The sequence below is a fragment of the Trichocoleus sp. FACHB-90 genome, from assembly GCF_014695505.1.
GTDB lineage: Bacteria > Cyanobacteriota > Cyanobacteriia > Cyanobacteriales > FACHB-T130 > Funiculus > Funiculus sociatus.
In genome coordinates this window covers 57672-115342 of record NZ_JACJOK010000009.1, presented here as the reverse complement: position 1 = coordinate 115342, position 57671 = coordinate 57672, and the positions used below count along the sequence as shown (strand labels likewise).

General features: G+C 45.2%; 46 protein-coding genes and 1 pseudogene. 23 read left to right on the top strand and 24 right to left on the bottom strand.

Features of this window, described 5'->3' with window-relative positions; genetic code table 11:
- Positions 1 to 21: 21 nt before the first annotated feature.
- The 12 genes from H6F74_RS02305 to H6F74_RS02250 form a co-directional block, all read right to left on the bottom strand.
- Positions 22 to 2064 (bottom strand): iron ABC transporter permease, encoded by a 2043-nt coding sequence (locus H6F74_RS02305; RefSeq protein WP_190435650.1) that lies wholly within the window; start codon positions 2062 to 2064, stop codon positions 22 to 24.
- Positions 2061 to 2993 carry an iron-siderophore ABC transporter substrate-binding protein gene (locus tag H6F74_RS02300; protein WP_190435647.1) on the bottom strand — a complete coding sequence of 311 codons (933 nt, stop codon included), beginning with the start codon at positions 2991 to 2993 and terminating at the stop codon, positions 2061 to 2063. The genes H6F74_RS02305 and H6F74_RS02300 overlap by 4 nt, the downstream gene beginning before the upstream one ends.
- Before the next feature lie 24 nt (positions 2994 to 3017).
- Complete coding sequence (locus H6F74_RS02295) at positions 3018 to 3803, bottom strand: ABC transporter ATP-binding protein (protein ID WP_190435644.1); 786 nt, start codon at positions 3801 to 3803, stop codon at positions 3018 to 3020.
- A gap of 217 nt (positions 3804 to 4020) precedes the next feature.
- Positions 4021 to 6741, bottom strand: coding sequence for a TonB-dependent receptor (locus H6F74_RS02290; RefSeq protein WP_199300760.1), 2721 nt, complete (start codon positions 6739 to 6741; stop codon positions 4021 to 4023).
- A gap of 162 nt (positions 6742 to 6903) precedes the next feature.
- Positions 6904 to 8709 (bottom strand): IucA/IucC family siderophore biosynthesis protein, encoded by a 1806-nt coding sequence (locus tag H6F74_RS02285; RefSeq protein ID WP_190435642.1) that lies wholly within the window; start codon positions 8707 to 8709, stop codon positions 6904 to 6906.
- A 14-nt stretch (positions 8710 to 8723) separates the two neighbouring features.
- Positions 8724 to 9953, bottom strand: coding sequence for an MFS transporter (locus H6F74_RS02280; RefSeq protein ID WP_190435639.1), 1230 nt, complete (start codon positions 9951 to 9953; stop codon positions 8724 to 8726).
- A gap of 304 nt (positions 9954 to 10257) precedes the next feature.
- Positions 10258 to 11583, bottom strand: a complete 1326-nt coding sequence (locus H6F74_RS02275) for a lysine N(6)-hydroxylase/L-ornithine N(5)-oxygenase family protein (RefSeq protein WP_242021759.1) — start codon at positions 11581 to 11583, stop codon at positions 10258 to 10260.
- Positions 11580 to 12167 carry a GNAT family N-acetyltransferase gene (locus H6F74_RS02270; RefSeq protein WP_190435636.1) on the bottom strand — a complete coding sequence of 196 codons (588 nt, stop codon included), beginning with the start codon at positions 12165 to 12167 and terminating at the stop codon, positions 11580 to 11582. Before H6F74_RS02270 ends, H6F74_RS02275 begins: the two co-directional genes overlap by 4 nt.
- Positions 12154 to 14022 carry an IucA/IucC family siderophore biosynthesis protein gene (locus H6F74_RS02265; protein ID WP_190435632.1) on the bottom strand — a complete coding sequence of 623 codons (1869 nt, stop codon included), beginning with the start codon at positions 14020 to 14022 and terminating at the stop codon, positions 12154 to 12156. Before H6F74_RS02265 ends, H6F74_RS02270 begins: the two co-directional genes overlap by 14 nt.
- Positions 14023 to 14150: 128 nt before the next feature.
- A complete protein-coding gene (locus tag H6F74_RS02260; RefSeq protein ID WP_242021758.1) occupies positions 14151 to 15704 on the bottom strand; it encodes an aspartate aminotransferase family protein in 1554 nt (517 codons plus the stop codon).
- Complete coding sequence (locus H6F74_RS02255; RefSeq protein WP_190435629.1) at positions 15704 to 17170, bottom strand: diaminobutyrate--2-oxoglutarate transaminase; 1467 nt, start codon at positions 17168 to 17170, stop codon at positions 15704 to 15706. The genes H6F74_RS02260 and H6F74_RS02255 overlap by 1 nt, the downstream gene beginning before the upstream one ends.
- A 270-nt stretch (positions 17171 to 17440) precedes the next feature.
- Positions 17441 to 19186, bottom strand: coding sequence for a TonB family protein (locus tag H6F74_RS02250; RefSeq protein WP_190435626.1), 1746 nt, complete (start codon positions 19184 to 19186; stop codon positions 17441 to 17443).
- Between the two features lie 309 nt (positions 19187 to 19495).
- Between H6F74_RS02250 and H6F74_RS02245 the strand changes: the two genes are divergently transcribed.
- From H6F74_RS02245 to H6F74_RS02230, 4 genes are all read left to right on the top strand, one after another.
- The gene (locus H6F74_RS02245) at positions 19496 to 20146 is read left to right on the top strand and encodes a MotA/TolQ/ExbB proton channel family protein (protein ID WP_190435623.1); all 651 of its coding nucleotides are present in this window, start codon (positions 19496 to 19498) and stop codon (positions 20144 to 20146) included.
- On the top strand, positions 20130 to 20531 hold the full coding sequence (locus tag H6F74_RS02240) for a biopolymer transporter ExbD (protein WP_190435621.1): 402 nt from the start codon (positions 20130 to 20132) through the stop codon (positions 20529 to 20531). Before H6F74_RS02245 ends, H6F74_RS02240 begins: the two co-directional genes overlap by 17 nt.
- A 116-nt stretch (positions 20532 to 20647) precedes the next feature.
- Positions 20648 to 21583: an SPFH domain-containing protein gene (locus tag H6F74_RS02235; RefSeq protein WP_190435619.1), complete on the top strand. Its 936-nt coding sequence runs from the start codon at positions 20648 to 20650 to the stop codon at positions 21581 to 21583.
- Positions 21584 to 21586: 3 nt separating this feature from the next.
- Complete coding sequence (locus H6F74_RS02230; protein ID WP_190435617.1) at positions 21587 to 21790, top strand: hypothetical protein; 204 nt, start codon at positions 21587 to 21589, stop codon at positions 21788 to 21790.
- A gap of 124 nt (positions 21791 to 21914) precedes the next feature.
- Here H6F74_RS02230 and H6F74_RS02225 read toward each other — a convergent pair whose 3' ends face one another.
- A complete protein-coding gene (locus H6F74_RS02225; RefSeq protein WP_190435615.1) occupies positions 21915 to 22763 on the bottom strand; it encodes a hypothetical protein in 849 nt (282 codons plus the stop codon).
- A gap of 177 nt (positions 22764 to 22940) precedes the next feature.
- The gene (locus tag H6F74_RS02220) at positions 22941 to 23564 is read right to left on the bottom strand and encodes a class I SAM-dependent methyltransferase (RefSeq protein WP_190435612.1); all 624 of its coding nucleotides are present in this window, start codon (positions 23562 to 23564) and stop codon (positions 22941 to 22943) included.
- Positions 23565 to 23675: 111 nt separating this feature from the next.
- On the opposite strand from H6F74_RS02220, the gene hemH reads away from it, so the two are divergent.
- Entirely contained in the window at positions 23676 to 24839 is a 1164-nt protein-coding gene (gene hemH / locus H6F74_RS02215; RefSeq protein WP_190420153.1) for a ferrochelatase, read from the top strand.
- A gap of 59 nt (positions 24840 to 24898) precedes the next feature.
- Here hemH and H6F74_RS02210 read toward each other — a convergent pair whose 3' ends face one another.
- Positions 24899 to 25477, bottom strand: a complete 579-nt coding sequence (locus tag H6F74_RS02210) for a DUF4126 domain-containing protein (RefSeq protein ID WP_190435610.1) — start codon at positions 25475 to 25477, stop codon at positions 24899 to 24901.
- A gap of 531 nt (positions 25478 to 26008) precedes the next feature.
- Here H6F74_RS02210 and H6F74_RS02205 point away from each other — a divergent pair.
- The 5 genes from H6F74_RS02205 to H6F74_RS02185 all read left to right on the top strand — a co-directional run bounded on the left by H6F74_RS02205 (position 26009) and on the right by H6F74_RS02185 (position 32504).
- Positions 26009 to 27307 (top strand): Glu/Leu/Phe/Val dehydrogenase, encoded by a 1299-nt coding sequence (locus tag H6F74_RS02205; protein ID WP_190420099.1) that lies wholly within the window; start codon positions 26009 to 26011, stop codon positions 27305 to 27307.
- 303 nt (positions 27308 to 27610) lie between these two features.
- Positions 27611 to 29317, top strand: a complete 1707-nt coding sequence (locus H6F74_RS02200; protein WP_190435608.1) for an SNF2-related protein — start codon at positions 27611 to 27613, stop codon at positions 29315 to 29317.
- A 71-nt stretch (positions 29318 to 29388) separates the two neighbouring features.
- Complete coding sequence (locus H6F74_RS02195) at positions 29389 to 30429, top strand: hypothetical protein (RefSeq protein ID WP_190435606.1); 1041 nt, start codon at positions 29389 to 29391, stop codon at positions 30427 to 30429.
- Positions 30430 to 30630: 201 nt separating this feature from the next.
- Positions 30631 to 31611: an ATP-binding cassette domain-containing protein gene (locus tag H6F74_RS02190; protein WP_190435604.1), complete on the top strand. Its 981-nt coding sequence runs from the start codon at positions 30631 to 30633 to the stop codon at positions 31609 to 31611.
- A gap of 104 nt (positions 31612 to 31715) precedes the next feature.
- Positions 31716 to 32504: an ABC-2 family transporter protein gene (locus H6F74_RS02185; RefSeq protein ID WP_190435716.1), complete on the top strand. Its 789-nt coding sequence runs from the start codon at positions 31716 to 31718 to the stop codon at positions 32502 to 32504.
- Between the two features lie 124 nt (positions 32505 to 32628).
- Here the strand turns inward: H6F74_RS02185 and H6F74_RS02180 are convergent, their stop codons facing one another.
- Both H6F74_RS02180 and H6F74_RS02175 read right to left on the bottom strand, forming a co-directional pair.
- Positions 32629 to 33477: an Rpn family recombination-promoting nuclease/putative transposase gene (locus H6F74_RS02180; protein ID WP_190435602.1), complete on the bottom strand. Its 849-nt coding sequence runs from the start codon at positions 33475 to 33477 to the stop codon at positions 32629 to 32631.
- A gap of 119 nt (positions 33478 to 33596) precedes the next feature.
- Complete coding sequence (locus H6F74_RS02175; protein WP_190435601.1) at positions 33597 to 36359, bottom strand: helicase-related protein; 2763 nt, start codon at positions 36357 to 36359, stop codon at positions 33597 to 33599.
- Positions 36360 to 36469: 110 nt separating this feature from the next.
- Here H6F74_RS02175 and H6F74_RS30350 point away from each other — a divergent pair, with 110 nt between their 5' ends.
- From H6F74_RS30350 to H6F74_RS02155, 5 genes are all read left to right on the top strand, one after another.
- Positions 36470 to 36598 (top strand): hypothetical protein, encoded by a 129-nt coding sequence (locus H6F74_RS30350; RefSeq protein WP_277875737.1) that lies wholly within the window; start codon positions 36470 to 36472, stop codon positions 36596 to 36598.
- An 18-nt stretch (positions 36599 to 36616) separates the two neighbouring features.
- A complete protein-coding gene (locus H6F74_RS02170; RefSeq protein WP_190435599.1) occupies positions 36617 to 36853 on the top strand; it encodes a hypothetical protein in 237 nt (78 codons plus the stop codon).
- Positions 36850 to 37308, top strand: coding sequence for an HNH endonuclease (locus H6F74_RS02165; RefSeq protein ID WP_190435597.1), 459 nt, complete (start codon positions 36850 to 36852; stop codon positions 37306 to 37308). Before H6F74_RS02170 ends, H6F74_RS02165 begins: the two co-directional genes overlap by 4 nt.
- A gap of 91 nt (positions 37309 to 37399) precedes the next feature.
- Complete coding sequence (locus H6F74_RS02160) at positions 37400 to 38182, top strand: ABC transporter permease (RefSeq protein WP_190435593.1); 783 nt, start codon at positions 37400 to 37402, stop codon at positions 38180 to 38182.
- A gap of 162 nt (positions 38183 to 38344) precedes the next feature.
- Positions 38345 to 39214 (top strand): aldo/keto reductase, encoded by an 870-nt coding sequence (locus H6F74_RS02155; RefSeq protein ID WP_190435589.1) that lies wholly within the window; start codon positions 38345 to 38347, stop codon positions 39212 to 39214.
- 271 nt (positions 39215 to 39485) lie between these two features.
- On the opposite strand, the gene H6F74_RS02150 is transcribed toward H6F74_RS02155, so the two are convergent.
- Complete coding sequence (locus H6F74_RS02150) at positions 39486 to 40244, bottom strand: ferritin-like domain-containing protein (protein WP_190435586.1); 759 nt, start codon at positions 40242 to 40244, stop codon at positions 39486 to 39488.
- A gap of 108 nt (positions 40245 to 40352) precedes the next feature.
- Between H6F74_RS02150 and H6F74_RS02145 the strand changes: the two genes are divergently transcribed.
- The 3 genes from H6F74_RS02145 (at position 40353) to H6F74_RS02135 (ending at position 43768) form a co-directional block, all read left to right on the top strand.
- Positions 40353 to 41948 (top strand): gamma-glutamyltransferase, encoded by a 1596-nt coding sequence (locus H6F74_RS02145; protein ID WP_190435713.1) that lies wholly within the window; start codon positions 40353 to 40355, stop codon positions 41946 to 41948.
- A gap of 235 nt (positions 41949 to 42183) precedes the next feature.
- Complete coding sequence (locus tag H6F74_RS02140) at positions 42184 to 42852, top strand: fasciclin domain-containing protein (protein WP_190435583.1); 669 nt, start codon at positions 42184 to 42186, stop codon at positions 42850 to 42852.
- A gap of 196 nt (positions 42853 to 43048) precedes the next feature.
- On the top strand, positions 43049 to 43768 hold the full coding sequence (locus tag H6F74_RS02135; protein WP_190435580.1) for a heme oxygenase (biliverdin-producing): 720 nt from the start codon (positions 43049 to 43051) through the stop codon (positions 43766 to 43768).
- Positions 43769 to 43999: 231 nt separating this feature from the next.
- Here H6F74_RS02135 and H6F74_RS02130 read toward each other — a convergent pair whose 3' ends face one another.
- Positions 44000 to 44437, bottom strand: a complete 438-nt coding sequence (locus H6F74_RS02130) for a DUF4332 domain-containing protein (RefSeq protein ID WP_190435577.1) — start codon at positions 44435 to 44437, stop codon at positions 44000 to 44002.
- A gap of 344 nt (positions 44438 to 44781) precedes the next feature.
- Between H6F74_RS02130 and H6F74_RS02125 the strand changes: the two genes are divergently transcribed.
- Positions 44782 to 45204: a DUF2267 domain-containing protein gene (locus H6F74_RS02125; protein ID WP_190435574.1), complete on the top strand. Its 423-nt coding sequence runs from the start codon at positions 44782 to 44784 to the stop codon at positions 45202 to 45204.
- A 174-nt stretch (positions 45205 to 45378) separates the two neighbouring features.
- The gene (gene cobW, locus H6F74_RS02120; RefSeq protein WP_190435571.1) at positions 45379 to 46425 is read left to right on the top strand and encodes a cobalamin biosynthesis protein CobW; all 1047 of its coding nucleotides are present in this window, start codon (positions 45379 to 45381) and stop codon (positions 46423 to 46425) included.
- A gap of 201 nt (positions 46426 to 46626) precedes the next feature.
- Here cobW and H6F74_RS02115 read toward each other — a convergent pair whose 3' ends face one another.
- Together H6F74_RS02115 and mfd are read right to left on the bottom strand one after the other, a co-directional pair.
- On the bottom strand, positions 46627 to 46992 hold the full coding sequence (locus H6F74_RS02115) for a Mo-dependent nitrogenase C-terminal domain-containing protein (protein WP_190435568.1): 366 nt from the start codon (positions 46990 to 46992) through the stop codon (positions 46627 to 46629).
- 718 nt (positions 46993 to 47710) lie between these two features.
- Positions 47711 to 51205, bottom strand: a complete 3495-nt coding sequence (mfd, locus tag H6F74_RS02110) for a transcription-repair coupling factor (RefSeq protein ID WP_190435565.1) — start codon at positions 51203 to 51205, stop codon at positions 47711 to 47713.
- Positions 51206 to 51437: 232 nt separating this feature from the next.
- Here mfd and H6F74_RS02105 point away from each other — a divergent pair, with 232 nt between their 5' ends.
- Together H6F74_RS02105 and H6F74_RS02100 are read left to right on the top strand one after the other, a co-directional pair.
- Entirely contained in the window at positions 51438 to 52763 is a 1326-nt protein-coding gene (locus H6F74_RS02105; protein WP_190435563.1) for a hemolysin family protein, read from the top strand.
- Between the two features lie 224 nt (positions 52764 to 52987).
- Positions 52988 to 53689: a hypothetical protein gene (locus H6F74_RS02100; protein WP_199300758.1), complete on the top strand. Its 702-nt coding sequence runs from the start codon at positions 52988 to 52990 to the stop codon at positions 53687 to 53689.
- On the opposite strand, the pseudogene H6F74_RS30850 reads toward H6F74_RS02100, so the two are convergent.
- The 3 genes and pseudogenes from H6F74_RS30850 to H6F74_RS02090 all read right to left on the bottom strand — a co-directional run.
- Positions 53686 to 53802: pseudogene (locus H6F74_RS30850) on the bottom strand (carbohydrate porin); the annotation flags it as partial. The gene H6F74_RS02100 and the pseudogene H6F74_RS30850 sit on opposite strands and share 4 nt — an antisense overlap.
- A 100-nt stretch (positions 53803 to 53902) precedes the next feature.
- Positions 53903 to 54964 carry a low specificity L-threonine aldolase gene (locus H6F74_RS02095; RefSeq protein WP_190435559.1) on the bottom strand — a complete coding sequence of 354 codons (1062 nt, stop codon included), beginning with the start codon at positions 54962 to 54964 and terminating at the stop codon, positions 53903 to 53905.
- A gap of 293 nt (positions 54965 to 55257) precedes the next feature.
- Positions 55258 to 55986, bottom strand: coding sequence for a LemA family protein (locus H6F74_RS02090; RefSeq protein WP_190435557.1), 729 nt, complete (start codon positions 55984 to 55986; stop codon positions 55258 to 55260).
- Positions 55987 to 56266: 280 nt separating this feature from the next.
- On the opposite strand from H6F74_RS02090, the gene H6F74_RS02085 reads away from it, so the two are divergent.
- The gene (locus tag H6F74_RS02085) at positions 56267 to 57478 is read left to right on the top strand and encodes a TPM domain-containing protein (RefSeq protein ID WP_190435555.1); all 1212 of its coding nucleotides are present in this window, start codon (positions 56267 to 56269) and stop codon (positions 57476 to 57478) included.
- Positions 57479 to 57671 lie beyond the last annotated feature (193 nt).

Sequence of the window (57671 nt, the reverse complement as noted above, 5' to 3'; positions counted from 1 at the left end):
TACCCAGTCCCCATTACTTCATTACTTCGCCTTCGCACGTGGGATGAGCAGCCAAAGAAAATAAGGCGTACCAATCATCGCCGTAACCAAACCGGAGGGAATTTCTTTAGGGGCGAGGGCGACACGCCCAACGGTATCGGCTACTGTCACCAGGATGGCTCCCAATATTGCTGCCACAGGCAACAGCTGGCGGTGACGATGACCGATGAGAAGACGTGCGGCGTGAGGAGCGATTAGCCCGACAAAACTAATTGTACCGACTGTGGAGACGGCGGCGGCGGCGAGGGCAACTGCGATCGCAACTGAAATCCCACGAGCCTGTTGCAGCCGCATACCGAGAGTGCGCGGGAAGTCTTCCCCCAAAGCCATCAAATCCAGCCAGCGAACCAAAAACCAGGAAAGCGGCAGCAAAATCACTGGAAAAGCCATCAGTCGCCACAACTCATCCCAGTCGCGGGCATAAGTGCTACCAGCAAGCCAGACTAGGGCTTGTGCCACCCGCAGCTTTGCCATTACCACCAATATATTTGTTCCGGCAGCACAGAAAGCCGAAACCGCAATCCCAACTAGGGCAAGCCGTGATGGGGAAATCCCGCCCTGCCAAGACGCTAAATAGACGACTCCGAAGGCAGCAAAAGCGCCAATGAAGGCTGCTATCGGCACTACTTCGACGGGCGCATTTGGCAGCAAAACCAAGATGAGCAAAGCCCCAAGCCCAGCGCCAGAAGTAATTCCAACGATTTCCGGGCCAGCCAGAGGATTCCTTACTACCCCCTGCAATAGCAAACCGCTAGCAGCAAGGGACGCTCCCGCCAGCACCGCCACCAGCAGACGCGGCAAACGCAGGCTAAATATTACTCGTTGAGAAAGGGCAGTACCGCTGCCCAAGAAGGTGTCGATGATTTGAGGCAAAGTTAGAGAAATACCGCCGAACAATAAACCAGCTACTAGGGAGATTAGGAGCAACAAAGTCAGAAAGCACAAAAGCAGGATGTAGCGGGATTTTATCGTCGGGAGTAAAGGAGCAGTATTCTCCCTGGTGCTGCCACTCGTGCGACTTGAGGAACGAGCTAGCCAAATTAGAAATGGTGCGCCAATCAAAGCTGTAACGCTACCTGCTGGTAGTTCGCTGAGATTTGTGGTTAAAGCTTGAGCTACAATATCGGCACCAACCAGAATAATTGCGCCCCAGAAGGCTGCACCTGGGAGTAATAGCTGGTGCTGGCGACATCCCATCAGTCGGACTAAGTGAGGTGCGACTAAGCCAACAAAACTAATTGGCCCAACTACACTCACTGCTACAGCTGCTAAGAAGACGGCGACTAACGTACCGAACAAGCGCGTTAACTGTACTCTAGAACCAAGCGATCGCGCTACTTCATCTCCCAGCAACAGCACATCCAACGACTTTGCCATCAGCATTGCCAAAATTACGCCAATCGCTACCTGTGGCAAAGCATAAGTAGTTCCACTCCAGTTTGTTTGCACTAGGGAACCAGCCCCCCAGAAAAACAAGCCAGCGGTTTCGTTTTCGTAAAATAGCTGTAATGCGGCGGTAAAAGCAGCAAGAGCCAAAGAAACAGCGACACCAGCCAGAGTAAGTCGAATTGGCGTAACTTGCAGACCTGCGATCGCATAAACTAAGATTGCTGCCAGCATTCCCCCAGCAAACGCCACCAGCACGGGCGACCATGCAAATAGCCCCGGAACAAAGATTGCGGTAACGGTTACAGCCAAGTATGCACCAGCATTGATTCCTAAAGTTGCTGGCGATGATAGCGGATTCCGAGTCACCGTCTGCAACAAAACTCCCGCTATCCCCAGTGCAGCACCTGCAATAATGCCAATACTGGCGCGGGGTAGTCGCACGTAGCGCACTATATTATCAGCAGCACTGTCATCCGGGGAGAAAATTGCTTTTACCACTGTGGCGACATCAAGCCCCGCTTGTCCTTGGGTGATGTGGATAAAGAAAAGTAGCAGGAGAAGTAAAAAGCCAAAAGTAAGACCAAATAAATTTATTTGGTCTTTTGGCTTTGCGCCTTTTTCTGGTGGTATTTTCATCGCTTCTTGGTTAAAGCTGCCACAACTTTTTCTACGAGTACCTGTGCTGACAAAGGGCCACCAAAAAACCAGGTATCTTCTCCAATTGGATAAACTCGATTTTCCTTAACAAAGTTTAATCCTTTCCAAACCGGATTATTTTGCCAGGGAATTTGATTATTTTCAGCCATATAAAGGAAGTTTGCCTGCTCTACTTCTGGCAGTGCTTCCAGTCCCACTGTGTTGAAACCAAAACTATCAAATTTACCTTTCCAGGCATTTTCTAACCCAATTTTTTCTAAAATTTCTACTGCCATTGCATTTTCGGTAAATAGGCGCAGTTCGGGTAAAAATTGCCCCAGTATAAATGAACTACTTGCACCAGTTGAACGCAATTGTTCAGCCGCAGTTTTAAAAGTTTCCTGCATTTGCTGAAGCACTGCAACGCCTGCTTCTCGACGGTTCACGGTTTCAGCAATTTTTATAAATGTTTGCTGCATTTCTTCTAACTGGCTAAGTTCATTTGCTGCTGGATAGGGATTAAATAGTAGTGTTGGGGCAATTGAAGATAGGTTGTTGTAGATAGATTCGTGTCGTAACTTTATGCCAATAATTAAATCTGGTTCCAGTTTAGCGATCGCTTCTAAACTCGGCTCTTGGCGGGTGCCTACATCAACTACATTTTCTGCCAGCTTCGGCTGAATATCCACATATTTTTTGTACTCGCTAATATCGGCTACTCCAACAGGCTGAATGTTTAGTGCCAGCAAATCTTCAACATACACCCACTCCAGCGCCACAATACGTTTAGCTGGGGATTTAAGATTGGGAATTTGGGCTTGAGGAGCTGCTGACGTTCCCTGTGTCTCTGTTTGATTTCTAGTACAGGCAACTACTAAAGCAGACGCAATTGCTGTAGCTATAAATTGTCGTCTACTAAAACTATTCATCTGGAATATTTCCTAATTTTAATTTTAAATTATTCCTAAATTGCACGGTAAGCAAGTGGGACTCCCACTAATCGGATGGGGGATAATAGTCATTTCCACGCCGAAAACTTCCCGAATGGTACTTGTTGTCATCACCTCATCTGGAGAACCTGCTGCTACTACCTGACCGTGGGAAAGCAGGATCAGGCGATCGCTATAAGCAGCTGCTTGGTTTAAGTCATGCAGCACCCATCCTACAGTAATTCCATGTTCCCGATTAAGCGATCGCACTAGCGACAAAACATCCAACTGGTGACGGATATCGAGGAAAGTGGTAGGCTCATCTAACAACAACACCTGAGTCTGCTGCGCCAGCGCTAGTGCAATCCAAGCGCGTTGTCGTTCGCCACCGGAAAGCGTATCTACTGAACGCTCCGCCAAAGGCTCTAGACCAGTAATTTCCATCGCCCATCGCATCGCTGCAATGTCCTTGTTAGATAAGCCTCCCAGCAGGTTCTGGTGCGGGTAGCGACCATAACCAATCAACTCCCAGACGGTGACTCCATCTGGCACATCTGGGGACTGCGGTAACATCGCCAATTGACGGGCAAATTCTCGCGTCGCCAGTTTGGCAATGTTGCGACCATTCAAGTAAATCGCACCTTTGATGGGTTGCAACAGCCTTGCTAAGGTACGCAACACGGTACTTTTTCCCGAACCATTTGGGCCAATTAGCGCCGTTACCTCGCCGTGTGGAAGTGCAATCGAAAGGTCTGGAACAATTAGCGTTTCACCGTAAGAAACTTTCAGGTTGTGAACATCAATTGTCATTGGTCATTGTTATTAGTAAAAACGCCGAACGGCTAAAGTCTCTTTGAGCAAACAACGCCTGCTAACCCAGGTTTTGTTTGTAACGATTCAATTGGTATTATCAAGTGAAAGAATGACCAATTAAAGTACCTCCTAAAATTAATTGTAGGTTGGATTTCCTTCCTAAACCCAACCTACTCTCAGTTCTCAAAGCTCCTTAAAAAGAGGTCACTTGGTATTACCAAGTGAAAGAATAACCAACTCTCAAAGTTCTACCTCTGGCAGCAGAATAACTTATATCCTCGGTTTGTAGTTGAGAAACTATTGGAAAATACTGAGCGTTAAACAAGTTTTCCACGCCAATATTAAAAGTACCTGGCCCCACTTTAATACTGCTAATGTAGTCAACTGTCAAGTAGCTCTCCACCTCGTTTAAGCCAAAACCGCTACCTTCCGCGTCACGACTTCCAGAATACAATAACTGAAGACGATTGCTCCAGCCAGGTGTTGTCTGGTGTTGAATGTAAGCTGTCAGTTTTAAGGGTGGAATTCGGAACCCATCGAGGTCTTCGTATTCTCCATCCTCGTCAACATCAATTTGACCTTCCACGTAAGTAATTGTGCCACCGAGTTGCCATGCTTTGCCTAGCTGTGTATCAATGGTTGCTTCAATTCCATAAACTTGTTCGGGAGCGCGAATCACTGTTCCAGGCGCTGTAAAGGTTGTACCTAAGTCTGACTCGTTATAGAAAGCAGCTAAAGAAGCCTGGACAGACTGCCAATTTCCCCGCACACCGATTTCGTAGTTGTTTACTTTCTGCGGTTCAGGACGTAAAGTTTCTACTGAAAATCCTGCGGGTGCATTGCGGAGTCTAAGCCCAATATCTGCTAAAGAAAACCCTTGAGAGAAGTTGGCAAAAACATTTACTTGGTCGTTTAAAAAGGCTACTGCGCCAATATTAAACAGAGTTGCATTGAAGTCGAGATCGCCGCCTTGAATGTTGTTACCAGCTAAGGTAGTGAAATCATCAACACTGACTCCAGCGCGTTCGTGACGCACTCCACCATTCAAAATAAAGCGATCGCTTATATCCCAGGTCAACTGAGCAAAAACACCTAAACTGCTCAGTGTCAGAGGTGGAGTCCAGATGCGCTCACCTATTTTTTCGTAAACTAATCCTCGGCTAGCGTCGTAAGCATCTCCATTGAACGTGGAAACAGGCTGAGATGTATTTTCATTGAAGTAGTCCAGACCCCATAAAATTCGGGCAGCTCCTTGATTAAATAAAGGAGTGTCAATTTGTAAGCGTCCGCCATACTTTTCTGACTCAACTCGCGACTGAATAATTGCGTCGCCAAAACTCTGAAAACCTCTGACATCAAACGGGAAAAATCGCGTTAGGTAGTTCCGATAATAAACTTGAGCCTGAACCTGACTACCGAAAACGTTGTTATGAGAGTAGTCTAGATTGATCAGTGTATTCTCAGTTCCTTGACCGTCCTCTAAATCGAGTCCTTCTAATGCACGGGCTTTTTGACGACCTGGCAGTAGATCGACAATTGTATCACTGCTAAAATCGCTAGCTTGTTTATCGTTTAAGTGATTAAACGTTAATTGCAAGCGTTGATCTTCACTAAAATTTACCCCTACCTTTCCTAAAATATTGATCGTTTCGGCATCAGCAATACCGCCTTGACCGTTAGGATCGGCAGGGATGCGATCGCCTTCAGCATCAAAAAAGCTACCCGTCCCCCCCAATGCAGCTGAGATGACAAAATCAAAAATACCTTCGTTTCCAGTAATGGAATGCTGGAGATCGTAACCAAGACTTTCCTCAAAGTGTGTTAAAGAAGCATCAAATCCTATCGATGTTCTTGAGGTCAGCCTTTCTTCACCCGGTCTTCTGGTGATAATATTAATAACGCCGCCAGTGGCTCCATCACCGTAAATTGCTGTCGGCCCGCGCAGCACTTCAACTCGCTCTATTGCTGATGGATCTATCGTTCCGAAATCCCGAAAAACATTTCGACTTGTAGACTGCGGAACGCCATCAATCAACACTAAAACATTGCGTCCCCGCAGAGATTGTCCAAATGAACTGGCGCTTTGCGTTGGGGGAGCCAAACCGGGAACTACTTTACTAAGAGTTTCCCCTAAATCCCGCGTTACCCTGGTTTGTTCTTCGAGTTGTTCGCTGGTAATAACTGTTATCGAACGCGGCACATTAGATAGTTCTTCGTCCGTGCGCGTAACGGAGACAATGACTCTCTCAGGCAGTGTTTGACCGCTTTGTGGTGGTATCGCTGGTGATGAAGCACCCGGCCCACTGGGAGCAGGTGGAGTAGTTCCCGGTTCAGTAGCCGGAGTTTCCGTTGAAGGTGCAGCGTCTGGGGGTGTTGTAGCAGTTCCCGTTGAAGGTGCAGTGCCTGTGGTCGGAGTTTCCGTTGAAGGTGCAGCGCCTGGGGGTGTTGTGGGAGTTTCCGTTGAAGGTGCAGCGCCTGTTGTGGGAGTTTCCCGCGACGGCAATCGAGATGGTTCGGCAACAGCTGTAGCTTCAGGTGCCGTCAACCGGAAAACTAGCCTTTGGTTGTTTTGAGCTAGCTGTGCTGTAGGAATTCCCTCTTTACCGATAACTTTGATGCGGATACTGTTAGCATCTAGGCGAGAAACAGTTACTGATTCAATATCATTTGTAGGGTTGTTAGCGCGAAAAGTTTCTCCGTCGGTTAATCTTAACCTGGTGTTGATGACATCAGCAAAAAATGTGTTGCCATAGCGACCAGTGAAGGATTGAGATTGGGTACCATTGGAAGTTTCTAAGATAACTTCCAAACCATTTGGTGTGGGGTTGAGTCGCACACCTGTAACTTGTACAACATCAGCTCGAACTTGCTGAACAGCTACCAAAGAAGCGACGCTAGTTATCAACAGGGAATCAAATAATTGACGCGATTTCACAGTGTTTCCTCATTCAAAAGCTTGAAGTTGCAATTAGATAAAAAATCTCTTCCTGAGTAGCTTGGGTTGATCGGCGAAACCTAACACAACACGAGCATTTGTTGGGTTCCTTCACCTCAACCCAAGCTACTAATCATTTTCAACTGAACGATATTGGAGCCGCTAGGACATAGGGATATCAGCCACTTCATGCAAAGCATTGCTAACTTTTCCAAACGCAGCAGTGGCGGGTCGATTGGTGCTTTCGTCTGCATAACCTTGAGTAAGTAAGCGGTTCCGGTTGAGGCAAAGTTTGGTAAAACTTGGCGTGAGTAAATCAAACATATCAAAACGCGATCGCATTTCTGGAAAGCGAGATTGATAATTTAAAATTGCTTGTCTTACTTGTTTCCAAAAACTACTTTCAGGATAGTGATGATGGGTTTCTAACAAATCCGATAAGTAGCGGAAATGGCAGATAAATAAACCTGCCCAAATGTACTGACACAGCTTTTCAGATGGTTCCCCAGGGAAGAATTGCTTAATCGCTGCGGGAAAAGACTCCAATTCGGAAAATGGATGATTGCTAATATTCACATCATCTAAAAAATCCTTGATTGCCAGACGATGAGGAACATTATCTTTCAGCACCAAAATGACGTTTTCACCGTGAGGAGAGAACACTGTACCATAGCGGTATAGGTAATGCAATAACGGCGGTAAAATTACGCTGAACAAACGTTCTAACCAAGTTTCTAAACTTAAACCAGATTGCGCTACAAGTTGGGAAATGAAAAGTTGATCGTTATTATCAATATGTACCAGGGAAGCTAAAGTTATCGGTTTTTCCTCCGGTTCAGTAAAGGAAAAAAGACTTTCTCGCCAGATACACGCCAGCATTTCTCGGTACTGATAAGGCGCTCCAGCTAAGTTCATGTAGTAGGGATGAAAGTATTGGACTCCAGCAACTTCTCCAATAAGAATCAGGCGACATTCATCCCGCAAAAAAGCATCTTTATCGCATATTTCTTTCAGCCATTCCGTCATATAAGGAGCCAACACTGCTCCAGGCAAACCCCGATAGACAGATGTATTTAAAATGCTTATAGGTAATTTGACATTGCGTTTTTGAGAATGGCTGATATTGAGAAAAGTCCGGATAGATTGCTGCGGTAAGTAGCGGTCTTGACTAATATCTAAAGGTATAATTGCACCAATGGCTATGTCCTCGGCAAACATCGAAACTAAGTTATTTTTCCATTGCCACTCATGCACGGGAATAAAGTAGTAGTTTTCTGGATTAACTCCTTGCAAAGTTAACAAACTTTGAAATTCAGCTAATGTCTTGTCACCCAATTCCTGTTTTATCAAATTTGAGTAATCAAGACTGCTAACTGCATTAAACTTGGCTCTATCTTGACTTACTGCAATCCACAAAAAAGAAACTTCCTGTTTCCGTTCTGGTGCATAAGCTAAGTAATCGTTGTAATTAAAGCCAATCCGTCCTTTATTGAAAGTAATCCAGGGATGTCCCTCCATTTCCCCTTCCAAATGAGCGTAATCTAAATCTAGTAAATTGGTTTTTCGCCTTTCCTTATCTGCATGAATGTGAGCATCTGCAAGCAGAGTATTACTAATTTCTTTCAGAAAATGCGCTGTAGTTATAGCGCTCATGCCTATTGTTTCGGAAATATCTAGAATAAATTGAAATGGGTTAGTAGCAGGCAACCAGTCCGAATCCCAGCGTTGCATCGAGTCGGGGATAGCGCGGTAACTGTTAAATAGGCGATGTTTTGCCTCAAATCGGTAGATTATACCTTGAGGAAGCGAGAGTTGATAAAGGGCGTGGTTTTCGTGTTTCTCAATAATTTCGGGAGTGATAATTTCTTCATACATAAACTCAGAAATCATCTTTGCCAGCAGCGTTTTACAAACAAGTTGCCAGCGTTGAGGTTGTAATGCACGGTTAAGAATTTCTCGGTGATTCATCGTTATCAGCAAACTTATTTTTTAGGAATTGGTAAAGGATGCGCTACCTTGGCAGTAGCATTCTGAAAAATAGTGAAACGAGCAAAGAGCAAATTAATGATGCAAATGCTGGCAGCGGCGAGAAAAGGTGCCGCCAAACTGTAGCCACTAACAAGCCACGAAGCAGCTAGCGGCGCACCCAAGCGACCGACATTGGCGAAGGATGAGGCGAGGCTGTAGTTTAAATGGATGGCATTCTCGCTGCTGTTGCTAAATAATTTCAGTTCTAAAGCGGTTTCAGTTACGGCGAGATAAAATCCATACAAAGCGCGTCCGATTATGAGTAGTAACAGCGAATTTGTCCCGCCTTGCAGGTATAAACTCACCACCAGCAGCACCATACCGAGGCAGTAAACTTGTTTGAGACGTTGTGGTTTACAAGCGGAACGGATGTAAGGCAAGGCAGCGATCGCCATTACACTTGGAATCAGAAATAGAAAACTGCTTGTCATCAAGCTGACACCAAAGCGATCGCTATCGATGGCGTATTCAGTAAAGTAAGGACGTACCAAATTATTCGCCAACTGGAAGGTAAGAATCACCATCCCAATTGCCAAAATGAAACTTATTTTATTTACCCCAACTGAAGGCTTTTCTGACTTGATAGCAACCTGCGGCGGCGTAGCAGTTTCTTTCAACAGGTATATACACAAACCAAGTTGAAAGACATCTGTCACCGCTACCCAATAAAATAAATGCAAAGGTGCTTCCAAGTCGAGCATCCAAGCACCAGCGATTGTCGCCGCAATAATTGCACCATGAGAAACTGCTTGATAAGTCCCTGCTACACTCGCTCTTTTTTCCTCACCTGCCAGCTGAATAATTAGCGTGTAAACTAGCAGATAACTACTTTTAAAAAGCAGTAATAGAACTGTGTAAAAAAGAAATTGATCTGCGTTAGTAGCAGTTGCCATAAGCGCAGTCATCACAGCAGTTCCAGCTTGTCCGACATACAAAAGATGTTTGACTTCAAACCATCGTGCTAACAATCCCCACAAAGGAGAAGCCAAAACCACAGCGAGGCGACAAACAAAAATGTAATACCCAGTGTATGCCAAATCCTCAACCCCAAAAACTTTGCGAAAAAATTGGGGATAAAAAGGCGATAGCAAAACCTCTGTAAACCAGGCTATGAACACGCAGGTAAAGAGTGTCCAAATTATAAAGTTAGACTGATGTTTAGACTTATTGAAAAAGTCAAACATATTCATACCCCTGAGTTCCGCTGAAACAAGATTGTTTGATTCTGGTAGAGAAGTTGCAGGCAATTCTAAAATCTTTCCTCTGGGTTCTCTGAGTCTCTGCGGTTCGTTCCTCTAGCAAATTGATACACGCTGAAAAAATTCTCACCATGAAACAAGCAACGCCTCGTTTTATAGCCATCCTATTTAATTGGTGAAAGCTACTTTTTTTAACGAATCGCAGAGGCGCAGAGGACGCCAAGAAAGAGAATAGACAGTATTTCATAGATGAGTTAGGATTGCTTAGGAATTTTGGCAAAAGGTTTCTTCATGAGGCAACACCAAATTGCTGAAACACATTTCGGCTATGTACGGGGTACACAGTTTGTTTCATCAAAGTATTGATAATTACCGAGTTACGGTATGCACCTAAGCCTAAATCCGGTGCGCCAACTCCGTGAGAATGTAACTCACCGTTTTGGACAAAAATTGAACCGGGAATTTCTTGATTTAAGGCCAAACGGTAATCCAAACCCATTCCATAACGTCCCTGAGTATCCCACTGAATTAAATCTTTTAGTCCAGCGATACATTTAGGAATGGCATGGTGATAGCCAGTAGCAAGAACGACGCACTCAGTTTCATGGTTAAAGCGTTCCTCTTGTTGTTGGTGTCGATAGCCAATTTGATAGCGGCTACCTGCTGGCGTTTTTACCTTTGCAACTTCCTTCGCTTCTACGAGAGGAAGCAGCCTGACATCGGGGTGCTTGGCGGCGACAGAACGTTCGTACAACAAATCGTAAATCTTGACAATCGTTTCTACGCTAATCCCCTTGTAAAGTAGAGATTGCTGGGAAAAAACTTGCGATCGCTTCTCTGGCGACAGGTGATAGAAATATTGGATGTAATCCGGCGAAAAATGCTCTAGTGCCAGTTTGGAATATTCCATTGGCATGAAACTCTGAGAACGGGTATGCCACTCCAGGCGATAGCCGTAAGTTTCCTGTTCTTGCAATAGTTCGTAGAAGACTTCGGCTGCACTTTGACCCGATCCAAGTACGGTGATAGATTTGGCGTGACGACAGCGATCGCGTCGATGCAAAAATTCCGCAGAATGGAAAATATCGTCTGATGGCAACAAGTTTTGAAAGCATTGCGGAACTTGTGGAACGCTGCCAACTCCTAGCACAAGATTCCGTGTTTTATAGGTAGAAATCTGATTAGATTCTACATCTCGCGATTGAACTTCAAAATAACCTTCTGACTGCGAACCTTTCCAAGCAACCGCTTCTACTCGCTGACCAAAACGACAGCTTGGTAACTGACTAGCCACCCACTGACAGTAATGATTGTACTCCCGGCGCGGTATTTGAAATCGCTCCAAAATATAGAAGTGATAAAGGCGAGATTGAGCGCGTAAGTAGTTGAGAAAACTGAAACTGCTGCTGGGATCTGCCATTGTCACCAAATCAGCCAAAAAGGAAACTTGAATGGTGGCTCCCTCTATCAATAAACCTGAGTGCCACAAAAATTCAGGTTTCTGTTCTAGGAATACGGCTTTAACTTCAGCTACTGGTGACAATAGTGCCGCTAACCCTAAATTAAAGGGGCCAATTCCCACACCTAAAATGTCGTAAATTTCGTCAGACATCATCCCCACTTCCTCATAAAATTTTCCCGATGGCAGAACATCAAAGCCGCTTTTTTTTCGGGTAAATCAATTTCTTTTTGAAACTCAAAGCCACAGCGTTCAAACACATGAATCATTTTGTGATTGCGACTGTCTGGTTCGGCAATAATTTTCTGAGTTGCTGAATTCTGAAACTGAAATTCAGTCATTGCCTGCAACATTGGCAGAGCATAGCCTTTGCCAATGAAATCTGGATCGCCAATCAACAAGTGAATGCCTCTATCCGCAGGATGAAATTGATAGCAGTTAGCAACGATATCATCTGGTACCGAGTAAGCTTCCCAGTAACTCATCGGCACTTTGTTTATTAAGCCGATGTAGAGGGTTTGGTGCGAATCGAGGAGCGCTTTTTGTAAATGCGATCGCATCTGTTCTACAGACAGCGCCAAGTTCCAAAAAGGGATAACATGGGGTTGATTCATCCAATTGTGGATGCGTAGCAAATCTTTTTCCAGAATTACTGGACGAAAAGCAATCTCTTTTTTAATCTTTGAGTTAAACTTCTGGTAAACATATCCTCGTTCAACTTGTTGATTAGTGAGCGACATGGACACCTCCGTTACCAACATACAGCGAATTGTCGATAGTAACATAGACCGATTGTGTGGCTACTGAGCCTACAAGTTCATCCATGTCATGAAAGCGGGTGAGCAGATTTCCCTTACAACGCAATTGCGGTTGAGACAGCAGATTAGGCAGCAGATTAGAGCAGCCTTGTTCTAAGAGGGTTTGCTTTTCTAAGGCTGTTCGCAACTCTGATAATAGCAAGTTTTCATCTACCAGTTCAGCAACACCAAAAGCATTAACTATCCCTAAAATATTGTTCATGAACAAGTAGTAACCTAGTCTTTCATCAATCACCGCATCCTCACAGAAAGTCTGGCTCTTTTCGCCAATTCCCGGAATAAAAGAATCCAACTTTTGATGAAATGATTGTCGATAGTAATAGCCTTGGTTATCCCGGTAAAAGAAACGGTAAGGGTAGCCATCTTGTAACTGCAAGACACTATTTTGTTGATGAGCTTCTACCCCAATGCCATAAGTGAAATAAAGCCAAAGAATCGGCTCTAAGGAAATTTTTAAATAGCGGCGGAACCAATCAAGGCTGATGTCAGATGTATAACGTTGTTCTTGTTTTGCCAGTTGACGAATAATTTGAGCTAGTCGCGAACCATCGCCAAAAATAGAATCTTGACACAGTGCTATTAAACAAGTTGCGTCAGTGGCGGGATTTGCTTGAAAAGGATTTTCTCGCAAAATTGTAGCAAAGCCATCTGCGGGTTCCCCGTCTATTTTCAAGGTGATATAAGCGGGATCGCGGATAATATTGAAATTGGGGAAGTTTTGACGCAAATCTTTTCCAATTTGACTTGCCATAATTTGATAAACTTCCACACTGCGTTCTAATTCTTTATACAAATTAGTTCGCAAAGAGTTAGTAATCTTGACATTCAGCGACAGCTTCAGCATAAAAGCTGCATCAGGGTGATAAACTGTGCGAACTGAAGAAGTAGGAAGATAAGTTCTTCCCTGTAGTTTCAAATCTTCCAACAATCCCCGTTCTAATAACTTTTGAACTGCTGGTTGACGCATCATAAAATTAGCTTGCCAAGGATGTACTGGCAACAGCGTATATTCATCCTCACCGCAGTATTTTGTTTTGAATTCTGCATCTATTGCCGCATCTGCCAAAAGTTCAGCTTTGATTAAGTTAGTAGCTGTTTGTTCTAAAGCTGAACCTTCCTGCACAATTGAGCGATGAGCGCGGAAATAATGTAGGGGAAAATTTCCTTTTAATTCCGGAGAATAAGCGAACAACTCGTCCTCAGAAAAACCTTGGCGGCTTTTTGGGGTAGGGTGCATCAGGTGTCCAAAAACCAAAGCTTGTTCAGTTTCAATGAATGAACTGTTGAAGGCATAAAGTAGTTCAGCATCTCGCCGCCGATTTCGGACAAATTGTTCAATATTGCGACAGCTTTGAATAGTTCTCAGCAGCAGTTCATCTTGATGTCCGTTGCTTCCGCTGCTTAGGGACAGTTCTTTAGCAATTAGAGCAACTAAGGTGATGTAATCGAGTTGTATTAATTCTTTTTTGCCTCCTGGTTGATAATACAGGGGAAATGAAAATATATGCCGTCCGGTTGGGGAGAAGTAGCGCAAGTAAGCTACTATTTTTACACCTTGATGAGGTAGGTTGCAGTACAAGCACCTTTCAGACTCATTCTCAGGCTGAGCCTGGGAATGAATTTGAGGTTCCTCAATTTTGTATTGCTTTAAGGCGTAAGTTTCCCGCAAGTAACAATTAAAAAAGCTTTGGATTGTTGCTTGTTCAGAAATTTGCTTGTCGGTGAGGTTAATATCGAGTTCCGGACTCGTTGGTTTGGAAATTGTGTTTTCTGTCATGGCTATTTTGGATTTAGGAGGACTACAGAGTTTTATGGAAGGCAGAGGAAAGGTGTAGCAGTTATGTTTGATTTGTGAAGGCTGGGTTTTTGAAATGAACCGTTCTAGGCGCAGGAAAGTTGCAATTTTTACAAGGGAAGTAATTCTAGTTGTTTTCCTAGATGTTTGATAGTGTTTAAGATTTGGGTGATGTGGGCTGTGGTTGTGTGGGGGTTGAGTAAGGTAAATTTTAGATAGATACGTTCGGCAATTCTAGTTTGAGCCAGCACTGCTTCACCTGTTCTCAGTAGGGACATCCTAATCTGGCTATTGATTTGATTTGCATAAGTTACTGAGTGGGTTTCTGGGGGCGTTTGCCTGGGAATGTAGCGGAATACTACGGCATTGATTGTGGGATAGTTGGCTAATTCTAGTACTGGTTCCGCATCAATTAATTGTGCTGTTTTTTCAGCTAAATTAATTGTGGTTTCTATGATTTCCGCTAACTGCCTCCGCCCTAAAGTATGAAGGGATACAAATAGTTTGAGGGCATCAAATCTGCGGGTAGTTTGCACTGATTTTGTGACTAAATCGAGAATCCCTTGTTCTATATTTGTTTCTGGGTTGAGATAGTCTGTGTGAAGTTTGATTAAATCGAAGTGGGAGCGGTTTTTGAGTAGAAAAGCTCCGCAACTAATTGGCTGGTAAAACAGTTTGTGAAAGTCTACAGCAATCGAATCAGCTTCTTCGATGCCAACCAGTTTATGACGATGGCGATCGCTTAATACTAATGCACCCCCATACGCTGCATCGATATGCAGCCACAATCCCTGCTTTTTCGCACACGCCGCTATTTCCGGTAGCGGATCGATGCTGCCAAAGTCGGTAGTTCCAACGGTTCCCACTAAAGCAATCGGTAGCAGTTCTTGCTGTTGCAACTCTTTAAGCTGGCGCTCTAAAGCAGCTGGACTTTGGCGATAATTTGCATCAGTCTCTACTGTCACCACCGCCTGTTCTCCTAACCCCAACAAGGCAGCAGCTTGGCGAATGGTGAAGTGAGCCGCAACAGAACAGAGAATGCGAAAGCGAGACGCTTCTGGCGGCAATCCCTGCTGCTGTATCGACCAATTTAGGTGTTTCTGGGCATAGCGATCGCGTGCTAGTAACAACCCCATGAAATTTGATTGCGTCCCGCCACTGGTGAAGACACCATCAGCAGCAGCATCGTAAGCAAACAAGTTGCACAGCCAATTCACCACCTGCTGTTCTAAAAAAGTCGCTGCCGGACTTTGATCCCAGGAATCCATCGACTGATTAGTTGCACTAATCAATACCTCAGCTGCTAACGCTGCTGTTAGGGGTGGACAATGCAAATGTGCAATGCAAGTGGGATGAGAAACAACTACCGAATTCTTGACAACAGTCTCACCAACCTTTTTGAGAATTTTTGGCAAATCTTGGCTAAATTCTGGACAAAGTTCGATAGCTGCTAATGCAGCTGCTAACTCTTCTGGTTTCGCCCCGCTATAAGGTTGAGTTGAGGAGGCGAAACAGTCGATAATCACTTGTTGTGCTGTAGCGATCGCTTCCTGGTAAGCGGCTATGCTATTTGCAGAATTGGTAACAAAGCAGGTATCGAAGGGATTTTGGCTTGACGAATCTCCGGTTTTCTGTTCCTCATCCATCTGATATAAATTCACCATCACCCTACCTCTGAGAATTGCTGAACTGGCAATAGCTGTTTTTCGGCTGCCTTAACTGCCGCCAGAAAAATCTCACTAATGCTGTCAATTTGCTCAGCAGTCACGATTAAAGGCGGTAAAAAGCGCAAAACGCTACCAAATCGCCCGCCAATCTCGATAATCAAACCTCGACGTATACACTCGCTCTGAATCTGTCGCGCCATAGCTGGATAGGCTGGATGATTACCGCGTCGATCCGCTGGAGCTTCGGGATTGACGATCTCCACGCCAACCATCAACCCACGCCCCCGCACTTCACCCATACAGCGAGATTCAGACTGAATGCGACGCAGATGAGTCATCAAGCGATCGCCCTTCGCCGCCGCCCGATCTGCCAACTGGTTCTCCAAGATGTAGCGCAATGTCGCCGTTCCCGCCGCCATTGCCATCTGATTTCCCCGGAAAGTTCCCGCATGAGCGCCCGGTTGCCATTTGTCTAGGTCTTGGTTGTACAACACCACCGACAAAGGCAAACTACCGCCAATCGCTTTGGATAACAGCACCACATCTGGCGTAATCCCGGAATGCTCGAAGGCATAAAGTTTTCCGGTGCGCCCCCAACCTGTCTGAATTTCATCGACAATTAGGGGAATATGGCGATCGCGGGTGATGCGCCGAATATCTCGAATCCAACTATCGGGAGCCGGAATCACGCCACCTTCTCCCTGCACAATCTCCAAAATCATTCCCGCTGGTGGAATAATCCCACTCTCCGGATCGTCGAGTAAGTGTTCGATGTAACCGCTACCAATGCGATGTCCCACCTCACCCCCGAAACCGAAAGGGCAACGGTAGTGATACGGGTAAGGCAAGAAATGCACGTCCGGCATCAAACCTGCGATCGCTTCTTTTGGAGCCAGATTGCCAGTTAAACTTAAAGCACCGTGGGTCATGCCATGATAGGCACCATGAAATGACAACAAGCTGCGTTGTCCAGTTGCAGTTTTAACCAGTTTCACCGCGGCTTCCACTGCATCCGCCCCAGAAGGCCCGCAGAACTGAATCCGAGCATTTTGGGCAAATGCGGGCGGCAAACTAGCAAACAATTCCTCAACAAACTGGTCTTTAACAGGCGTTGTTAGGTCGAGGGTATGCAAAGGAAGATTTTCATCTAGAACACCCCGCATTGCCTCCAAAACCACAGGGTGATTGTGTCCCAGCGCCAAGGTGCCAGCACCAGCTAGACAGTCAAAATATAAGTTCCCGTCAGCATCTTTGACGTAAATACCCTTTGCTTCGCTAATTGCAATGGGAATACGCCGGGGATAAGTGCGTGCATTCGATTCCCGTTGTGTCTGGCGATTCAGGTAGCGCTGCGACAAGGGGCCAGGTACAGAAATTTCTTCCTGACTAAATTGGTCATGTTCGTTTTGCCGCCATAGGAATTCCTGCTCCTCTGGATAGGAGCTATTGCAGGTTTTATGCACGTTTAAATACCTCTAGCTTGTGGCGATAGACATCTTGTAGCGCCAAAACAATTGAGAGTCTTTTGCAATAAGCTGACCCTGCTAAAGATAGCAGCATAAAGTTAAACGAGAATATATGTCAATAGGTAGAGATTTTTTTTTGAGAAACCCTACGGTTTTGCCTTGCCAAACACCAAAATCTGATTCAGACTTCCTCTGAAATTGAGAAGCCTGAATGAAGTTGATAATGTTGCGCTCTTAAGGAAGCAATGCCAACCTGGAAGGTGGCAACTATTCGGGAGGTGCAGGCGGGGGTGTAGGTTCTTCTACAGGTGGCGGGGGTGTAGGTTCTTCTACAGGTGGCGGCGGCGTAGGTTCGATAGTAGGCAGGGGTGTAGGTGTTTGCCGCTGTTCCCGTTCTCTTTGTTCGCGTTCTTCCCGTTCTTTCTGTTCGCGGGCTTGACGTTCTCGTTCTTGCTGTTCAGCAAGTTGGCGAACTTGACGTTCTCGTTCCTGTGCTTCGCGATCGCGTGCAAGGCGTTCTCGTTCTTGCTGTTGGCGTCGTTGGCTGGCTTGACGCTCCAAATCGGAGCCTTGCTGAGCAAAGGTAAATGTTTGGGATATGCCATTCCATCCAGTTTCTGATGGCGCTAATTTCCAATTTTTTACTGCTTCTTTAACAGCTTGATCGATGACATCGTGACCGCTAGGGTTGGTAACTCTGGGATTGCTAACATTTCCGTTGCGGTCAGCATCAAATACAACCGTCACCGTAGCTACTAAACTTTGCGCCCTGCGGGGAAGCTTGGGATCGGGACATTTGCGACAATTGACAGGATTCCATCCTGAACCAGATTGAGGATTCGGTTTTGGTATGGGCGGACTTGGGGCAGTTGCTACCTGGGAACCTGTGCCGGAACCAGAGCCACTGCCGGAACCAGAGCCACGTCCTGAACCAGTTCCACTTCCCGAACCAGAGCCACTGCCGGAACCAGAGCCACGTCCTGAACCAGTTCCACTACCTGAACCAGAGCCACGTCCGGAACCAGTCCCAGTACCTGAACCTGTGCCACTGCCGGAACCAGAGCCACTTCCTGGTTGCTTGCCAGTACCACCATTGCCGGAACCTGGGTTACTACCCGTTGCATTTCCGGAACCGCCCGGAGGCGAGCGATCGCTTCCTCTACTGCTGTTACTCGCTCCTCCAGCGTTATTTGTGGCAATTTCTTGATTATTGCTGGAGTTTCTTGGTCTTCGGAAAAAATCTCTAACTTTATCCGAAACCGATCCTTGACTAGAAGGCGGTGGTGTTAGCACTGGCCTTGGTGGGGTCGTTGATAATGGCGTACTAGCTGGCAAAGGTTGCTGCTGTGCAATCCTCGGCGGCGGCGTATTAGCTGGTGAGGGCGGCGAACTCGCAAGGGGTGTTGGCGTTGGTATTGGGGTTGCCACTGGTTCCGTCGCTAGACGAGGAACGGTAGGAACCGGAGGCAGAGTTTTGCTGACTTCCGGTGTCTCGACTGGTTCTGGCGGCATTGGCACAGGTGTCGGGATCGGTTCCGGTGTTGCTACTGGTGATGGCGGTACACTAGCCACAGATGTCGGGATCGGTTCCAGCCTTGCCACTGGTGAGGGCGGTACACTAACCACAGGTGTCGGGATCGGTTCCAGCCTTGCCACTGGTTGAACCGATTTACGGAATCTTTTAGAACTAACCGATGGCGGCGATAGCGCGATCGCTTCTGGGGCAGAACTGCCACCACCGCCGCCACTGCCTCCACCTCCACCACCTCCAGCTTCTGACACGCTTTTCGCTGGAGCCGGCTCTTTTGGTTTTCCTGGCTCGACGCTAGGCGGTTCAAGAACTATCACTTCAATCGATTCATCTGCCAGTCCAGGCGGTTCCACCGCCAAACTGCCAAAAATCAGCACCGCAATATGCAGCGCCAGCGAACCGATTAGGCTGTAAGTGAGAAAAGACTGCCTAGTTTTGTCTTCTCTTTCTCGCTGCTCCACAGCGATGCTGGACAACCCCATACGTTTTATTGCGAACAATTAGCACTTGATTGAGTAAAGTAAGATGTCAAGTAGCAAATGTCAAGTGAAAAGTCCAAACATAGGAATTCCCCAGCTTAACTCAATAAGGCTCATAAGCTAGGCTCTGTGAGGCTTTTCGCCTATTTAATATTGGTCAATAAAACTTTTTTTGCTAATTATAGGCTAAGATTGCTTGACATTAATTGTCATTAGCCTTACTTTTTTTTGAGAACTTGTATCAGTTTTGCCAGTCAAGGACACTGATAGACTTTCGCTGCTTCCCTTATTGCCTTAGAGACAGTAAAAGTAATGGAAATTAATAAAATCTTTGCGGCGGGCGGCGTGGTAATGTGGCCGTTGCTGGCGTTTTCTGTGACTGCGATCGCGTTAGTGGCAGAACGTGCTGCCTTTTGGTTTCGCATCAATCAACGGCAACGCCGTGTGGTGCGGGATGTCCTATCTCTGTATCAGCACGACACAGCAGCAGCTTTGCAAAAGCTCAAAGCCAATGCCGATCTACCCATTGCGCGAATCTTTTTAGCAGCGATGGAACTGGAGGAACCCACCCCAGAAGAATTTAGATTAGCACTAGAAAGTGAATCTCAGGCAGAAATACCTGTACTCAAGCGGTTCAACACCGTCTTTGACACAATTATCAGCCTTTCCCCCCTGCTAGGTTTGCTGGGAACAGTTTTAGGCTTGATTAATTCCTTTGCCTCACTGCGCTTGGGTGATGTCGGGGGTACTCAAACTACTAACGTCACATCTGGGATCAGTGAAGCGTTGGTTTCCACCGCCGCCGGATTAGTTGTTGCTATTTTTACACTTTTGTTTGCCAATGCCTTTCGGGGATTCTATCTGCGACAGATAGCATTAATTCAAGAGTACGGTGGTCAGCTAGAACTGCTCTACCGTCGTCGATATGAAAAAGGAATATCTCAGTATGCGCCTACCCGATGAACCAGATATCCCAGCTCAGATCAACATCGTACCGATGATCGATGTGATCTTTGCAATCTTGACTTTTTTCATCATGTCAACCCTGTTTCTCACCCGTTCTCAAGGGTTGCCTGTGAACTTACCCCAAGCAACAACCGCTAAAGCTCAACCTTCAACTCAAATTACCGTAACGATAAGCCCTCAAGGAGAAATTGCACTCAACCGCAACTTAATTCCCGTCGAGGCGTTGCAGGGTGAGGTGCGACAATTAATTCCACAAAATCAAGAAGCGCTAGTAATTGTGAATGCTGATGCAGCAGTCGATCACGGTCAAGTCGTCGCCGTCATGGATCAGTTGCGTCAAGTTCCCGGTGCCAAGTTAGCGATCGCTACCCAAAGACCATAAACCACAAACCGCAACCATAGGGTGTGTTAGCGATCGCCTAACGCACCTATCCTGGCGTTTTGATATTCGCGTGATATCATCGCAATATCAACCGAAGCAAAATCCTAGGAGTAAATATGGAGCGGATCAGAGAAGTTCCTGCGTTTAAAGTCAACGGCTTCGCGGTTCTTATCGTCCTTCTAGCCTTAGCCATATTTGGCGTATGGGAAGCGTGGCATAGCATACAGGGATTAGCCGAAGTATTAGGCAGAAGCCTTAGAGTAGGAGATTTTTTCGGAGACGATGTAACCGCAGAAGTCGGCGCAACTTTAGGAGCAACACTAATAGCAGTAGTAATTCCCTCCGTGTCTGGCTTCTTTACAGTTGAGCCAAACCAAGCAGTAGTGCTAGTCTTTTTAGGGCGTTACGTCGGTACTGTTCGAGAAGCGGGGTTTTGGTGGAGTAACCCCTTTGCCAGTAAACGGAAGATTTCTTTACGAGTTCGCAACTTTAACAGCAAGCAACTCAAAGTCAATGATGCCCAAGGCAGTCCAATTGAGATTGGTGCTGTAGTAGTTTGGCAAGTAGTAGACTCAGCCAAGTCTCAATTTGATGTTGATGACTACGAAGAATTTATCGCTATCCAAAGCGAGACAGCCATTCGAGCCTTAGCAATTCGCTACCCTTATGACGCGCCTGATGAATCGTCTATTCCTTCCCTGCGAGGAATTCCTGACGAAATCGCCAACGCACTCCAGAAAGAATTGCAAAGTCGATTAGAAGTTGCTGGAATCGAAGTGTTAGAAGCCAGACTCTCCCACCTAGCCTATGCTCCCGAAATTGCCCAAGTAATGCTGCGTCGCCAACAAGCCAAAGCGATTATTGATGCGCGGCGACAAATTGTTGAAAGTGCAGTGGGAATGGTTGATGAAGCGTTAAAGCGGCTAAGCCAACAGCAAATTGTTGAATTGGACGAAGAACGCAAAGCCGCTATGATAAACAATCTGTTGGTAATTCTAACCTCAGATCAGAACGCCCAGCCTGTAATTAACACTGGCAGCCTTTACACCTAACACATGACCCAGAAAAAGCGGTTTTTGCTGCGTTTAGATAACAAACTTTACGACATCCTTGAGAAATGGTCTGCTGACGAGTTGAGGAGCGTAAATGCCCAAATTGAATATCTTTTGACAGAAGCAGCGCGTAAGCAGGGAAGATGGAAAGAAGATAAGCAGCAAAAAGTTGTCGATGAAGAGAAAACTGAGACGGAAGAGGCTTGAGTTTTGAGACTTGAGTTTTGAGATTTGAGTTAATAGGTTATGCCCAATTGAAATAACTTTTATTTTGAGCAAAACCAAGTAACTCAATCCGGAGACGCTTCGCCTCTGGCTCCGCAAAACTTTTTTATTGACCTCCACCTCCAGCAACAGGAGAGCAACCAGTAAGCGTTCCCGCAGGGATAACTTCTTTATTTCTAGCCATATTTTGTAATCGTCCCCGATACGTTACCAATTGCTCCCGCACTCCTCCTGACTTAGGTGCCATATTTATCATTCGGTTAACTGTTGTCACGGCTTGCGACCAATTTTGAGCGCAAACTGCTTGTTTCAGCTTAGCGTTAAGCTGTTCTTGGACAACTTTGGGCGATGTAGGTTTCTTAACTTGGCGACTCTTTGGCGATGCTGCTGGTTTATTAATCACTTGGAATGAATTTAAAAAACCATTAATACTTTTAGATAAACTTTCTTCCTTCTTTGTTACCGCTAATGTCTGATAAAGCCGTTGCTTGACCAAATACATCCGACTTTTAGCAGTAGCACCTCCGAATATCTGAACTTTTATTTCTCTTCCCGGATAAGTACCCAACTTAATATTTCGTTGACTTACCACACTACCTTGAACGCTCTGTGCAAAACCCTTGATGGTGCCGTTAAATAAATCATTGACATCCTTAGGAGTTTTTATAGTTTGACTAGGTACATCAGAGTAAGTAACCCCATATACTGCTTCGTTCGGTCGGATAGCCCGAAACCCATAAACAGTAATTTCTCCGGCTTCAGTGTTTACAACTCGCTTCAATTGGCTTGTTTTACCAGGCATCAAGACTTTAAAGTTGCCTTTACTTGAAGAAAACTGTTTCCATATTGACTGAGCTGCTTGAGTTGGTTGACTTTGTTGAAAGGTATCAATTGCTAGATATCCACCTACTAACACAGTTGTTAGGAAGAATGGTAAAATGATTTTATTGTTCATAAATATTTACTCGTTTCCTAGTGGTAGATCATAACTTTAAGCTAAAGCCTACCACAAGAGTATTTTCCCGTAATTAACTAAGTTTCACAAAAAAGTTTTACCTGGGATTGGTAATTTGTAGTTGGGAGGCAAGGGATAAAACGTCAAGTCCTCTTTTTCCCCTCCTCCCCAATCCCTTCATTTTTGAGCCTGAATCACCTGGAGACTTCCACCAGCATACAATTTTGGTTTGCACGCCTGAAAACCGACCGCCTCTAGCAACCCAGGTAAATCAGTTTGTAACAGCTGCCAAGATGTCTGTGTTTCAAACAACCATAGAAATATAGACAAACCAGGCAAGAATAGGGGATTCGTGGGACGATGAAAATCAACTAAGGCGAAGATACCCCTCGGTTTCAGCACTCGGTACACTTCTCGGAAAATTTTCCTTAGTTGTTCGGGTTCCATTTCGTGCATTGCCACACTGGTGTGTACTATGTCAAACTGATGATCTGGAAACGGCATTTCTTCAGCCAAAGCTTCTACATATTTCGCTTGGGGGACGTTGTACTGCGCTCTAGCGAGAGAGACTGGTGAGATATCCAAACCTGTGACATCCTGGGAATATTGCACTAAAAATTGAGTTGCCTGACCGCTGCCACAACAGAGGTCTAGAACTTTGGTTTCTGAGTCAATGGTTAAACCTTTCAAAGGCAGTTGGCGAAATCTTGCCTCTCCACCTACACTCACAGCAGCAAGACGCGCGATCGCATCATACAACCACTGATACTGATAACTCCACGTTCTTAAAATAGTAGCCATTGCTCCACCTCGAATTAAGATGTGTATCCCTTGTTGCAGACCTAAACCGTTGAAAGCATATTATTGTTAAAATCAGTAACGAAAATGAAAGATTGGGAAACAGAAACCGCTATGGGTCGTGTAGGAGTTTTGCTGCTAAATCTGGGTGGGCCGGATGAATTAGACGATGTTGGGCCTTTTTTGTTTAATTTATTTTCTGACCCAGAAATTATTCGCATACCCTTTCGCGGTTTACAAAAACCCTTGGCGTGGCTGATTTCCACGCTGCGAACAAAAAAATCTCAAGAGAACTATCGGCAAATTGGCGGCGGTTCCCCTCTACGACGAATTACAGAAGCGCAGGGTCAAGCACTACAAGAACAATTAAACTCAAAAGGAGAAGACGCTAGGATTTACATAGGGATGCGTTACTGGCATCCTTTTACAGAAGAAGCGATCGCTCGCCTCAAACGCGATGCCATAGATCGTCTGGTAATCCTACCCCTCTATCCCCAATTCTCTATCAGCACCAGCGGTTCCAGCTTCCGCCTTTTGGAAAGACTCTGGCAAGAAGACCCAGCACTCAACAAAATTGAATACACGGTTATTCCATCTTGGTATCAACAACCAGGATACCTCCAGGCAATGGCTCAGCTAATTGCCCAAGAACTCGACTCTTTACCCAATCCCGACCAAGTTCATATCTTCTTTAGCGCCCACGGTGTCCCCGTAAGCTATGTCGAAGAAGCTGGCGATCCTTATCAAAAAGAAATCGAGGATTGCACAGCGCTGATTATGCAGACTCTCAACCGACCCAATCCTCACACCTTAGCTTATCAGAGTCGTGTAGGCCCGGTGGAATGGCTCAAGCCCTACACCGAAGATGCTATCAAAGAATTGGGAGCCTCAGGAATCGAAAATTTGCTCGTAGTGCCAGTTAGCTTTGTCTCTGAGCATATCGAGACTTTAGAAGAAATTGACATCGAATATCGAGAAATAGCAGAAGAAGCGGGTATCCACAACTTTAACCGCGTACCAGCTTTAAATACGCATCCAGTATTCATTGAAGCCTTGGCGGATCTAGTCGTTGATGCCCTCAATGCCCCCAGTTTAAAGCTGTCTCAGGTTACACAACTCAAGAAAAAAGTCAAAATGTACCCACAAGAAAGTTGGGAGTGGGGCATGACCACAACCGCAGAAGTTTGGAACGGGCGGCTGGCAATGCTTGGCTTTCTTGCCTTGATATTAGAGTTAATTAGCGGTCACGGCCCTCTGCACTTTGTGGGACTGCTGTAGAGAAATTAGAGAGTCAGGAGTGAGTAGTTTGGAATTAATAACTGCTCACTCTTTACTTTTTAATCTGGTTCCTGATAGCGCTTTCTAGAAGGTTTTCGTCCTCGATACCAGCGATACCACTCCTTAGAACTGCGAAGGGCTAGCCATAACAAAATTAAAGCAATTAATCCTCCCTGCTGAGGCGCATCAAAGGCGAAGATGACTAGGAAAATGCACAAAGCATCTTCGATAAAGACAGCCCACAGGGGTAAACCGCGCAAACGGTAGAACCAACCAACTTGAACTAGCTGGAGTACGAAAGCTAATAAGCCACCGACCACAGCAACTATCCAGAGTAACCATGTTGAAGTGCCAGTAATTTGAGCAACGGCGATGCCCAGAATTGCTCCCACAATTGGGCTAAAGACTAGCTGCATAACTTGCAATACGCGCTGTCCCAGAAGCTTTTTAGAGGCAAAAAGCTCAAATAACGACCAGCTGGTAAGCACTCCCATCACCACAGGGGGAGGAAAGCGTGACAAAATTGGTACGCTAGCCCAGAGAGTGGTGTTCGGCAATATGCCAATAACTAGCAGGGGCAGAGCTATTCTCATCCCTGCCGCCGACGAAGCAGAGAGCGCGGCGAGGATTTCAATCATAAGACACTTCAGCCGAGGAAGGGAAACTTATTGCTTGATTTTAGGACTCGCTTTTAGGGAGTCTCTGTGCTTCTAGTGTCACACTCCTGCACTAAGAACAGCCACTAATCTCCAAGATATTGTATGGATTGCGATCGCATAAGGGGGCTTTCTCCCCCATACCGAGTTTTGTAGCTTTTTGTTAATTTGTTACTTATGCTACAGCGAATCTCGTGTTTTAATGAGTGATAGGAGATGTAACCCAAGACAAGGAATTGATTGCGATACGTGTGATGCGTAGCAAAGGGGCTGCTAACGCAGCATCGCTTAATAAGTAGGTCGTCAAAATATTCCCAAAATATCCCCAAACCTGAGAAACCCGCGTACTGGACAAAAGAAGAAACGGGTTGAGAGGATTTTTGTATGTTTTTTACCTATTTATTAACGACCATAGCCAAAGCAATTCGTTTCCACTTCCGTGAATCTACTTAGTAAGGAAGTTAAATTTGCATCTGCATACCAACCCAATCGTACAAGAGGAGAAATAGTGGGATGTCAGATTCATTATTTGCTGATGCTAGTCAAAGATTGGAACAAGCCTTGAAATATGTTTCTCTTTCCGACGATGCAACAGAACACCTAAAATATCCTAAAGCAAGTTTAGCCGTTTCAATTCCCGTCCGGATGGACAATGGCACTTTGAGAATTTTTCAAGGTTATCGGGTTCGGTACGACGATACCAGAGGGCCAACCAAAGGAGGCGTGCGTTATCATCCCAATGTATCAATGGATGAAGTGCAATCATTAGCGTTTTGGATGACCTTTAAATGTGCAGTGCTAAATCTACCTTTTGGCGGTGCGAAAGGGGGAATAACGCTAAATCCCAAAGAACTCTCGAAGATGGAGTTAGAAAGGTTAAGTCGAGGTTATGTGGATGCGATCGCAGACTTTATTGGCCCTGACATAGACATTCCCGCACCCGACGTTTACACCAACCCAATGATTATGGGTTGGATGATGGATCAATACAATATCATCCGCCGTCAAATTACCCCCGCCGTTGTCACCGGAAAACCCCTATCAATGGGCGGTAGTTTGGGTAGAGATGCCGCCACAGCCACAGGTGCTTTTTTTGTAATAGAAAGCATTATGAGCAAACTTAATCGCCCACCCCAAGAAACAACAGTAGCCGTTCAAGGATTTGGCAATGCTGGCGCAGAAATAGCCGAATTACTCTCCAAAGCAGGTTATAAAATCGTTGCAGTGAGTGATTCTCAAGGTGGCATCTATACCAAACAAGGATTAGATATTCCTAGCATCAGACAATACAAAAGATCCAGCCAAGGAATCAAAGCCATCTACTGCAAAGGCACAGTTTGCAACATCCACGAACACGAAGTAATCACCAATGAGGAACTTTTAGCGTTAGATGTTGACATTCTGATTCCCGCAGCTTTGGAAAATCAAATTACTGAAGCAAACGTGCAGGACATCAAAGCCAAATATATCTTTGAAGTTGCTAACGGTCCAATTAACTCAGTAGCTGATAAAATTCTCGAACAACGGGGAATCCATGTTTTTCCCGATATTTTAGTCAATGCAGGCGGTGTCACAGTCAGCTACTTTGAATGGGTGCAAAATCGCAGCGGACTCTATTGGACACTAGAGGCAGTAAATCAACAATTAAAAGAGAAAATTGTCAAAGAAACTGAGCAAATTTGGGCAATTTCTCAAACATTAGCCATTTCAATGCGAACAGCGGCTTATGTCCATGCCTTAAACAGATTGGGAGAAGCCATCAACGCCAAAGGTACGCGAGACTACTACATTAACGGTCGAGTTTACGGGTAGCAAGTAGTTGAGTTAAACAGAACCTTCAGAAAATAGGGCAGGGAATTTCCCTGCCCTATTTCATTGATATAATTCATCTGATAACCACAGCAAACCCCCGAAAGCCAGCCTAACTCTACTTAGACGATGTTTGAAAAGTGCTTTTTCTAACGTTATAGGTTAAATATCCCCCTAAATCCCCCTTTTTAAGGGGATGGGCGTAGGTATCTCCAAGATTTCAGCGTCACATACATAATTCAAACATCCTCTTAGAGAAACCCTGTTTCTGGGAACATTTGCGATTTTACAATTACCAGTTACACAATGCCTCACTTCTATTCCTTTAACTTCGAGAATTCGCCCGCCTTAGAAGCCCTTAAAGAGAGACAAACCGACGCCTGGGAATATTATGAAGTCCGCTTAGAATTATTTAACTTATCCGTACTAGCAGATTATGACCAACTGGTGTGTTTACCCACCCTCACCAACATAGACAAACATTGGTATCAAATAGAAACCGCCAAAAAAGTGTTGAAACAACTTGGAGGACGTGCCTTACTCGCCGATGAAGTCGGACTAGGCAAAACCATTGAAGCAGCAATAATTTGCAAAGAATACCTCGTCCGAGGCATGATTCAATCCCTCCTAATTCTCACCCCAGCCTCCCTTGTATCGCAATGGCAATTAGAATTACAAGAAAAATTCGGCATAGAAACCATCACCACCGACGATAAACAAGTTCAAAACGCCGCCGAATTTTGGACATCTAACAACCGAATTATTGCTTCCATCAACACAGCCAAATCTGCTAAACACTTTCCCCACGTTACCGCCCGTGCTTGGGATTTAGTAATTGTCGATGAAGCCCACCATCTCAAAAATCGCAATACTCTCAACTGGAAGCTTGTTAACGCCCTAAACAAGCGATTTATTTTAATGCTGACTGCCACACCAGTTCAAAATTCTCTGGTAGAACTATTCAATCTTTTAACGTTATTAAAACCAGGACTTTTAAAAACAGAAGCTTTATTCAAAAAAGAGTATGTAGACTCCAAAAATGGGCGAGTCCCCAAAAATTCCGAGAAACTGCGGCTACTGATGCGGGAAGTCATGGTGCGAAACACCCGTTCTCTAGTGGATGTCAAACTGCCCAAAAGATTCGCCTCCACCATCACAGTCCAACCCACACCCAGCGAGAAAAAACTTTATCAATCTTTAACTGATTATCTGCGTTCCTATGCTGAACAAATGGACAGATTGACGCGCACAAGCTTGTTAATGCGTGCTGGTAGCAGTCCGACTGCTTTAACGGATTCCCTCAACAATCTAACTGAACGGTTTGAGCATAAAGAACTTAAAGCATTACTGAAACAAGCATCTCAAATTAAGCAAGTTGAGAAAGCGCATCAGTTGATGGAGTTGTTAAAACAATCTACCCAAAAAACTTTGGTTTTCACAACTCATAGAAAAACCCAGTCCTATTTAGCCTCTTGTTTAACTGAAGCGGGGATTAAGTTCGCTGAATTTAGCGGAGATATGTCTTTAAAAGAAAAAGATGCAGCTATTGAATTGTTTCGGGATACTGTGTCGGTGTTGTTAGCATCTGAAACGGGGGGAGAAGGACGTAATATTCAGTTCGCCAACGTGATAGTAAATTACGACTTACCCTGGAATCCGATGAAAATAGAACAACGAATAGGTCGCATTCACCGGATTGGGCAAACTCAAGATGTTTTTATCTTTAACTTTTGTCTGGCTGGTAGCATTGAAGAATATATTCTGCGAATCTTGCACGACAAAATCAATATGTTTGAACTGGTTGTAGGGGAGATTGAAACCATTTTAGGCAATCTCGATGAAGATTTTGATTTCAGCGAAGCCGTGATGGAGATTTGGTTGAAAAATCAAGCTAAACCGGAATTAGAAACAGCTTTTGACCAATTGGCAGATGATTTATTGAAAGCCAAGCAGAGTTATCAAGAATCTCATGAACTGGATGAGAAAATTTTTGGTGAAGACTTTGAAGCCTAATGTATAATTCTAGTTCCCAGACTGGATAGGAACTAGAAAATAAAAAGGAACTTAATTCTATATTTTGTAAAATGACTGAAGATCCCTTGCTAACAACTCTGGAAAAAATTGTCTCTCTGCACGAAGGTGTAGCGGAATCAGCCAATCCTCATACTTTGAGTGTGCTATTAACAGAAAACGTAGCAGAGACTCTGGAACTCTCAGAAGAAGTCACCTTTAGCACGAGAGCAGATGTTCCCAACAGCCATTTTGTCAGCTACAATTCAGAGATTTTAAAAAAATTTGAATCGCTTCTCGAAAAAAAAGGATGCGTCAGCGCCTTGGGCGTAAAATTAGATGGCTACCTGAAAACTACAGGTTTCGAGAAACTGGTTTCGGAGCGAATCAGACCCTTAAACGGTTTACTGCGTGTAGGAGAAGCCAAACCAGAAATTACTCGATACATCTTGTGTAATGTGGCTTATTTAGCAGAGGCGGATGAAAATCGCCAGGGAATGGTTTCCTTTTTTATCAACGAACTAACGGGAGTTTCTCCGGTAGAAATTGGGGACGCTTTATTATGGAAGTCTGATTGGATTGCTGTTGATGATACAAGTTTGCCGCAGTCTCAAACAGATGAATTTTTGTCTATTTTGATCCAAAAACAAGCTGAGGATTTGATTAGACGGGATTTGGAAGCTTGGCAAAACAGGTTAATTCGGAAGCAACAGCGAGATGAAGAAAGACTTAAGGGTTATTACGGCGCTATTGAGCAAGAAATTCAATTAAAAATCCACAAAAAAAAGCTGGAAGGTGCTGATAGGGAGAAAGAATTAGACAGGATTGCGGCAACAGAAATTGAGTTAGAACGGAAATTGGCAGATGTGAGAAAGCGTTATGCAATTAACCTAAAGGCACAGTTGCATAGTGCTTTGGTTCTACATTTACCGACAATTCATATTCAATGTGAATTGGTGAGGAAACGCACTAAGCGGACGGTGACTGCTGTTTGGAATCCTTTTACTAAGCTGCTTGAACCATTGCGGTGCGAAAAATCAGGAGAATCCACTTTTAACTTTTATTTAGATGATGAGGCAACAATTATCTCACCTGCTTGTTGGCGAGAAAAGTAACATCAGCAGAACCTAGGGAATCGCCCTTGGAACGAAACTTAATATCCCGTAAACGAGAGCAAGTTTTTGGGTTTCTACACGGTAATAGCAACCTACAAATTACTGGAAACGAGAATTATATAAGTCTTGCCATAGTTGGATAGCCACAACTAACTGTCTCTGTAATCATTAAGGTAGATCCATAGAGCCTAAGTAATTGCAATGCCCATAGTCTCGGTTGAAAACCTGAGCAAAGTCTATCCCGTAGCTGTCAAAGAACCCGGACTCAAGGGAACGTTACAGCACTTTGTGCGCCGCACTTACCGCCAGGTTAAAGCTGTGCAAGATGTCTCCTTCCACATTGAAACAGGGGAAGTGGTGGGGTTTTTGGGTGCCAATGGTGCAGGAAAGACTACTACGCTGAAAATGCTCACCGGGCTGATTCATCCCTCAGCGGGTGTTGTGAGAGTAGCTGGACACGTTCCCTTTCGCCGTCAAGCGCCTTTTTTACAACAAATAACTTTGGTTATGGGGCAAAAGCAGCAGCTACTCTGGGACTTGCCAGCGATGGACTCATTGAGAATAAATGCTGCTGTTTATGACATCCCCGATAAAGAGTTTCGGCGTATCTTGGGAGAACTGACTGAGATGCTTTCGCTAGAAGGTAAGCTGACTCAACCTGTGCGGAAACTTTCCTTAGGGGAACGGATGAAGGCTGAGTTACTGGCAGCACTTTTGCACCGGCCCAAGGTACTGTTTTTAGATGAGCCGACGCTGGGATTGGATGTGAATGCACAGGTGGGGGTGCGGGAATTTTTGCGGGAGTACAATCAGCGGTATCAGGCTACTGTACTTTTAACCAGCCATTACATGGCAGACATTACGGCACTTTGCCAGCGGGTGCTGTTAATTCACCAAGGACAGCTGATTTACGATGGCAGTTTGGATGGACTGCTGGAACGTTTTGCACCGTGTCGCGAGGTTAAGGTGGAATTGGCGCATCCCCTACCTGAATCTGAATTGCCCTACGGCGAAATCAAAGCTTTGGATGGCCAATCTGTGCGTTTCTTGGTGCGTCGGGAGTTGCTGACTCGCACGGTGGCAAAGATGTTGGCAGAATTGGAGGTGCTGGATTTGACGGTGACTGAACCGCCTATCGAAGAAGTTATTGGTCAAGTGTTTCGGGCGGGAGAGGTTGTATAAAATACCCGACGACTGTTGGCGGAGCCTGCGCGTTAGCGCTTAGTCGCGGCTACACAAACAAAGCCCACCTGCGCGGGCTAAGAAATAAGAAATAAAAAAATATGATGAGTTCATTTGTCAGAAAAGCTCAAGTTCTTCTCTTGACGTACTACGCTCATATGGTGGAGTATCGGGCGGAGTTATTTTTGTGGGCGCTGTCGGGTTCTGTACCTTTTATCTTGATGGGTATCTGGATGGAAGCGGCACAGGGCGGGAGGTTTGGGCTGTCGCCTGTGGATTTTGCCCGCTATTTTATCGCGGCTTTTCTTGTTAGGCAGTTTACGGTAGTTTGGGTGATTTGGGAATTTGAAAAGGAGGTAGTGCAGGGGAAGTTGTCGCCGCGACTTTTGCAACCTTTAGATCCGGTGTGGCATCACGTTGCTGCCCATGTTTCCGAACGCTTTGCCCGTTTGCCGTTTATTGTGGGGCTGGTGATATTATTTTTCACGCTTTACCCGAAGGCTTTGTGGTTTCCTGGTGTGGGGAGAATTTTGTTGTTTTTTGTGGTGGTAGCGATCGCTTTCACTCTCCGCTTTCTCATACAATACACTTTTGCTCTGTTCGCCTTTTGGACGGAACGCGCTAGCGCGATTGAACAATTCTGGTTTCTGCTATATCTATTTCTCTCTGGTATTGTTGCACCCCTAGAAGTTTTCCCGCCAGCTGTGCGCGAAGTGGTGCTGTGGACACCGTTCCCGTATTTGATTCATTTCCCGGCGGCGTTGTTGGTGGGTTTACCAGTGGATTTAGGGCGGGGTTTGTTGGCAATGTTTGGTTGGAGTTTGCTATTTTTTGTGTGGAATCGTTGGATGTGGAGGCAAGGTTTGAAGCAGTATTCGGGGATGGGGGCGTAAGAGAAAAGGCAAAAGAAAGATGATTTGTCTAATTTGAAAGTTGATAATTTCTCCGGGCGCAGAGGAACAGAGGGAATAGTGCGATCGCGTTTACTCAGTGGAGTTGCCTATCTATTGACCCGATTTACTGATAGATTTGCCGCAATTCATCTATAGTGTTCACACTCATCACTCCCCGCTGAATTGCTTTTAATAACTCTAAGTCCGAAATCTGAGATATTTCTGGCATTAGCTGTAACCCCTCAGTGCCGAATTTTACCTCTAAACCGAGTTCAATACTTGCTAGCCGTTCTTGGCGTATCCCCTTTTGCTCGCCCTGTTGTAAAATTTCCTGATACCAAGGAGATTCTTGTAATACTGCCATATCCCACCTCATTATTTGCTGGACTAAACTACTTCCTAATACGAAAGTAGCAAAAAATGCCATGACTGTTTCAAAATCACTAAATCGCTCATCGGCACGTAAAACTTGCAATGCTCTTTGTAGTGTGGATTCTTCTGAACCATTCTTCAAGACGGGTACAAAGGGGATGACAGGTGAAGATGGTTCGGCAAATGCTACCTCAGCATCGACTTCCCAAAGATTTATTACGCGGTAGTCTTGACGTGCTTGCAAGCCTGCAAATTCTGACTCGTAGCGAGTGGGAATTTCAACGTCACCTTCTTTTATGATATTAACCAGTACGGGATAGGTGGGTAGGTTGTATTTTTCTCCTGCCAGTGCTGCATAAGCCCGCATCCGTTTGGGCATAGTAGGCTTGTAACGCAGTTGTATCTCATTGAGTACCAAAAAATCCCCGTACTCGACACTTTTTGCTTTGATTAGCGCGTCATTCTCGCGGCTTATCCACTGGAATTCAGAGTTAAGAATTTCTCCGACTACTATGTCGGGAATCTGTGTTGCCCATTTCGCCCAGATTTCTGGTGCGAGACTGATTAATCGTTTGCTGCTGATATCTGCGGCTTTTGGCATAAGAGTAGATGCGATCGCTTCTGTTGTAGTTTATGGGTAAACGAACCACAGAGGCGCAGAGGAGTGCGATCGCGCGATGGTGGTGAGGATGCGATCGCGTCTTTGATCTAGTAATTCGTTCATTGAGCATTAAGCCAATCCTTGACAGCATCCCCCTCATTCTTTGGTTTCAGGTACAGGGCGCATTCTCGGATAACATCTTCAGGTTTAATACCCTCTTGGTCACACCAGGCTTGAATGCAAGCATCACTCAACTCTTCAACTTGATCGTAATCAACCAAAGCCGTTTCGGTATCTTCAGTACAAACAATTTTATCGAGGAGGTTGACAACAGTCGGCTCACGCAGTTGTTTAGTTTTGGGGTCATAAACAAGCCCGTGATACTTGCCATTGTGATTCAGCAGAACGTAAATTGAAGGGCTATGCTCTGAGTAAACTTTGGCACTAATAATGTCACTAGGGATAGTCTCAGCATAGTTACGATTATCCTGTAGTTTTGCTGTGTGCTGGAAGTAGGGTGAGACATCCAGCTCGGCTATAGCTTCTAGGTCTAATTGCCCCGATCTTATAGTTACTTCTGATGCCACATCTGACATATTAATTTTTTGTGTAATGCTGGCAGTTAAGACAGGCAAATCAGTCAACTTTCTAGATTCCCCATGACGTGCCATAAGATTTTCCCAGCGACGCCCGATACCTATCAAATCATATTTAAGATTTGTCTCATCCGTCAGGGTAGGAATAAAGGTATATACTTCAACATTTCGGGGAGAATGCCAAAAACGCAGTATGCGTCCAGCACGCTGGACTGGGCTAATGGGAGTCCAATCGATGTCATAATTCATGACTACAGACGCATCCTGCATATTGACACCGACCCCATGAGCATCTGTTGAAATGAAAACATCATAATTTTCCTCATACTTGCCTTCAGCATCGTTAGCCACTGGTGCAAACTGTTTAATAAGTTTCTCTATTTCTTTAGTTTCCTTCATTTCGTATTTATGAATAGACTCTCCCTGCTCTATGGTAGTAACTACACGCATCGAAGGCATTAATTCAGCTAATGCTTGTACCAAGTAAATAATAGTTGCTCGCCGTTCGCAAAATATAATAGCCTTTTCTGACCTTTGCTGAAGTTCTTGAAGAATCAGACAAAGCCATTTTAGTTTAGTGTCACTCTCAAAATCGTACTCTAGCAGTTTTTCTATTATAGGTGACATAAATTTCTGTCTTTCCTGGCGCGTAAATGCAAACTCCAGCTTTCCAAGTTTATACTGGTTTTTTCCTCCAGGGGTATCGATAATATTTTCAAGCACTCCGCGAATTGCTAAAGGTGAACTTGACCACGCTATTTTAACCAATCTCCTTATGAGTTCTCTAAACATTGGATTACGTGAGTTTAGATCGAAATAGCCATCAATAATAGCCTTGCTGAGTTCTTTTTCCAGTGGTAAAGGGAAAGTGATAGTATGTAATGTTACCTTTGGAATATATTTCTTATCTTCCCCGAAGGTGATGTAAGTCTCTTGCCCATCCGGTTGACCATAATATTTGGCTACGTGAGGTGTAGTTAGTTGGGAAGCTACTGGTAAATGAATAAATTCATCAGTCTCAGTGATATGCCATGAGCGTGCATCATCTACATATTCATCCAATAAAGCACGGCTTTCAGCAGTATGTGGCAATAAAAATAACTGATTATTTATGTTGTCAATATCTCTTGCATAAGGAGATCCCGTCAGAAGTAATACTTTGAGATTATTTCTTTGAAAAAGTGTTCTCAGCCGGATAAATGCCCTAGCTTCTGCTGGCTGCTTTTTCATATTGAATAAATCCTGCTTAAAGCGGTTTCTAAAAGTATGGCTTTCGTCAATAATCAGCAGCCAACGCTGTTCGTGAATATTCTCTGCAATTTGTTCAAATAATTCAAGGCTGCTATCTTGAGCGGAACTTTCTTTGTCCAAGGCCTGACGAATAAAATATTCGCAAGGTAGAGCAGCATCACGCATTTCGCGCTTCCAAATGTTGCGGACTGGCTTTGGGCCAATAACCATAACATTATCAATCTCGTCTTCTTCACGAAGGTGTAATGCCACATGAACTGCAACTACAGTCTTGCCTAGACCAGTAGAAGCTACGAGCATCGAACCTCCAAAATCACGGATTTGACGCAGCGTTTGAGCAATCATGTCTATCTGGTAACTAACAGGTCGTTTTTTATAGTTACTCTTGATAGATTGAAGGTCTTCTAGAGCCAGCATGGTCTTTAGATAGACATCCCAAGGTCGCACAAAATTAAGCCAACTTCGTAAGGCTTCTAGTAGTTCCTCAGTGATATCTTTTGCTTGTGCAAAATATTCATCAAACTCCTTCGCAAGTGCGGCAACTTCGTGAGGTTTAGTTATCACATTGCCGGACTCAATTTGCTCCATCAAACCACGTCCGGTTAGGTTGGACGAAGCCATAATAGCTACCTTACAGTCAACTATGTAGAGCTTGGCATGATGGTCTGTAGCCCTAGCATCTACAAGGCGTAAACGACCGGACTCCATTTTTTTTACTAAATCAAGCACGGTCTGTCGTCGATCTCTGTCCAAGCCAGTACGCAGATCGCGCATGATTTCATCGATCAGAGCTTTTCTTGCTCGATCCTCGCCGGGGTCGTCAATACCAACCAGGAGGTAAACACGCTTACCAGTTGTGTATCTTCGGATCAGTCCCCAACCCCTTATAGTGAAAAAACCGGAGGCGATCCGAATCTCTTTTTTGCCATCTTGAAAGTAACGGCTTATGTACTCCCAGGCTTTCTTTCTATCAAACCAACTTTCCCGCGAATTACTTACTGAGTCGCCTATGTCATCTCCTGTCAGTTTATTCATTAGAGTGCTCCACTGCTGTATTCAATGCGGTAGCAAGTAACTTTTGCGTAGTTTCCGGTAGCAATTTTGTCAAATTGTACCTTTAACCGTTTCTGTAGAAGTAACAAAACTTGCGTCTACTGGGTTTATTTTGGAATATAGCGATCGCATCCCCAACCACCAGTAGCAAAATGCGATCGCTCTTAGGCATGAAATGGGAAAGGGAAAGCGCGATCGCTATAATAGTACCAAATAACTAAAGCCACTATAAAAATGTTATGGCTCCAGTAGTAATTAGACCCTCATCTTGGCTAACAACTGGCATCCGAGTTGAAAAAGTCAAAAATATGAATCTTTTCAAGTTTACTGAAGAACTCCAGTCCCGAATGGAAGAACTTTTGGAGAAAAAAAAGGCTGATTCACTCATGCCAGAAGAAGCTGCTGAACTGGAGGGTATAGGAGAATTAGATATGATTTTTACCTACATCAACGCCCAAATTGCTGCTCAACCGTGACGATTTCAAACAAGCTCCAGCAGTTGGTGCGGCAACGAGCAAAATATTTGTGCGAGTATTGCCATTCTCCTGAATTTTTGAGTACATCTCTACTCACCATTGAGCATTTATTGCCGCAGTCTTTGGGAGGTTCTGATGTTGCCGAAAATTTAGCCTTAGCTTGCCGTCGCTGTAATGAACGTCGTTATAATTTTATAGTTGGAGTTGACCCGGAAACTCAGGAAGAAATTACCCTATTTAATCCTCGTCAGCAACAGTGGGCTGAACATTTTCTCTGGACAGAAGACGGTACAAAAATTTTAGGTATTAGTCCTACAGGTAGAGCTACTTGTAATCGTCTTGACTTTAATGATGAGTTTCATAATGATGGTTTTATTCAGAAATCTCGTCGATTTTGGGTGCAAGGCGGTTGGCATCCTCCCAGCGACGATCCGCGTCAGGAAAGTGAGGGCTAAAGGCGGTATTCGTCTAAATCGCTGACGCGCATCGCTTCGCTAAAGCAAATCGCGTTATCTTCAAAATGGCAGATTTTAACAACTTAAGAAGATGCAACGATATTTGAGGGTACTGGGGTTATTTTGGAATACAGCGATCGCTGCTGAACTTGAATATCGAGTAAACTTTGTCTTGGCAGCATTCAGCAGTTTGGGAAACCTCGCCGGGAGTATGTTCGGGTTGTCCTTGTTCTACAGCAACGGTTACACTTTTGACGGATGGAGTTGGGAAGAAGCTTTGGTGGTGTTGGGAATTTTTACACTTTTACAAGGCTTTTCGGCTACTTTCCTAGTTCCTAATTTAAACCGCATTGTGGATCTGGTTCAGCAAGGAACTTTAGATTTTGTACTTTTAAAGCCAATTAGCAGCCAATTTTGGCTTTCTACTCGCACAATTTCCCCTTGGGGTTTGCCGGATTTATTATTTGGAATTATTGTAATTGCTTATGCTGGTTTCAAGTTAGGTTTGCATAGTGGCGACTATTTTCTAAGTGCAGTTCCGCTACTATTTGGTTTTGCAATTCTCTATAGTTTGTGGTTTATGCTAGGTGCGACTAGCATCTGGTTTGTGAAAATCTACAATGTTACTGAGGTACTGAGAGGTTTTCTGGAAGCTGGGCGGTTTCCAATGGTTGCTTATCCTACTGCTTATCGTTTCTTTTTTACCTTTATAGTGCCAGTAGCATTTTTAACAACTATACCAGCGGAGACGATGCTAGGACGTGGCGAACTTAGTTGGATAGTAAGTGCAGGTGTGTTGGCGTTGGTTCTATTAGTTGCTTCGCATTTTTTGTGGCGGTTTGCGTTGCGTTTTTATACCAGTGCTTCGAGTTAAAATTGCCCTCTTAGACGTAGAGACACGGCATTGTCGTATCTCTACAGGGTGTTGATAGACAGAATTTGCGATCGCGTGTTGAGAACTAACCGTCAGACAGACGATTTCTATCCCCCGATCTTTAATCAATTGAAGGGTAGAAGACCAAAGCAAGGTTTAACGATGCAAACGAAAGAACTGGGAAATACTGGTGTAAAAATAAGCGCGATCGCACTCGGTGGAATGCCGATGTCTTTAAGTAGCAGACCGCCGGAATCAGAATCAATCAAAGTCATCCATCGCGCCCTCGATTTGGGTGTCACAATGATTGATACTGCTGATTCTTACTGCAAAGATGAATCAGACAAGCACCACAACGAAAGACTAATTAGTAAAGCGCTTTCATCTTATGGCGATACAAGTAATGTCATTGTTGCTACTAAGGGCGGGCTGATGCGCCCGGATGGTAGCTGGACTCGCAACGGCAATCCGAAGCATTTACGGGAGACGATTAAGATTAGTTTTGAAGCTTTGGGTGGCAAAAAGCCGATTGATGTTTGGCAGTATCACGCACCAGATACAGATTACACCATTGAAGAGTCGCTAAAGCCAGCAAAAGAAGCTGTGGATGAAGGTTTAATTCGGTTTGTCGGCGTTTCCAACTTTTCCGTGGAACAAATTAAACGCGCCCGTGAGGTTGTTGATATTGTCTCGGTGCAGAATCAGTACAATCCTTGGTATCGTCAGCCAGAGTTTGATGGTGTGCTGGAATATTGCGAGAAAGAAAAGCTGACGTTTTTGCCTTGGAGTCCGCTTGGTGGTAGTCGGCGGGTGGGGAATTTGGAAGATATAAAAGCGATCGCTACGCTATCCCAAGAAAAAGGCGTATCAGTTTACTGTATTGTCTTGGCGTGGTTGCGGGCAAAGTCTCCAGTTGTTGTACCTATTCCGGGCGCGAGTAAAGTTTCCAGCATTGAAGACTCGGTACGTGCTGTCGATGTGCAACTATCTGATGAGGAAGTAGCAAAAATTGACAGCGCTACAGGATCTTGAAACTTATTTTCTAACACCAGGCGATGTTCGTAATCGCGGCTACACAGACAAAACCTGGCTTCGCAGGTTGTAAAGACACGAAATTTCACGTCTCTACATTAGTCCGCGCAGGCGGACTTTGTTCGTGTAGCCGCGATTTCAATCGCCAGGGCTAAGTTTTGTTCGTGTAGCCGCGATTTCAATCGCCAAGGCTAAGCATTGTTCGTGTAGCCGCGATTTCAATCGCCAGGGCTAAGCTTTGTTTGTGTAGCCGCGATTTCAATCGCCAGGGCTAAGCCAGTGCTAGTTCTGACTCTTCCTCAGACTCTTCTGTAGGAACGCCATCCTGAACCAGTGAAGACATCTTTCCGCTTTTCTGCATCATATTACTCACCATTGCCAGCAGCGCGTTTACCTTGCGAGTCCGCCATTCATCCACAATCTGTTGCACAGTCGCCTCAGGGAAACGACGCTGTAACGCCTCGTAAAGATAAGCTGCGTGTCCGGTTTCGTCGTCGGCGATGCTGAGGAGTCCCTTTTTCAAGGCGACACTGTTCGACTCATCCTCTGGCAATACGTTAGCCATGCGAACGAAGTCTTTGCTGGCATCTAGTTCTAGGATATAAGTGCTTGCTATAAACACCGTCCAGTCAACATTCTCTGGTTTTATGGCTTCTGGCGGATATCCCTGAAAGTAAGCCTCGAAGAAGGGACTGCGACGACGTTCGTCTGGCTTTCCTTCGGTTGTGGTTTTGGGAATACTCTTAAAGTCGATGACTTGCTTGTTGATTCGCTTCAGGGCCTGGGCGAAAATTTGACCGTGACGCTTTTCGTCGGAGGCGTGACGGGCGAGTTTTTCAGCTAACCAAGTATCGCCTTCTGCGGCGGCGCGATCGCTTAAAGCTTGCAGAAACGGAACTGAACCAGATTCAGCTAGTTGAAATCCAGCAATAACGTTGGGGCGCGTCAGCGGATCGCGGATCTGGCTGGCACCAATATAAGCGCTGGCGCTGGAACCAGCTAGGTGTAAAAGGTAAGTAAAGAAGTTCATTCGTAAATTTAGTTGATTATGAGGAAGCTACAAATGCGATCTTATCGTTGCTAATGGCTAATTGCTAATGGCTAATTGCTAATGTTCCAAGGAAAAGGGTGTGAGGTGATGTTAGAAAATTTGACTGATTATCCTTATTCTTCCGCCCGACGAGTCGTGATGGGGCAGCGGGGCGCTGTGGCCACTAGCCAACCTCAAGCGGCGATCGCAGGCATGGAAATGCTGTTGGCTGGGGGAAATGCGGTGGATGCGGCTGTAGCGATGGCGATCGCACTTACAGTTGTCGAACCTACTTCCAATGGCATTGGTTCCGATGCCTTTGCTTTAATCTGGGATGGGCAATTACACGGTTTGAATGCTTCTGGTAAAAGTCCCCAAACCTTGTCGCCGGAACATTTTGCTGGGATGTCGCAAATTCCTTCTTTGGGTTGGTTGACTGTAACTGTGCCTGGTGCTGTGTCAGCTTGGCGGAAATTATGGGAACGTTGGGGAAAGTTATCTTTTGAGCAATTATTTGCACCAGCAATTCGCTATGCCGAAGAAGGTTTTCCGGTGTCGCCGGAGACGGCGCGAGCTTGGAAACGGGCGGCTGATATTTATTTACCTCTAACTGCTCCAGAATTTCAACCGTTTAAAGAGGTATTTTTCCCTTCCGGCCGCGCACCTGCGGCTGGGGAAATTTGGCGTAGTCAAGTTCATGCCAAAACGCTGAAAGCGATCGCGCAATCTGGCGGCGAAAGTTTCTATCGCGGCGAACTAGCAGAAGCGATCGCGTCCTTCGCCGCCAACACAGGTGGCATTCTATCAAAATCTGACTTAGCCGCCCATCAAGCCGACTGGGTGCAGCCAATTTCTACCAATTACCGTAACGTTACCGTCTGGGAAATTCCCCCCAACACTCAAGGTATCGCCACATTAATTGCTTTAAATATTCTTGAAGGTTACGACTTATCCCAGTATCCCCGCGAATCAGCTTCTAGCTACCATCGGCAAATTGAAGCGATGAAGTTAGCTTTTGCCGATATCCACCGCTACGTTGCAGATTCTAACTTCATGGAGATGCCTGTCGAACACCTTTTAGATAAAACTTATGCAGCTCAACGTCGAAGTTTAATTGGGAAAAATGCGATCGCGCTAGCCGAACCTGGGCTACCCAAAGGCGGAACCGTATATCTCGCCGCCGCTGACTCAGAACTGATGGTTTCCTTCATCCAATCCAACTATAGTGGCTTTGGCAGTGGCATTCTCATCCCCGGTACAGGCATCGCCCTGCAAAACCGAGCATCGGGATTCACCTTAGAGGCGGGACACCCAAATCAAGTCGCAGCAGCTAAACGTCCCTTTCACACGATTATTCCCGGCTTTTTGACGCAAGACAACCAACCCTTAGGGCCATTTGGTGTCATGGGCGCACCGATGCAACCGCAGGGACATCTACAAGTCGTGGCTAACTTGGTGGACTATGGAATGAACCCCCAAGCCGCACTCGATGCCCCCAGGTGGCGGTTTATCGCCGGAAATACGGTGCTTTTAGAGCAAGCGGTATCCCGGAATATAGCACTGGCTCTGGCTGAGTGCGGTCACAATGTGCAAATTAGCGCCGAACCTGGAATGTTTGGTAAAGGTCAGATTATTTTACGGCGAGGCGGGGTACTTGTCGCCGCCTCCGAACCTCGTGCTGATGGTTTGGCACTAGCGTGGTAAATCTCGTTCCCCGCCCCCGACTGGTAATGGATTCTGTCCCACTCTGCCCCCCTTTCGGGCCGAAAAATAAGGCTTGCACGAGGTAGAACCTTATTCAAGGCATTGCCAGTCGGAGACTGGGAACGAGAGACGAACTTTTAACTCTCTCTCTCTTTTGGCTGAGTACATTCCTCAATTTATCCATTAAGTTTTGTTAACAGGCTATTTAACTTATCTTTACAACAACAGGTAATCCATGAAAGCAAGCAAACAGATTTTAGGAAAACTTTTGTTCAGTGTTCTTAGTGTTGGTAGCCTTGTAGCTCTGTCTGCCTGCGGCAACCCAGAGACCACAGCCACAGCTCCTACTAGCGAGTCTCCCGTTGCAGAAGCTCCCGTCACTACAGAATCACCAATTGCAGAAGCTCCCACAGCTACAGAATCACCCGCAGTTACAACTGAAGACAAAAACCTCGGAGAACTTGCACAATCAGCAGCTAGCGCTGGTTCCTTCACGACGCTAACCAAAGCAGTGCAAGCAGCAGGCTTGACTGAAAACCTGACTGGTAGCACTCCTTACACAGTATTTGCTCCGACTGATGCAGCCTTCGCCGCCTTACCAGCAGGAGTTTTAGACAAGTTACTGCTGCCAGAGAACAAACCAGCGCTGGTGGAGCTTCTGAGCTACCATGTGGTGCCTGGGAAAATCTCTTCTAGCGAACTGAAAGCTGGAGAAGTGAAAACAGTTGAAGGTACTCCCGTCACCGTCGCGATTGATAGTTCCACCAATGACATCACGGTGAACAATGCCAAGGTGATCCAGCCAAATATCCCAGCCAGCAACGGAATTATCCACGTCGTTGATAAAGTAATTCTGCCTCCCGATGTGCAAGCAGGTCTTGACGCTCCCAAGACGGCACAGTAAGCGATCGCTTAACGCTTTGTCACTAATTCATCAAACTCTTGAAGGGTGGGCATTGCCCGCCCTTTTTAGCTGTCCCTTGTAAGAATTCTTAACACCATTTCTCATGAAATCGGTCTACTGTAACGTTTTAGATGCTTTTTCAGCCTTTTGAAAAAAAGTTACGCTCCTCAGTAGACATTAGGGACAAAAATTTAGCATGAGCAGCAATTTAGCAACAAAATTGCGTGTGGGAACCAAAAAATCTCACACAATGGCAGAAAACGTTGGTTTTGTCAAGTGCTTTTTAAAAGGAGTAGTTGAAAAGAACTCCTACCGGAATCTAGTAGGCAACCTCTACTTTGTCTATTCAGCAATGGAAGAAGAGATGGAACGGCATCGCCAGCACCCGCTTCTCTCCAAGATTTACTTCCAAGAGCTGAACCGGAAAAAGAGCCTGGAACAAGACCTCAGCTACTACTACGGAACCAACTGGCGCGAGCAAGTCTCTGCCTCACCAGCCGCAGAAGAATACGTCAGCCGGATTCGGGAAGTATCTGCCAACTCGCCAGAATTATTAATCGCCCACTCCTACACCCGCTACCTGGGCGACTTATCCGGCGGTCAAATTCTCAAGGGAATTGCTCAACGGGGAATGAACCTCAGCGAAGGGCAAGGCACCGCTTTCTATGAGTTCAACGACATTCCCGATGAGAAGGAGTTCAAAGCAACCTATCGCCAAGCGATGAACGACCTGCCGATTGATGATGCCACCGCAGATAAAATTGTGGACGAAGCCAATGCTGCTTTTGCCATGAACATGAAAATGTTCCAAGAACTGAATGGCAACTTGATCAAAGCAGTTGGTCAAATGCTGTTCAACTCAATTACACGCCGTCGCACTCGCGGTAGCACGGAATTAGCAACTTCCGAAGGATAAAGCATAAGGAATGAAGGGATTTATTCTTTCTTCCAAATAGCCTTTACTTCTGAATTGAGTTCTGATTTCTAGACAATATCTCATTTTTTCAAACAATCCTGAAAACTTGGTGATGGTGGTGCCATTATCATCGAGTTTTCAGGATTGTCTGCTTTAATTCAATAATTGTAGGTTGGGTTAAAGGAGAGTCAAATCTAACAAATGCTTCAACAGAGCGACAACTTGACATTTTTAATTGCTTAGAAGACGTGCTTGTTGAATCCATTGCACAACTTCGCCTCTTGATGGGCATAAATCCCGGCGTTGCATTGTTGCCACTTGCAGGCGCAAAATTTGTTGATGTACCTTGTGGATGTGCATTTGAGCTAGTTGCGCGGTGGAAGCAATCCCAGCATGAAGCAGCAACCCGCAATATTGACAACCTACACTAGGAATGCGGGATAAATCGGCCAGAGCCACCCATTTAGAAACGTGGTGAATATGAACTTGTAACTTCTGTGAGAAGGCGTGTTTTTGCTGTTGGCTATGGCATTGCTGTAATAGTTGCAATGTAGTTGTAATTCCACACTCTATCAGTCGAGCTTGATCTTCAGAACTTATTCCAGGCAATTGCTCAATTCGCCAATTAGTCGGTTTCAAGCGATTTTGAACAGAACGATGAGTATTCATTTTCCTTGCGTCACAGCTGGTGGACTTTTTGAAGGGCATACAACAATTGTAGGTACTGCAAGCAAGACAAGAGCAACGTCCGACCTCAGCAACCACTGTATCAAAACTTCTACACCCAAAAAAGCCACAACCTGCCTGTAATTTAAGAATATCCACTTTATCAGATACTAATTCCCCTAGCAACTGACAGCAGTATTATCTCTTGAGTTCATCCCGAAAGTTAGTATAAAATATTTCCCTCTGCGGAGAGAAGCACAACAAGAATTTATTTTTTAAAGTAACTAAAGCTGAAGTTTTCTTACTTAGCAAACCAACTTTATTACTTTTACTTGGAGGAGTTTTTCATGGAGTCACATCACCCTTTCTTAGAAAAAGTCAGACAAAAAGCTGAGTTGAAGGATCTGGATGAAGCTCGCCGTGCTACAGAGGTACTGTTTCGCACCATGCGCGATGTAATGAGCAATGAAGCAGTAGAGCGAGTAGAAGAAGAACTAGATAAAAATCCAGCCTCCGATGAAGTAGAAGACCTTTGGGAAGATACTAACCCCATCGTCAATTTTTTGAGCAAAATTAGACCCCAGTTAAAAATTAAGCCGGAAAACTTTTTAGTAAGACTGAGACAAGAAGGAAATTTACCAGGAGCCGACGCAGAAAAAATTATTAAAGCAATATTTTCTGCTACGAAAGAAGAGTTATCTCCTGAACGTATGCAGGAAATTGCTAGCTTTCTACCTGGCGAAATTGCCGAAATGTGGGAGCAAGCTTAATTAGCCTTGCATAGGAACGCCTAAGTAGGTAAAAGTAAATAAACCGAACTCTAAGGTGGGCTTTTGGCCCGCCTTAATTGATAAGACAGTATTTTAAGCTTGTGTTAATAATCCTAGTTGTGCTAATTTAGAAAGCTGTTGATTACAAGTTACTAATTTAAACTTTTTCAAAAAATGGCTGCAAAACTCCCCGTAACAGTAATCACTGGCTTTCTAGGCAGTGGCAAAACAACTTTGATTCGCCATCTACTACAAAATAACCAAGGACGACGCATCGCCGTTTTGGTGAATGAATTTGGTGAATTAGGTATTGATGGCGAATTACTGCGTTCTTGTGGCTACTGTCCAGAAGATGGGGACAGCAGCAGTAATATTGTTGAATTGACGAATGGTTGTCTGTGCTGCACAGTGCAGGAAGAATTTTTGCCAACGATGCTAGAGTTGCTGAAGCGGCGAGATAAACTTGATTGCATCTTGATTGAAACATCGGGACTGGCTTTACCAAAGCCGTTGGTGAAGGCGTTTCGCTGGCCGGAAATTCGGAATGCGGCTACTGTGGATGCTGTAATTACAGTTGTCGATTGTGAGGCTGTGGCTGCTGGAACTTTTGCTAGTGATCCAGAGGCGGTAAATGTACAGCGTCAAGCAGATCCGAATTTGGAACACGAAACGCCTTTGCAAGAATTGTTTGAAGATCAGCTGGCGTGTGCAGATTTGGTGGTGTTGAATAAAACTGATTTGGTGGATGCTACGCAGCAAGCTGGGGTGGTGGATTTGATTAAAGGAGAGTTGTCGAGAGCTGTTAAGATTGTGGAAAGCAATAGATCGCAACTCGATCCCTCTGTTATTCTTGGCTTGCAAGCTGCTGTAGAAGACAACTTAGATGCGCGTCCCAGTCATCACGACACGGAAGAAGACCACGACCACGATGAGGAAATTTCTTCTGCTCACGTTATTTTAAACCGTGCTTTTGATCCCCAGCAGTTGCAAAAACAATTAGAAGCACTGGTGCAACAACAGGAAATTTACAGAATCAAAGGTTTTGTTGCTGTTCCCAATAAAGCGATGCGGTTAGTATTGCAAGGTGTGGGAACAAGATTCGATCAATTTTACGATAGACCTTGGCAACCAGAAGAGAATCGGCAAACTCAGTTAGTCTTTATTGGTCAAAAACTCAATCCAGTGGAAATTGAATCGCAGTTGGCAGCATTAGCTGGGTGAAATTTATTGTAAGCGATCGCATCCACCATATCTTACTCTTGCTAACCGGATAAGCGATCGCTACTGCCATAAATTATTCACTTGCTTAGATAATGCTTGCGGATATCTCTGTGGAATCTTCTAGGTGCAAGACATTCTAGCCGAAAAAGCCCTCAAATCGTATAATCCAACTGTTGCCTTCTTAAAAGTAGCAAATTCTATTTAGCAATACGACTGGATATCCTGCCCACACCGATCTACTAAATAACACAGAGCGCGAAAACGCAAGCCTACCAGTTGCTCGTAAAGTGGATTTAGCTTGCACAATGGGGGAATATGCGCGATTATGCGACCAAAAATCTTGACATCGCGTTCAAAAGGACACTGTGCAGGAATAGCCTTGGCGAGGAAATGAGCCATCTTAGGGGTACGAATCTCTATCCCGTCCAGCCATTGACGCAATGGTTGCAAGATATCAAATTGTCGCTTTTGTAATTTCGCAGGCTTGGCGGCGTGTACGCTTTCTGCTGAAGCTATTGCTAAAGCTTGTAGGGCGCTAGGTTCTTCTTTCGTGCATATCCTACTCATAAGTTCACCTTGTTGATATTCGGTTATTTGAGTAATTTGCTCATCTCTATTTACCACGGTACAAACCTTAAAGAATAGTATGGTGAAAGTCTGAACAAAGTTTCTGATAGTTTCATAAAGTTTTGATGAAGTAATCAGAGAATCAAACTATGACACATAAAAATAGCTAAGGCAAGCTTTGCCTAGCAAATTTCTGCTTTTATGTTAAGGGGTCGTTAATATTGATAAGCGCTATTTATAGCTAGGTAAAAATTAGCTTTACAGGACTTACGCAGTTGCCGTGAACTAAAGTTCCGGCTCAAAGCTCAAACCCATTGAAATGGGTTGGTTTGAGGTTTTTTAGTCAGTTTCAACTGACTAGGGGTTTCAGCCAGGAAATTGATTTCCTTCCAGTGCGTAAGTCCTACTTTAGTTAAATGAGAGTTCCGAAGACACTTATCTAACCTCAGTTAGCCACTAGCTATTATTTATTGCGTCTATAAGTTTATTGAAACGCAGCTTGCCGCGAAATCAGAAGTACCCAACGGAGTAATTTTTTTTACCTCAATTAGTGTATTTTCTTACTAGAGATTGAGAGCTGTAGCCAAAGCTACAATTTTCTAGAAATTACCGACAATTATTAGGAAAGCCAATTTTTTACTTGGTAGCTATAGCACTCTATTGTAGGTTGGGTGAGGTTCCTCAAGCCAACCTACAGAATGTACTATTTGAGTTAAATTTAAACGAGTGCGGGTTCTGGCAATGCTCCCTGCATTTTACCCAACCAAGTTATCAGACTTTCCATCTGTTGATCGGCACTTAAGGCACCTAAACCGCGAACAGTGACTTTACCAGGGGTATAGACAAAACGAGTTTTCAGGTGTTCTGGCAGATTTGCCCGTACCAGGTTCCAGGCGGGTTCCTCCATTGGTGTCTCTAAGATAACGTGTTGTTTGCCTTCGGGCTTGATGCGACTGAAGCCTAGAGACTTGGCTATTTGCTTAAGTTCCATCACCCGCAACAACTGAGTAGCAGATTTAGGGATGTTACCATAGCGATCGCTCCACTCTGCGGCAATACTTACTAATTCTTCCTTAGAACGAGCCGCAGCAACAGAGCGGTAGGCACTCATCTTTTGATCCAAATCTGGGATATAGTCAGCGGGGATGAATGCAGTCAGAGCCAAGTCAATCTGAGTATCATCAACTTGGGGAATTTCCTGTCCGCGAATCTCTTTAATGGATTCTTCCAACATTTCCATGTAAAGGTCGAAGCCAATTGCATCCATTTGACCAGATTGTTCTGCACCCAACAAGTTACCGACACCGCGAATTTCCATATCGCGCATCGCCAGTTGATAACCAGAACCTAACTGAGTAAACTCCTGAATTGCTCGTAAGCGTTGCCGTGCGGCATCAGATAGCGCCTTGTGTTTGGGATAAAATAACCATGCGTGAGCTTGGATTCCCGCACGTCCAACTCTTCCTCGCAATTGGTAAAGTTGCGATAGACCAAATTTCTGCGCGTCTTCTATTAAAATTGTGTTGACTCTGGGGATATCCAAACCGGATTCAATGATGGTGGTACACAGGAGGATATCTGCTTCGCCAGCACTGAAAGCAAGCATCGTCGCTTCTAGTTCAGATTCGTCTAGCTGACCGTGCGCGATCGCTAGTTTAACTCCCGGCACCATTTCCCGCAAAGCGGTGGCAGTTTCTTCAATTCCCTCAACTCGCGGAACAACGTAAAACACTTGTCCCCCTCTGTCAAGTTCTTGGCGAATTGCAGTGCGTACCGCATCAGGATCGTATCCCGCTAGGTGAGTTTTAATCGGACGACGAGAAGGCGGCGGCGTGGTAATTAAACTCATTTCCCGAATTCCCGAAAGTGCCATATAAAGTGTGCGGGGAATCGGAGTTGCGCTGAGAGTTAGCACATCAACTTGAGTTCTGAGAGACTTTATTTTCTCCTTTTGGTTAACGCCGAAACGCTGTTCTTCGTCCACCACCAACAACCCTAAATCTCGCACACGAATATCCTTACTAAGTAGCTGGTGAGTACCAACGACTATATCTAATTCACCCGTCGCCAGCCGCTTAATAATGTTGCGACGTTCTTCAGCGCTGCGGAAACGGTTAAGCAAACCAACTTCAATCGGGTAAGGAGCGAAACGCTCTTTTAAAGTGTGGTAGTGTTGCTGAGTCAGGATAGTAGTAGGGGCGAGAAAGGCAACTTGCTTTCCGGCGGTGACAGCTTTAAAAATTGCTCTAATAGCGACTTCCGTTTTACCAAAACCGACATCACCGCACACCAAACGATCCATTGGGCGATCGCTTTCCATTTCCCGCTTCACATCTTGAGTCGCCTTCAACTGATCCGGCGTTGGTTGATAAGGGAAAGAATCCTCCATTTCCTCTTGCCAAGGCGAATCAGCTGGATAAGTAAAACCTTGCTGTTGCGCTCTTTGAGCATACAATTTCAGCAAATCAACCGCCAGTTTCTTAATCGCCTTGCGGACTTTATTCTTAGTATTTTCCCAAGCCTTACCGGACATTTTATTAAGTTCCGGCGCTTTCCCATCCGTGGCGCGAAACCGGGATAGAGAACTCAGCTGATCCGCAACGACTCGCAGCAAACCATCAGCATACTGCACCACCAAATATTCGCGGGTTTCGTTGCTGACAGTCATACTTTCCAACTTGACAAACTTGCCAACGCCGTGATTTCTGTGAACCACATAATCGCCAGGACGCAGTTTGTTGGGGTCAATTTGCTTAGAAGCAGCGCGGCGACGCTTTCTGATATAACTGGGAGTTGTTAGAGAATGCTGTCCAAAAAACTCCCGATCCGTCACCACAACCAACCGGAAAGTTGGCAGAATGAAACCTTCGAGTTCCGCAACCCCAGAATACTTCAGTGCGATGGGAGTCTTGTGAATTTGCAACTTATCAATTGCTGGGAAATCGCGAGGATTAGGGACAAACTGCGCCGGACAATCGTGTTCTTGCAGCAAAGCCACAGAACGCGAAGGTTGAGCAGAAACAATCCAAACCGCGAAACCGCGATCGCGTTCCTGACGCAAAGTCTCCGCAATTTTGGCAAACTGATGAGGCGTCACCGGAACCGGACGACTAGCAAGATTTAACCCCTGACCTTCCTCAACCAACTCCGATAAATACAACCGCTGAAAAGCTTCTGTCGCCGCCAGAGACTCATCAAAAGCACGGTGAACTTTTGGTAATGGGGAAGAATCTTGCTCAGCCAATTTCCACTGTTCCTGAGCATGTTCCACCCAGCGATCGCTATGAGCGCGACACTGATCCGGCTCATCAATCGCTACTAAAGTATTCTCAGGCAAATAATCCAACAAAGAAGCAGGTTGCTCAAAAGCCACCCCCAGCAATCGCCGCGTACTCCTCTGGTCTTCCCCCGCGTCTAAAGAGTGGTTCTCTTCCAAAGCCGCCCGCACAATCGGACTAAAATCAGTAGGAGTCAAAACCAGACGCTCAATCTTATCAAGCGATCGCTGAGTAGCCGGATCGAACTCCCGCATCTGGTCTAACTCATCCCCGAACCACTCCAGACGCACAGGTAACTCAGCCGAAACCGGGAACACATCAATAATATCCCCGCGCCGACTCCACTGCCCCTCCATTTCCACCAAAGGAACCCGCGCATAACCCAGAGTCGCCACCTTCTTACTGAACGCTCCCAAATCCCCGATCCCCCCTTGATCCCCCCTTATTAAGGGGGAGTTGGCGGAGATCGTTACGCAGTAAGGCTTAAAAGCTTCAGGGGGCGGTAAATGCGGTTGTAGGGCGCGTTCCGTTGCTACAATTGCTAATCGTCCGTTGTCAGTTGCCAGCTGTCCGTTGTTCGTTGGCACTGACGACTGACCGTTGACCAAATCTGCCAACACCTGCATCTGCCCCCAAATCATCTCGGATTCCGGGTCAAAAGGCTCGTAGGGTGACGCTTCCGAAGTTGGATAAAAGTGTACCGTCGCGAAGCCCATCGCTTCCAGAGCCGCGCAACAACGGCTAGCTTCCTCAAGAGTGGCACACACCACAAACAAATTTTGCCCAGAGGCTTGTGCCAGGGCGGATGCCACTAAATTTTTTGGCAGGCGAGGAATACCGTTGAGCTGGAGATAGCGCTGACGGTTTAGCTTAGAGACCAGTTCTGTAGTGAGAGGCGATCGCCCTAAGGCACGAATAATAGAAGAAAATGCCATTAGTTGGAGGAAATACTTAATTCGTTCTGACAAAACAGCAGGAGTATATCTCCCTACCTTCATCATTTTAGAAGGCAGATCAAATCGAGACTGGTCTACAGGCAGATTTCTGCTCTACCGAATCTGCTAATTTCTCTATAGCCACCGTTTTTTCGGGGAACCCATGTTCCCATACTAAGCTGGCTTCCATCTTAGGCACCGTTAGCCAATACTACTGGCATTACAAATACAAATGTCCCCAACTACCGAAATTCTAATTATTTTCCTGCTTACCATCCTCAATGGCATCTTTGTTATGTCAGAGTTGGCGATCGTCTCCGCACGGAAAATACGACTGCAACAGCTGGCCGATCGGGGAGATGTCAAAGCTCGCGCTGCGTTGGAACTAGCTAATGCTCCGAATCAATTTCTAGCTATCGTTCAGGTGGGGATTACACTGATTGTCATTCTGTCCGGTGCTTTTGGCGAAGGAACGATCGCGAGAAGACTGTTACCTGTGTTAGGTTTAATCCCCTGGTTAGCACCATATAAAGAAGCGATCGCATCAGCGGTCGCCATTTTGATCATTACCTATCTAACGCTGATTATTGGCGAACTGGTGCCGAAGCGCTTGGCGTTAAACTACCCAGAACGTATTGCATCTGCCGTTGCTATCCCAATGCGGATGTTAGCTGCCATTGCTTCCCCGATCGTTTATGTATTGAGCGCTTCTACTGATACGGTGGTGCGGATGTTGGGCATCAAACCCTCCACAGAGCCATTGGTTACAGAAAGAGATATCACAGACTTGATGGAGCAAGGCACCGAAGCGGGAACCTTTGAGGAAGCCGAACAAGACATGGTAGAGCGAGTTTTTGGCTTAGGAGACAAACCCGTAAGCGCCTTGATGACACCCCGACCGGATATTATCTGGCTCGATTTGGAAGACCCCCCGAACGAAAACCAACAAAAGATTATAAATAGTACCTATTCTCGATTTCCAGTCTGCCAGGATAGCCTTGACCACGTTCTGGGGGTGATTCCAGTCTCAGACTTATTAGCCCGCAGTCTATCGGGACAACCGCTTGACCTGACAGTTTCCTTACAACAGCCCGTTTTTGTGCCTGAAAGCATGGGAGGGTTGAAAGTCCTAGAGTTGTTCAAACAAACTGGCACTCATATGGCGCTAGTTGTAGACGAATACGGTGTCACTCAGGGATTGCTCACTCTCAACGATATCTTTGTCGAAATCGTTGGTGACGTTCCCTCAGCCGATGAGGCAGAAGATCCCCCAATCATACAACGTGAGGATGGTTCGTGGTTGGTGGATGGGATGTTGCCTGTGCAAGAATTGTTTGAACTGTTAGACATCGAGGAGTTCCCTGGAGAGCAAAAGGGTAACTATCACACAATGGGCGGCTTCGTAATGACGCATCTAGGGAAAATTCCTACTGCTGCCGACCATTTTGAATTAGGCAGCTTCCGCTTTGAAGTAATGGATATGGATGGTAACAGAGTTGATAAAGTGCTAGTGATGCCCATACCCACAGAATCAATGGATTCTGAATCTGGCGATTAATTAATAGTTAGTAGTTAAAAGTTAGGGTATCCTCCTAATTTTGCAAATTTCCTGTACGAAGTGCAGACATCTTTAGCCGGGAGCCTAATGTATACCAGCGCACTCAAATTCGCCATTTAAAATGCCAGCCTAGGGATAGAAGGAGTCAAGCTGCATCAATTAGTGAAATGGAATAGGAAAGGGTGTTTTACTCTTCATAAAAGCTTTAGGGAATATAATAATTGATGCTACACACAAAGAATGATGTGAAAGACGATGAAGACGATCCCTTCGAGATGGTAGTTAGTGGTCTCGAAGTCGGAGCGATTCAAGAAGACTATTACCCAATCGCGCTGGTGACAAGCCGTGGCAACGTAGAGTGTCGCTACTACCCAGTGGATGATGCGAAGTGCGGTGCTATTTACGTCGGCGGTGTTGGCGGCGGTTGGGATACACCAGCAAAGGGGCTGTATCCCCAGTTGTGCGAAGAACTCAGCGGTGAAGCGATCGCTTCTTTAAGAGTGCGATTCCGGCACCCCACAATACTTGCGGAATCAGTTCTCGATGTTCTGGCAGGTATCAGCTATCTAGAAAGCGAAGGTATTGATGCCGTTGCTTTGATAGGTCACTCCTTTGGCGGTGCTGTCGTTATTCAAGCTGCTTTTCTCTCCCAAGCTGTTCGCAGCATCGTGACACTCGCCAGCCAAAGCTACGGTGCTGCGCCTGCTTCCCAGTTAGCACCACGATGCTCAATCTTGCTGATTCACGGTAAAGGCGACAAGGTGCTTTCACCGTCCTGTTCAAAGTACATCTACAGCCTCAGCCGCGAACCCAAGCACCTCATCCTCTACGATGGTGCCAATCATGGTCTTGATGAAGTTGCCGAAGAAGTTCATCAGGAGGTTCGCCAGTGGATTGTAGACAAGCTAAAGGAGGTTTTAGTTTAAAAATTAAAGGTAGTTCGGATGGTGCCAAGAACAATGTCTGAATTGTTTTCGTTGTGATTCGGTGCGGTAAGTCAAATAATACCGGGAGTAATGGCAATATTATCTGTTATCTGTAAAAGCTTTCGCCAGGGCGTAGGAGGAAAGGGAGCAGTTCATAAATAAGTTAGGATTGCTATAGATATGATAGGCTACCTAAAATATCGTCCTACATCTTCAAGATACATAAACTCCTTCTTTCGCCTTATCACAATACTTTTGTGCTGCTTTCATAAAAGCAGAAACATCCTCTTCTTTTGTATTAAAAGCAGTCACTAACCGCACTGTAGATTTAGATTCTTCCTCCCAACGATAAAAGCGGAAACCCTCAGCGAGAAGCCCTTGAATAACTGACTCTGGCAACTCGATAAAAATTTCATTCGCCTCAACTGGGTGGCACAATCTCGCCCCAGGCAAAGCTGCTAAATTCTGGGCTAATTTTTGAGCCAGTTTATTAGCATGGGTAGCATTCTTTAACCACAAATCATCTTTAATATAAGCTTCTAGCTGTGCTGACAAAAACCGCATTTTGGAAAATAAATGTCCGCTGCGTTTGCGACGATAGCCGAAAGTTTTTGCCAATTCTCGATTAAAAAATATCACTGCTTCCGCTGCGATCGCGCCATTTTTAGTCGCCCCAAACGACAGCACATCTACCCCAACTCGCCAAGTAATATCAGCAGGAGAACAGCGCAAACTCGCCACAGCATTAGCGAAACGCGCCCCATCCATTTGTAATCCTAAATTATGGGTACGGGCAATCTCGGCAATTTGAGAAATTTCCTCTGGTTTATACACACATCCCGCTTCAGTTGCCTGAGTCAAACTGACAGCGGCAGGTTGTACGTGATGCACAACGCCAGCACCAGCTTTGTTTAGCACATTTGCCAAGTCAGCAGCGTATATTTTGCCATCTGCGCCTGGAAGTGTCACCAATTTCGCACCCCCAGTATAAAATTCTGGTGCGCCGCATTCATCAACATTAATATGGGATTGGCTGTGGCAGTAAATTGCCCCAAAAGGTGGTGTCATTACAGACAATGCGAGGGCATTAGCAGCAGAACCCGTTGCTACGGGAAAAACAATTAAATCTGTCTCAAACAATTCCTTTAACTGTGCTGACAAGCGCTGAGTATATTCATCATCACCATAGGGCATAGCTGCACCTTCATTGGCAGCAATTACTGCTTCCATGATTTCCGGCGAAACTCCGCTGACATTATCGCTGCAAAAGTTCATATTTCTTATGTTTACCTATACTTATTTCTATGCTAATCATCTCTGCGGAAATCTCCACATTCAGTCTGTGGCTACACAAACAAAACTTGCCAAAGCAACGGCTTAATAAAGTCCGCGCACCATCCGGACGATAATTTGTGTAGCCGACACCCTAAAAGGTGTCGGCTACAAATTGGGTATTATAGCGTTTCTCAGTTGGATGGATATATCGCGGTTCTGACGTTCGGGCTACCTTAGTAAGGACATGGCATTGCCATGTCCTTACAGATGTATTGCACCCAACCATTAAATTGCTATGTAGCTTTTGCTGGAAAAAATTGCTTTGTCTTAAACCCAAAAATCGGGGCTAACAAAACATTAGGAAATTGGTTAACTTTCTGATTGTAAGTTTGGACAGTTTGGTTATAACGCATCCTTTCTACAGCAATGCGATTCTCTGTTCCTGCTATCTCATACTGTAAATTAATAAAAGCTTGAGAAGATTGCAACTGAGGATTTCTAGCCGCATAACTTCGGAAACGTTCTATAGCTTGAGAAATTTCTGCCGCCGCCGCTGCTTTTTCTGTGGAGGTATCAGCTTGCAGATAGTTTTGTCGAGATTTTGTCAGTAAATCTGCAAGTTGATATTCTTGTTTAGCGTAAGCTTGAGTAATGCTCACTAAATTAGGAATTAAATCGGCACGTCGAGAAAGCTGATTTTCTAATTGCGCCTGGGCTGCATCTACTCTAGATTCAGCACCGGAAAGAATATTGTAAGTCACGATTCCCCAGAGTGCGATCGCGCCCGCCACAGCAGCGCCAATTATCTTCACCCTTTTTTGTCGCTTTTCCTCTAGTATCTTTCTTTGGCGTACCTCTTGTACCGCTTGTTCAATAAACTCTGGCGGAATGTCTACCTCTGCACCCGCCTCTTTCAATTCTTGCATCGAATAACTTTGATTTTTCTCTGCATACAAGCGAGAAGCAATTTCCAAAACTTCCGGTGCAATTTCTTCAGGAATATTAGGGTTTGATTGGTTCATAAATTTACATAAATATAATTAACTTAAGACTTCTTTTACTTAACGTTTTATAACCCTCCCTACGCGCATGGCGAGAGCTAGTACGTCTTGGCGGTTATTTTTTTTCAACATTTTAACTGTTAAATGCTATTTTACCTATTCTCTACTATCTAAAGATATACTAAAAAAACGAACGAACTGCAACGACGCAAAGGAAAGACAAGTAGAACAGAGGAGTTGATACAATCAGATAGTCGGGAAAAAAAGCATACCTAACAACAAGCGTGAAAAGAAAGCAGTTATGCAATGGGTAGCACTTAAACTAAAGCAAAGTTTGTGCGTGTGCGGCTTGAGTGTCGCGGTTCTGGGTTTCGCACCGTCGAGTTTAGCTATAACGGTAGAAGAAGTTCCTAACCCCCGACAAGTAAATGGCGGTTGGGTGACAGATATGGCGCAGGTGCTGACTCCCCAGACGGAAGCACAACTCAATGAAATTATCTCCAAATTAGAAGCTGAAAATGGCAGTGAAATTGCCGTTGTGACAGTGGCAGAAACAGCACCTTCTGCTACACCCAAAGAATTTGCAACATCTCTGTTTAATCGCTGGAAAATTGGGAAAAAGGGACAAGATAACGGCGTGTTGTTGTTAATTTCTAAGGGCGATCGCCGAGTAGAGATTGAAACTGGGTACGGGGTAGAATCCCTATTGCCGGATGCAAAAGCGGGGAGCATTATCCAACAAGAAATCACCCCAAAATTCAAAGAAAACAATTTTGATGGCGGTACGCTGGCTGGAACCAAAGCGATAATTGTAGCTTTGCAAACAAATGACCCCTCTACAACTTCTCCTAACACGAACGTACCCGAAACAGCTTATAACGCTGATGCACCGAGTAAAAACGATAACGCTGGTATACCCGGTTGGTTGTTAGCGGGGATAGGCGGTATAGGCGGTATAGGCGCGATCGGGTATGCCCTATCTCGCCGTCCAGTGTACATCGAACCGAAAGGGCGATCGCAAAGCGACAGTTGGTTTCCAGGACGTTTTCATTGTGCTAATTGCAAACAACCGTTGCAACAGTTAAATTCAGATTTATTGTTACCTTATTTGAGTAAAGGCGAGCAAGTTGCACAAAATATTGGCAGCATCAAATTTGAAGCTTGGCAGTGTCCAAACTGTAGTAAAACTCTTAGCGAACCAGCCTTTCATATCCGCGCCGATATTAACAACTTAGGTGAATTTAGCAATTGCCCCAAGTGTCAAGAATACACAGTCATCCGCAACGAAAAAACTCTTAGGCACGCTACAACTTATTCTGATGGTATACGCCTGATTACTTACGACTGCCAATATTGTTCCGATCATCGGGAGGAAGAAGAAATTATCCCTCGCCTTCCACCACCGCCACCCCCTAGCAGCGGAAGTAGCAGCAGCAGCGGAAGTAGTGGCGGCAGCGGAAGTAGTGGCGGCGGCGGGAGTAGCGGCGGCGGCGGTGCAGGCGGCAGCTGGTAAAAGGATCTGTTGCACCTTGCCAAGAGCAAAAAAATACACCTTATGGCAGGTCTGCGTAATCAAAATTAAATATATCCTTGGAACGGTTATTATTTAAAACTTCAGCAGTTAAGAGCCAGAAGCCATAATTCAGAATAATCTTAAAAAATCTGATATGTAAAAGGCTAAATTCTGAATAATAATCTAATAACTT

Excerpts from the sequence above, each read along its gene's own strand:
- hemH (WP_190420153.1), top strand. The coding sequence starts at position 23,676 with ATGGGTCGTGTAGGAGTTTTGCTGCTAAATCTGGGTGGGCCGGATGAA.
- H6F74_RS02125 (WP_190435574.1), top strand. The coding sequence starts at position 44,782 with ATGGAGTCACATCACCCTTTCTTAGAAAAAGTCAGACAAAAAGCTGAG.
- H6F74_RS02295 (WP_190435644.1), bottom strand. The coding sequence starts at position 3,803 with ATGACAATTGATGTTCACAACCTGAAAGTTTCTTACGGTGAAACGCTA.
- H6F74_RS02085 (WP_190435555.1), top strand. The coding sequence starts at position 56,267 with ATGCAATGGGTAGCACTTAAACTAAAGCAAAGTTTGTGCGTGTGCGGC.
- H6F74_RS02220 (WP_190435612.1), bottom strand. The coding sequence starts at position 23,564 with ATGGCTACTATTTTAAGAACGTGGAGTTATCAGTATCAGTGGTTGTAT.
- H6F74_RS02180 (WP_190435602.1), bottom strand. The coding sequence starts at position 33,477 with ATGCCAAAAGCCGCAGATATCAGCAGCAAACGATTAATCAGTCTCGCA.
- H6F74_RS02160 (WP_190435593.1), top strand. The coding sequence starts at position 37,400 with ATGCAACGATATTTGAGGGTACTGGGGTTATTTTGGAATACAGCGATC.
- H6F74_RS02285 (WP_190435642.1), bottom strand. The coding sequence starts at position 8,709 with ATGAATCACCGAGAAATTCTTAACCGTGCATTACAACCTCAACGCTGG.
- H6F74_RS02200 (WP_190435608.1), top strand. The coding sequence starts at position 27,611 with ATGCCTCACTTCTATTCCTTTAACTTCGAGAATTCGCCCGCCTTAGAA.
- H6F74_RS02205 (WP_190420099.1), top strand. The coding sequence starts at position 26,009 with ATGTCAGATTCATTATTTGCTGATGCTAGTCAAAGATTGGAACAAGCC.
- H6F74_RS02270 (WP_190435636.1), bottom strand. The coding sequence starts at position 12,167 with ATGTCGCTCACTAATCAACAAGTTGAACGAGGATATGTTTACCAGAAG.
- H6F74_RS02210 (WP_190435610.1), bottom strand. The coding sequence starts at position 25,477 with ATGATTGAAATCCTCGCCGCGCTCTCTGCTTCGTCGGCGGCAGGGATG.
- H6F74_RS02145 (WP_190435713.1), top strand. The coding sequence starts at position 40,353 with ATGTTAGAAAATTTGACTGATTATCCTTATTCTTCCGCCCGACGAGTC.
- H6F74_RS02115 (WP_190435568.1), bottom strand. The coding sequence starts at position 46,992 with ATGAGTAGGATATGCACGAAAGAAGAACCTAGCGCCCTACAAGCTTTA.
- H6F74_RS02265 (WP_190435632.1), bottom strand. The coding sequence starts at position 14,022 with ATGACAGAAAACACAATTTCCAAACCAACGAGTCCGGAACTCGATATT.
- H6F74_RS02190 (WP_190435604.1), top strand. The coding sequence starts at position 30,631 with ATGCCCATAGTCTCGGTTGAAAACCTGAGCAAAGTCTATCCCGTAGCT.
- H6F74_RS02235 (WP_190435619.1), top strand. The coding sequence starts at position 20,648 with ATGGAGCGGATCAGAGAAGTTCCTGCGTTTAAAGTCAACGGCTTCGCG.
- H6F74_RS02135 (WP_190435580.1), top strand. The coding sequence starts at position 43,049 with ATGAGCAGCAATTTAGCAACAAAATTGCGTGTGGGAACCAAAAAATCT.
- H6F74_RS02305 (WP_190435650.1), bottom strand. The coding sequence starts at position 2,064 with ATGAAAATACCACCAGAAAAAGGCGCAAAGCCAAAAGACCAAATAAAT.
- H6F74_RS02155 (WP_190435589.1), top strand. The coding sequence starts at position 38,345 with ATGCAAACGAAAGAACTGGGAAATACTGGTGTAAAAATAAGCGCGATC.
- H6F74_RS02230 (WP_190435617.1), top strand. The coding sequence starts at position 21,587 with ATGACCCAGAAAAAGCGGTTTTTGCTGCGTTTAGATAACAAACTTTAC.
- H6F74_RS02260 (WP_242021758.1), bottom strand. The coding sequence starts at position 15,704 with ATGGTGAATTTATATCAGATGGATGAGGAACAGAAAACCGGAGATTCG.
- H6F74_RS02240 (WP_190435621.1), top strand. The coding sequence starts at position 20,130 with ATGCGCCTACCCGATGAACCAGATATCCCAGCTCAGATCAACATCGTA.
- H6F74_RS02170 (WP_190435599.1), top strand. The coding sequence starts at position 36,617 with ATGGCTCCAGTAGTAATTAGACCCTCATCTTGGCTAACAACTGGCATC.
- H6F74_RS02105 (WP_190435563.1), top strand. The coding sequence starts at position 51,438 with ATGTCCCCAACTACCGAAATTCTAATTATTTTCCTGCTTACCATCCTC.
- H6F74_RS02095 (WP_190435559.1), bottom strand. The coding sequence starts at position 54,964 with ATGAACTTTTGCAGCGATAATGTCAGCGGAGTTTCGCCGGAAATCATG.
- H6F74_RS02195 (WP_190435606.1), top strand. The coding sequence starts at position 29,389 with ATGACTGAAGATCCCTTGCTAACAACTCTGGAAAAAATTGTCTCTCTG.
- H6F74_RS02175 (WP_190435601.1), bottom strand. The coding sequence starts at position 36,359 with ATGAATAAACTGACAGGAGATGACATAGGCGACTCAGTAAGTAATTCG.
- cobW (WP_190435571.1), top strand. The coding sequence starts at position 45,379 with ATGGCTGCAAAACTCCCCGTAACAGTAATCACTGGCTTTCTAGGCAGT.
- H6F74_RS02300 (WP_190435647.1), bottom strand. The coding sequence starts at position 2,993 with ATGAATAGTTTTAGTAGACGACAATTTATAGCTACAGCAATTGCGTCT.
- mfd (WP_190435565.1), bottom strand. The coding sequence starts at position 51,205 with ATGGCATTTTCTTCTATTATTCGTGCCTTAGGGCGATCGCCTCTCACT.
- H6F74_RS02140 (WP_190435583.1), top strand. The coding sequence starts at position 42,184 with ATGAAAGCAAGCAAACAGATTTTAGGAAAACTTTTGTTCAGTGTTCTT.
- H6F74_RS02280 (WP_190435639.1), bottom strand. The coding sequence starts at position 9,953 with ATGTTTGACTTTTTCAATAAGTCTAAACATCAGTCTAACTTTATAATT.
- H6F74_RS02090 (WP_190435557.1), bottom strand. The coding sequence starts at position 55,986 with ATGAACCAATCAAACCCTAATATTCCTGAAGAAATTGCACCGGAAGTT.
- H6F74_RS02185 (WP_190435716.1), top strand. The coding sequence starts at position 31,716 with ATGAGTTCATTTGTCAGAAAAGCTCAAGTTCTTCTCTTGACGTACTAC.
- H6F74_RS02250 (WP_190435626.1), bottom strand. The coding sequence starts at position 19,186 with ATGGGGTTGTCCAGCATCGCTGTGGAGCAGCGAGAAAGAGAAGACAAA.
- H6F74_RS02245 (WP_190435623.1), top strand. The coding sequence starts at position 19,496 with ATGGAAATTAATAAAATCTTTGCGGCGGGCGGCGTGGTAATGTGGCCG.
- H6F74_RS02100 (WP_199300758.1), top strand. The coding sequence starts at position 52,988 with ATGCTACACACAAAGAATGATGTGAAAGACGATGAAGACGATCCCTTC.
- H6F74_RS02130 (WP_190435577.1), bottom strand. The coding sequence starts at position 44,437 with ATGAATACTCATCGTTCTGTTCAAAATCGCTTGAAACCGACTAATTGG.
- H6F74_RS02275 (WP_242021759.1), bottom strand. The coding sequence starts at position 11,583 with ATGATGTCTGACGAAATTTACGACATTTTAGGTGTGGGAATTGGCCCC.
- H6F74_RS02150 (WP_190435586.1), bottom strand. The coding sequence starts at position 40,244 with ATGAACTTCTTTACTTACCTTTTACACCTAGCTGGTTCCAGCGCCAGC.
- H6F74_RS02225 (WP_190435615.1), bottom strand. The coding sequence starts at position 22,763 with ATGAACAATAAAATCATTTTACCATTCTTCCTAACAACTGTGTTAGTA.